Annotated in this window: 49 protein-coding genes and 1 pseudogene (2 of these 50 running past the window's edge); 24 read left to right on the top strand and 26 right to left on the bottom strand. The window is 66.1% G+C overall.

From position 1 onward, the window contains the following. The 6 genes from JOF56_RS31235 to dnaE all read right to left on the bottom strand — a co-directional run. Window positions 1-836, bottom strand: the 5' portion of a protein-coding gene (locus tag JOF56_RS31235) for an ATP-binding cassette domain-containing protein (protein WP_209643045.1). 589 nt of this gene lie to the left of the window's left edge; only the first 836 of its 1425 coding nucleotides appear in the window; it begins with the start codon at window positions 834-836; its stop codon lies beyond the left edge, outside the window. 31 nt (window positions 837-867) lie between these two features. Beyond that, entirely contained in the window at window positions 868-1587 is a 720-nt protein-coding gene (locus JOF56_RS31230) for a hypothetical protein (RefSeq protein WP_209643044.1), read from the bottom strand. 311 nt (window positions 1588-1898) lie between these two features. Beyond that, entirely contained in the window at window positions 1899-2342 is a 444-nt protein-coding gene (locus JOF56_RS31225) for a hypothetical protein (RefSeq protein WP_209643043.1), read from the bottom strand. Between the two features lie 206 nt (window positions 2343-2548). Further along, the gene (locus tag JOF56_RS31220) at window positions 2549-2797 is read right to left on the bottom strand and encodes a hypothetical protein (protein ID WP_209643042.1); all 249 of its coding nucleotides are present in this window, start codon (window positions 2795-2797) and stop codon (window positions 2549-2551) included. Further along, window positions 2770-3927, bottom strand: coding sequence for a L,D-transpeptidase (locus tag JOF56_RS31215; RefSeq protein WP_209643041.1), 1158 nt, complete (start codon window positions 3925-3927; stop codon window positions 2770-2772). Before JOF56_RS31215 ends, JOF56_RS31220 begins: the two co-directional genes overlap by 28 nt. A gap of 155 nt (window positions 3928-4082) precedes the next feature. Further along, window positions 4083-7550 carry a DNA polymerase III subunit alpha gene (gene dnaE / locus JOF56_RS31210; protein WP_245380284.1) on the bottom strand — a complete coding sequence of 1156 codons (3468 nt, stop codon included), beginning with the start codon at window positions 7548-7550 and terminating at the stop codon, window positions 4083-4085. Window positions 7551-7766: 216 nt separating this feature from the next. Here dnaE and JOF56_RS31205 point away from each other — a divergent pair, with 216 nt between their 5' ends. The 4 genes from JOF56_RS31205 (at window position 7767) to JOF56_RS31190 (ending at window position 14711) form a co-directional block, all read left to right on the top strand. Next, window positions 7767-8705 (top strand): LysR family transcriptional regulator, encoded by a 939-nt coding sequence (locus JOF56_RS31205; protein WP_209643039.1) that lies wholly within the window; start codon window positions 7767-7769, stop codon window positions 8703-8705. Window positions 8706-8905: 200 nt separating this feature from the next. Further along, window positions 8906-9994: a transcription termination factor Rho, short form gene (locus JOF56_RS31200; RefSeq protein ID WP_209643038.1), complete on the top strand. Its 1089-nt coding sequence runs from the start codon at window positions 8906-8908 to the stop codon at window positions 9992-9994. Between the two features lie 109 nt (window positions 9995-10103). Beyond that, on the top strand, window positions 10104-14033 hold the full coding sequence (locus JOF56_RS31195; RefSeq protein ID WP_209643037.1) for a CHAT domain-containing protein: 3930 nt from the start codon (window positions 10104-10106) through the stop codon (window positions 14031-14033). Between the two features lie 9 nt (window positions 14034-14042). After that, the gene (locus JOF56_RS31190) at window positions 14043-14711 is read left to right on the top strand and encodes a hypothetical protein (protein ID WP_209643036.1); all 669 of its coding nucleotides are present in this window, start codon (window positions 14043-14045) and stop codon (window positions 14709-14711) included. Here JOF56_RS31190 and JOF56_RS31185 read toward each other — a convergent pair. The 4 genes from JOF56_RS31185 to JOF56_RS31170 are packed head-to-tail and all read right to left on the bottom strand — an operon-like array spanning window position 14622 to window position 16628. Further along, entirely contained in the window at window positions 14622-15182 is a 561-nt protein-coding gene (locus JOF56_RS31185; RefSeq protein ID WP_209643035.1) for a MarR family winged helix-turn-helix transcriptional regulator, read from the bottom strand. The two genes, JOF56_RS31190 and JOF56_RS31185, sit on opposite strands and share 90 nt — an antisense overlap. Before the next feature lie 19 nt (window positions 15183-15201). Beyond that, window positions 15202-15837, bottom strand: a complete 636-nt coding sequence (locus tag JOF56_RS31180; protein ID WP_209643034.1) for a GTP cyclohydrolase II — start codon at window positions 15835-15837, stop codon at window positions 15202-15204. A gap of 22 nt (window positions 15838-15859) precedes the next feature. Continuing rightward, window positions 15860-16117 (bottom strand): hypothetical protein, encoded by a 258-nt coding sequence (locus tag JOF56_RS31175; protein WP_209643033.1) that lies wholly within the window; start codon window positions 16115-16117, stop codon window positions 15860-15862. Then, window positions 16110-16628, bottom strand: coding sequence for a MarR family winged helix-turn-helix transcriptional regulator (locus tag JOF56_RS31170; RefSeq protein ID WP_209643032.1), 519 nt, complete (start codon window positions 16626-16628; stop codon window positions 16110-16112). Before JOF56_RS31170 ends, JOF56_RS31175 begins: the two co-directional genes overlap by 8 nt. Window positions 16629-16647: 19 nt before the next feature. On the opposite strand from JOF56_RS31170, the gene JOF56_RS31165 reads away from it, so the two are divergent. Then, on the top strand, window positions 16648-17271 hold the full coding sequence (locus JOF56_RS31165) for a GNAT family N-acetyltransferase (RefSeq protein WP_245378470.1): 624 nt from the start codon (window positions 16648-16650) through the stop codon (window positions 17269-17271). Here JOF56_RS31165 and JOF56_RS31160 read toward each other — a convergent pair. After that, window positions 17258-18610, bottom strand: coding sequence for a serine/threonine-protein kinase (locus JOF56_RS31160; protein WP_307855337.1), 1353 nt, complete (start codon window positions 18608-18610; stop codon window positions 17258-17260). The genes JOF56_RS31165 and JOF56_RS31160 overlap by 14 nt on opposite strands. A gap of 67 nt (window positions 18611-18677) precedes the next feature. Between JOF56_RS31160 and JOF56_RS31155 the strand changes: the two genes are divergently transcribed. The 3 genes from JOF56_RS31155 to JOF56_RS31145 all read left to right on the top strand — a co-directional run bounded on the left by JOF56_RS31155 (window position 18678) and on the right by JOF56_RS31145 (window position 21917). Continuing rightward, window positions 18678-19802, top strand: a complete 1125-nt coding sequence (locus JOF56_RS31155; RefSeq protein WP_209643031.1) for a hypothetical protein — start codon at window positions 18678-18680, stop codon at window positions 19800-19802. A gap of 101 nt (window positions 19803-19903) precedes the next feature. Further along, a complete protein-coding gene (locus JOF56_RS31150) occupies window positions 19904-20980 on the top strand; it encodes a right-handed parallel beta-helix repeat-containing protein (RefSeq protein WP_209643030.1) in 1077 nt (358 codons plus the stop codon). Between the two features lie 139 nt (window positions 20981-21119). Continuing rightward, the gene (locus tag JOF56_RS31145; protein ID WP_209643029.1) at window positions 21120-21917 is read left to right on the top strand and encodes a D-Ala-D-Ala carboxypeptidase family metallohydrolase; all 798 of its coding nucleotides are present in this window, start codon (window positions 21120-21122) and stop codon (window positions 21915-21917) included. Here JOF56_RS31145 and JOF56_RS31140 read toward each other — a convergent pair. Further along, window positions 21911-22924 carry a LacI family DNA-binding transcriptional regulator gene (locus JOF56_RS31140; RefSeq protein ID WP_245378469.1) on the bottom strand — a complete coding sequence of 338 codons (1014 nt, stop codon included), beginning with the start codon at window positions 22922-22924 and terminating at the stop codon, window positions 21911-21913. The two genes, JOF56_RS31145 and JOF56_RS31140, sit on opposite strands and share 7 nt — an antisense overlap. Before the next feature lie 209 nt (window positions 22925-23133). On the opposite strand from JOF56_RS31140, the gene JOF56_RS31135 reads away from it, so the two are divergent. The 3 genes from JOF56_RS31135 to JOF56_RS31125 are packed head-to-tail and all read left to right on the top strand — an operon-like array spanning window position 23134 to window position 26652. Further along, window positions 23134-24168 carry an ABC transporter substrate-binding protein gene (locus tag JOF56_RS31135; RefSeq protein WP_209643028.1) on the top strand — a complete coding sequence of 345 codons (1035 nt, stop codon included), beginning with the start codon at window positions 23134-23136 and terminating at the stop codon, window positions 24166-24168. Next, on the top strand, window positions 24165-25652 hold the full coding sequence (locus JOF56_RS31130) for a sugar ABC transporter ATP-binding protein (RefSeq protein ID WP_209643027.1): 1488 nt from the start codon (window positions 24165-24167) through the stop codon (window positions 25650-25652). Before JOF56_RS31135 ends, JOF56_RS31130 begins: the two co-directional genes overlap by 4 nt. A 13-nt stretch (window positions 25653-25665) precedes the next feature. Further along, window positions 25666-26652, top strand: coding sequence for an ABC transporter permease (locus tag JOF56_RS31125; RefSeq protein WP_209643026.1), 987 nt, complete (start codon window positions 25666-25668; stop codon window positions 26650-26652). Between the two features lie 29 nt (window positions 26653-26681). On the opposite strand, the gene JOF56_RS31120 is transcribed toward JOF56_RS31125, so the two are convergent. Further along, the gene (locus JOF56_RS31120) at window positions 26682-27029 is read right to left on the bottom strand and encodes an MmcQ/YjbR family DNA-binding protein (protein WP_209643025.1); all 348 of its coding nucleotides are present in this window, start codon (window positions 27027-27029) and stop codon (window positions 26682-26684) included. Window positions 27030-27088: 59 nt separating this feature from the next. On the opposite strand from JOF56_RS31120, the gene JOF56_RS31115 reads away from it, so the two are divergent. Then, window positions 27089-27322 carry an SCO4848 family membrane protein gene (locus JOF56_RS31115; protein ID WP_209643024.1) on the top strand — a complete coding sequence of 78 codons (234 nt, stop codon included), beginning with the start codon at window positions 27089-27091 and terminating at the stop codon, window positions 27320-27322. Between the two features lie 177 nt (window positions 27323-27499). Here JOF56_RS31115 and JOF56_RS31110 read toward each other — a convergent pair whose 3' ends face one another. Further along, window positions 27500-29014, bottom strand: a complete 1515-nt coding sequence (locus tag JOF56_RS31110; RefSeq protein WP_245378467.1) for a hypothetical protein — start codon at window positions 29012-29014, stop codon at window positions 27500-27502. Between the two features lie 222 nt (window positions 29015-29236). Between JOF56_RS31110 and JOF56_RS31105 the strand changes: the two genes are divergently transcribed. The 5 genes from JOF56_RS31105 to JOF56_RS31085 all read left to right on the top strand — a co-directional run bounded on the left by JOF56_RS31105 (window position 29237) and on the right by JOF56_RS31085 (window position 34691). Then, window positions 29237-29641, top strand: a complete 405-nt coding sequence (locus tag JOF56_RS31105) for an ATP-binding protein (protein ID WP_209643023.1) — start codon at window positions 29237-29239, stop codon at window positions 29639-29641. Window positions 29642-29729: 88 nt separating this feature from the next. Beyond that, window positions 29730-30794: an Nramp family divalent metal transporter gene (locus JOF56_RS31100; protein ID WP_209643022.1), complete on the top strand. Its 1065-nt coding sequence runs from the start codon at window positions 29730-29732 to the stop codon at window positions 30792-30794. 24 nt (window positions 30795-30818) lie between these two features. Next, window positions 30819-32053, top strand: a protein-coding gene (locus JOF56_RS31095; RefSeq protein ID WP_372448287.1) for an IS3 family transposase whose coding sequence is annotated in 2 segments (ribosomal slippage) — window positions 30819-31104 and window positions 31104-32053 — 1236 coding nt in all. Because the reading frame shifts where the segments join, the coding sequence is not laid out codon by codon here. 81 nt (window positions 32054-32134) lie between these two features. Continuing rightward, window positions 32135-32560 carry a hypothetical protein gene (locus JOF56_RS31090; protein WP_209643021.1) on the top strand — a complete coding sequence of 142 codons (426 nt, stop codon included), beginning with the start codon at window positions 32135-32137 and terminating at the stop codon, window positions 32558-32560. A 253-nt stretch (window positions 32561-32813) separates the two neighbouring features. Then, complete coding sequence (locus tag JOF56_RS31085) at window positions 32814-34691, top strand: Na+/H+ antiporter (RefSeq protein WP_209643020.1); 1878 nt, start codon at window positions 32814-32816, stop codon at window positions 34689-34691. Here the strand turns inward: JOF56_RS31085 and JOF56_RS31080 are convergent. Then, window positions 34688-37666 (bottom strand): ATP-binding protein, encoded by a 2979-nt coding sequence (locus JOF56_RS31080; protein WP_307855336.1) that lies wholly within the window; start codon window positions 37664-37666, stop codon window positions 34688-34690. The two genes, JOF56_RS31085 and JOF56_RS31080, sit on opposite strands and share 4 nt — an antisense overlap. A 54-nt stretch (window positions 37667-37720) precedes the next feature. Here JOF56_RS31080 and JOF56_RS31075 point away from each other — a divergent pair, with 54 nt between their 5' ends. The 4 genes from JOF56_RS31075 to JOF56_RS31060 all read left to right on the top strand — a co-directional run bounded on the left by JOF56_RS31075 (window position 37721) and on the right by JOF56_RS31060 (window position 41441). Then, complete coding sequence (locus tag JOF56_RS31075) at window positions 37721-38590, top strand: alpha/beta hydrolase (RefSeq protein WP_209643019.1); 870 nt, start codon at window positions 37721-37723, stop codon at window positions 38588-38590. Window positions 38591-38901: 311 nt separating this feature from the next. Continuing rightward, window positions 38902-39615: an NPP1 family protein gene (locus JOF56_RS31070; protein WP_245380278.1), complete on the top strand. Its 714-nt coding sequence runs from the start codon at window positions 38902-38904 to the stop codon at window positions 39613-39615. Between the two features lie 264 nt (window positions 39616-39879). Continuing rightward, window positions 39880-40953, top strand: coding sequence for an NAD(P)H-dependent amine dehydrogenase family protein (locus JOF56_RS31065; RefSeq protein WP_209643017.1), 1074 nt, complete (start codon window positions 39880-39882; stop codon window positions 40951-40953). A 2-nt stretch (window positions 40954-40955) separates the two neighbouring features. Further along, window positions 40956-41441, top strand: a complete 486-nt coding sequence (locus tag JOF56_RS31060; protein ID WP_209643016.1) for a carboxymuconolactone decarboxylase family protein — start codon at window positions 40956-40958, stop codon at window positions 41439-41441. Between the two features lie 57 nt (window positions 41442-41498). On the opposite strand, the gene JOF56_RS31055 is transcribed toward JOF56_RS31060, so the two are convergent. Further along, complete coding sequence (locus JOF56_RS31055; RefSeq protein WP_504739844.1) at window positions 41499-43124, bottom strand: GMC oxidoreductase; 1626 nt, start codon at window positions 43122-43124, stop codon at window positions 41499-41501. A 175-nt stretch (window positions 43125-43299) separates the two neighbouring features. Then, complete coding sequence (locus JOF56_RS31050; RefSeq protein ID WP_209643015.1) at window positions 43300-44622, bottom strand: MFS transporter; 1323 nt, start codon at window positions 44620-44622, stop codon at window positions 43300-43302. Window positions 44623-44803: 181 nt separating this feature from the next. On the opposite strand from JOF56_RS31050, the gene JOF56_RS31045 reads away from it, so the two are divergent. Further along, the gene (locus JOF56_RS31045; RefSeq protein ID WP_209643014.1) at window positions 44804-45820 is read left to right on the top strand and encodes an NAD(P)H-dependent glycerol-3-phosphate dehydrogenase; all 1017 of its coding nucleotides are present in this window, start codon (window positions 44804-44806) and stop codon (window positions 45818-45820) included. A gap of 74 nt (window positions 45821-45894) precedes the next feature. Then, on the top strand, window positions 45895-47106 hold the full coding sequence (locus JOF56_RS31040) for an IS701 family transposase (RefSeq protein ID WP_443667649.1): 1212 nt from the start codon (window positions 45895-45897) through the stop codon (window positions 47104-47106). 294 nt (window positions 47107-47400) lie between these two features. Here the strand turns inward: JOF56_RS31040 and JOF56_RS58385 are convergent, their stop codons facing one another. After that, on the bottom strand, window positions 47401-47904 hold the full coding sequence (locus JOF56_RS58385) for a tyrosine-type recombinase/integrase (RefSeq protein ID WP_307855335.1): 504 nt from the start codon (window positions 47902-47904) through the stop codon (window positions 47401-47403). 7 nt (window positions 47905-47911) lie between these two features. Between JOF56_RS58385 and JOF56_RS58380 the strand changes: the two genes are divergently transcribed. Continuing rightward, window positions 47912-48127: a hypothetical protein gene (locus JOF56_RS58380; protein ID WP_245378466.1), complete on the top strand. Its 216-nt coding sequence runs from the start codon at window positions 47912-47914 to the stop codon at window positions 48125-48127. A 39-nt stretch (window positions 48128-48166) separates the two neighbouring features. Here the strand turns inward: JOF56_RS58380 and JOF56_RS60810 are convergent. The 8 genes and pseudogenes from JOF56_RS60810 to JOF56_RS31000 all read right to left on the bottom strand — a co-directional run. Beyond that, window positions 48167-48391 (bottom strand): annotated as a pseudogene (locus tag JOF56_RS60810) (integrase); the annotation flags it as partial. Then, a complete protein-coding gene (locus JOF56_RS31030; protein WP_209643011.1) occupies window positions 48388-49323 on the bottom strand; it encodes a tyrosine-type recombinase/integrase in 936 nt (311 codons plus the stop codon). The pseudogene JOF56_RS60810 and the gene JOF56_RS31030, both read right to left, overlap by 4 nt. Further along, window positions 49320-50501 (bottom strand): site-specific integrase, encoded by a 1182-nt coding sequence (locus tag JOF56_RS31025; protein WP_307855808.1) that lies wholly within the window; start codon window positions 50499-50501, stop codon window positions 49320-49322. Before JOF56_RS31025 ends, JOF56_RS31030 begins: the two co-directional genes overlap by 4 nt. A 92-nt stretch (window positions 50502-50593) precedes the next feature. Further along, window positions 50594-51784 carry an HNH endonuclease gene (locus JOF56_RS31020; protein WP_209643009.1) on the bottom strand — a complete coding sequence of 397 codons (1191 nt, stop codon included), beginning with the start codon at window positions 51782-51784 and terminating at the stop codon, window positions 50594-50596. 1214 nt (window positions 51785-52998) lie between these two features. After that, the gene (locus tag JOF56_RS31015; protein WP_209643008.1) at window positions 52999-53730 is read right to left on the bottom strand and encodes an aspartate/glutamate racemase family protein; all 732 of its coding nucleotides are present in this window, start codon (window positions 53728-53730) and stop codon (window positions 52999-53001) included. Further along, window positions 53730-55184: an NCS1 family nucleobase:cation symporter-1 gene (locus tag JOF56_RS31010; protein ID WP_209643007.1), complete on the bottom strand. Its 1455-nt coding sequence runs from the start codon at window positions 55182-55184 to the stop codon at window positions 53730-53732. Before JOF56_RS31010 ends, JOF56_RS31015 begins: the two co-directional genes overlap by 1 nt. A gap of 57 nt (window positions 55185-55241) precedes the next feature. Next, window positions 55242-55967, bottom strand: a complete 726-nt coding sequence (locus tag JOF56_RS31005) for a GntR family transcriptional regulator (protein ID WP_209643006.1) — start codon at window positions 55965-55967, stop codon at window positions 55242-55244. Window positions 55968-56012: 45 nt separating this feature from the next. Continuing rightward, window positions 56013-57671, bottom strand: partial view of an elongation factor G gene (locus JOF56_RS31000; protein WP_209643005.1) — the 3' portion only. 159 nt of this gene lie beyond the right edge of the window; the window shows 1659 of its 1818 coding nt (coding positions 160-1818); the start codon falls outside the window, past its right edge; it ends in the stop codon at window positions 56013-56015.

Raw genomic sequence — 57671 nt, 5'->3', positions numbered from 1 at the left:
ATGGCCCGCAGGACATCCGCCGACTCGCCGCCGACCAGAGCCACGACCTCACCCGCGCCGACTCCGAAGGAGATGTCCTGGATCGATCCCTCGATCGTGGCCAGATCGCGTACCTCCAGCACATCGGCGACCTGCCTGCGGGGCTCGGGAACCGTGGGGACGGCCTCGTGCCCGAACACCATCGCCGCGAGGTCCTGGGAGTCGACACCGCGCGCGTGGAACGGTCCCAAAGCGCTTCCACATCGCAGCACAGTGACACGGTCGGCCACTTTCGACAGTTCGCAGACGCGCTGGCCGGCATAGATCACCGTCTTGCCTGCCGATGCCAGCTTGCGGACCGCGCCAAGCACAAGATCCGACTGCTTGGTGTTCATCGCCGCCACGGGATCGTCCAGCACGATCACCTCGACGCCGGACGCCACCATCCGCGCGAGCTGCGTGACGCGCTGCGACCCCGGGCCGAGCCTGCTGACCGCGGTCGCCGGGTCGAGCTCGATGCCCAGCTGTGCCAGCACTTGCGCTGTGCGGCGGTGCATCTCGGCCCGGTCCAGCAGCCCCAGCCGGTTTCGCGGCTCCGCGCCGAGCCAGACGTTCTCGGCGACGGACAGACCGTCCACGAGCACCGGCTCACCGTCCAGAAGCCGCACTTGATGATCACTCAGGACCTGCCCGGCGTCCGGGCGCACCAGTCCGGCAAGGATCCGGCACAGGGTGGACTTGCCGGCACCGCCGGCACCGGCGATCGCCATCACCTCACCAGGCCGCGCCTCGAAGTCCACCGAATCAAGGACAACGCTTCCCGCAAGCCGCTTGGTCAACGACACGGTCCTGACCAACGTCAGCCACCCTCACATCTGTGTGATCTCGTCACCTCAGGTCGCACTGCGCGAACCTGTCCAGGCCTGTCGGACGCGGGCCGAACCTGCCGATGGCGATCGCGATCCGGTCGAGCGACGCCACGCGCCTGCTCGTCAACGGACCGAGGATCGCGTTGCGGACGAAGTTGGGATCGCTGGTGCCCTGCGCCTCCACCAGGCGCCGATTGGCCTCGGTGAGCTGGGCGTCGAGATATCTCAGCTCCATGGCCACTTCGGCCTGCGCTCCCGCCGGGACAAAGGGGATCGCGGGCCGCGGGTCCGGGCACACGATCCGCGGGCCGCCGCTCGGGGCGGGGCCGGGCGGTGGCGGAGGATTCGGGGCGGGCGGCTGGGCAGGCGGCTGAGCATTCGAGGTCCGGGACTGGGTTGTGCCCTGGGCAGGCGGCCCGGTCACCGATTTCTCCCGCGGAAGCTGACCCGCGCTTGCCTGGCCCGCGCTTGCCTGGCCCGGTGTCGTCCGCCCGGGGGCCGCCTGACCGGCGACCGGCGAATCCGCCGATGTGGACGGTGACTGTCCTTGCACACCTGGATCCGTGCCGACCGCGGCGACATCTGTCACCGGCACACCAGGTGGCGCGGCATCGCCGACCGGCGGAACACGGATGACGTCGCCGCCCCGGCCGTCCGCCTCGGCGGCGATCATGGCCAGCGGGACAGCCGCCACCAGGACCGCGATACCGGCGACCGCCTTGTTCGCCTTGCGCCACATGTGGTTCTCCTCCAAAGGTCAACCACCCTCGTGCTCCTCTCCGGCTACCAGAAGAAGGGGTATTCGGCTCAGCGTGGACAGTCAATAGATCATTCGGCCGCAGCATGATCACTTATGGCCTATCGCCTGCCTGCGGCAAGCGCCGGTCAGTTGTCCACATTGGCCGTTTGAACTGGGCGTATTCGCCATCCGGCGGCGAATGGCTGGACCGAGACGGCGTTCATCGCCCGAACCTCCATCATCGTCGACGGCGAGCCTGGATGCCGATCTTGATCGACATCGACATGTTAACGTAAACACATACAGTGAGATCAGCGGATCGAAGGCAGCGACAAACTCAGCGACAGAATGGCCTTGCCTGCGGGTGGCGTGCACCGCTGATCCCAGTCGACACCACGCCCATAGGCGAACACCCGCTCCTGACCGTCGCGGGTGATCCGCGCCCGCATTGACCGGCCTTTACTTTCCGCGATCAGATAGCTCGACGTCGAATTGAACTCACCGCGGTGGCTGCAATTGTGGCCGCCGGGCCCGGGCAGACCGAGCATGCCGTTGATGTGTTCCTGGTCGACCCGCAGCTGAAAGCCTTCAGCCGCCGCCGCGTTCAGCACGGCCTGTTCCAGCTCCGGCGTGAGATCCACCGTGAAATACACGTGGTACCACGGAAAACTGTTGTCGATGCCCCGGCCGGAATCCCCGTTGTGCGCCAGCGGCCGCGGACGCACCGGCTCAAGCCGCTGCGCGATCGGCCGCATCGCGTTGCGCGCCGCGTTTCCCTGAAACAGCCCCCGCGACCGCATGACAAGGTCCAGCAGAACCAATGCGCCCAGTCCCATTCCCGCACCACCCGTCAACTCGCACGACATCCGTGCGCACACCATCCGTCGCCATCAGACATCTTGTCAAGACACAGTGTCCGAGTTTTGCGGCGACGTGATCGACGGGAGGTGCGGCCTCTGGGTCAGGCGTTGAGCGACCAGTCACCGTCGCCGTCGGTGACGGAGCCGTCGTTGAAGGTGCTCGTGGCCGGGTCAGGCCACTGGCCGTCCGGGAACTTGCTGTTGTCGGTGGCCATGGCGGTCAGGGCGGTCGTCGCGCTCGCCTGTTCGCTCAGGAAATCGATGAACGCCTTGACAGCGGTGGCAGCCGTGGCGGCCGCGACGTCCCGGCCCTGACCAGGCGTTACTTGAGCGCGGACATGCCGGTCCACTTCTCCCACGAAAAGAGCCAGTCGTTGACCTCGGACGTGGTGGGCATGGCGACCTTGGAGCCGGTCACCTCGACGGGGTCACCGATGAGCGTGGTGTCGAACAGCGCCTTGGCGTCCTTCTCGAACAGATTGACGCAGCCGTGCGAGGTGTTCGCCTTGCCGATGTTGGCCGCGTTCTCCTCGTTCTCGTGCAGATACTCACCGTGGTTGGAGATCCGCATCGCCCACTTCTTCTTGACGTTCGTGTAGCCGTAGGCCGGGTTGGAGAAGTCGCCGACCGGCTCCTTGCTCATCACGATCAGGGTGCCGTTGGGGGTGTTGAGGTCCGGGTTGGAGTCCTTGCCGTTGCTCGACGGGTACGTCGCGGTGAGCGCGCCGTTGCGGTAGACCTTGAGCGAGTGATCCGGGGTGTTGACCTTGAGCACCTGTTTGCGGCCGATGCTGAACTCGCTGGTCACATCGGCGCGGCCGTAACCGTTGCCGTAGTTCACGCCGTAGAGACTGGCCGACACCTTGACCTTGGTGCCGGCCGGCCAGTACTCCTTTGGCCGCCAGTCCGCCTTGTTGGCCGAAACCCACGCCCAGCTGCCCTCGACCTGCGGCGTGGTCTCGATCTTCAACGCCTTCTCGGCCGCGGCCCGGTCCTTGGGCGCGTCGTCCGGGAAGTTCACGCTGATCGGCATGCCCACCCCGACCGTCTGGCCGTCGGCCGGGTTCACCGTGGCGCGGATCGTCTTGGCCGGCTTCACGGTGCTGAAGGAGCCCTTGAGTTCGGCCGGCTTGTTGTCGGCGCCCATCGCCTTCGCGGCATAGGTATAGGTCTTGCCGTAGTCCAGCCGCTGGCTGTTGGCCCAGCTCAGCTTGTCGGCGGTGGTGTCACCGGCCACCGGCTTGCCCTCGGGGTCGTTGACGACCACCTCGGTGAGCTTCCCGTCCGACACACTGATCTTGACCGGCTGTAACACCGGGACATCCTTGGCGTCCACCGCGGGGTCCGCCACGATCTTCGCCGCGGGCGCGGACGCGGTGCTGCCGTTGCTCTTGCTGTCGGCCTTGCCCGCCGGCGCCGCGCCCTCGTTCTCGCCGCTGCAGCCGGTGATCGCCAGGACACTCGCGAGCAGGAGTGCCATCGTGATTTTTTGTCGTCCTGCCCGCACTGCAAACCTCCGGATCTCGAATCTTCCGCCCTAACGACGCACCAAGCCCCCGGAAAGTGCAGAACTATGGCGCCCGTCACATGGCATCAAGCTGCATACCGGACCGACAGCTTGGTGTCATACCGTCCCTACGTCACTCGGACGCCTCGGATCGACCGGAGCTCCCCGAACAAGGCCGATCTGACAGTCACCGGGTAGTCGTCGACCGCGAGTGGGGTACGTCGTTGGCCGTGGCATACGACGATCTGCACGGGAGTGGGTCCGTGGTGGGCCCGCAATGTGGAGCGCAGCTCCGCCACTGTGTTGTGGTCGACGCTCTTGGCATCCATTTCCAGGATCAACGGCGGGTTCTGTTCCGTGCCGGCCACGTCCAGGGGCGTCACGGATGAGCCGAACACCGACATCTTGTCCTCACGCCAGTTGATCCGGCCGCTGACCGCCACGACCGTGTCCTGGAGAAGTTCAGTGGCGAGAAGGCCGTAGGTCTTGGGGAAGAAGAGCACTTCGAGCGCGGCGTCGAGATCCTCCACCGTGGCGATGGCCCAGTTTTCGCCTTTCTTGTTCACCCGGCGTTCCAGCGACGAGATCATTCCCGCGATGGTGACCTCGCCTTGGGTCGGCGGGTCGGCCAGCAGGGTCGCGATCGGTTTCGGGGCGTGCCCGCGCAGGATGTGTTGCGTGCCGTCGAGGGGGTGGCCGGACACATACAGGCCCAGCATTTCCCGTTCCAGGCTGAGCAGGTGCTTGCGGGGCCATTCCTCGGCGGCAAAACTCAGGTGCGCCAGCGGTGAGGACTCCTCGGCAGCGCCGAACAGGTCGAACTGGCCTTGAGCCCGCCGGCGTTTGAGGTCGGCGACCGCGTCCACGGCTTGTTCGTGGACGTCGAAGAGTGCTTTGCGAGCGTGCCCGAACGAATCGAAAGCGCCGGCCTTGATCAGGGATTCCAGGACGCGTTTGTTGCAGCACACCAGTTCCGACTTCGCCATGAAGTCGTCGAACGAGGCGTATTTCCCTTTCCCGGCGCGGGTCGAGGCGATCGACTCGACCACGTTGGCGCCGACGTTACGCACCGCGCCGAGACCGAAGCGAATGTCGTCGCCGACCGCGGCGAACCGCAGCGAGGACTCGTTCACATCCGGTGGCATGACCTTGATGCCCAGCTGACGGCACTCGGCCAGATAGACCGCGGACTTGTCCTTGTTGTCCGACACCGAGGTCAGCAGGGCCGCCATGTATTCGGCCGGGTAGTTGGCCTTCAGGTACGCGGTCCAGTAACCGACCAGCGCGTATCCGGCCGCGTGCGACTTGTTGAACGCATACCCGGCGAACGGCAGAATGGTGTCCCACAACGCATGCACGGCCTCATCGGTGAAACCGTTCGACCGCATGCCCGCCTGGAAACCCTCGAACTCCTTCTCCAGCACCTCTTTCTTCTTCTTGCCCATCGCCCGGCGCAGCACGTCCGCTCGCCCCATCGAGAAGCCAGCCACCCGTTGCGCGATCTGCATGATCTGTTCCTGGTAGACCACCAGGCCATGGGTCTCGGCGAGGATTTCGCGCAACGGCCCGGCCAGCTCCGGGTGAATCGGCTCGATCGGCTGCCTGGAGTTCTTGCGGTCGGCGTAGTTGTTGTGCGTGTTCATCGCCATCGGACCCGGGCGGTACAAGGCATTGACCGCGACGATGTCCTCGAAACCCGTGGGACGCATCCGCCGCAGCAGGTCCCGCATCGCGCCACCGTCGAGCTGGAACACACCAAGACTGTCACCACGAGACAACAGCTCGTACGTGGCAGGGTCGTTGGTCTCCAGCGCCTCGAGATCGACTGTCTCGCCACGGTTTGCCTGGATGTTGTCGATCGCGTCGCCGATGACGGTCAGGTTGCGCAGACCGAGGAAGTCCATTTTGAGCAGACCGATGGCCTCGCAGGAAGGATAGTCCCAGGCGGTGATCATGGCTCCGTCGTCGCGGCGCCACAACGGGATGACATCCGCCAGGGGTTCGGACGACATGATGACCGCGCAGGCGTGCACTCCGGCGTTGCGGATCAGGCCTTCCAGGCCGCGCGCCGTCTCGAAGATCGTGGCGACGTCCCGGTCGGTCTCGATGAGCGAACGTACCTCGGCGGCCTCCGGATAACGCTCGTGTTCCGGGTCGGTGATGCCCGACAGCGGGATGTCCTTGGCCGCGACCGGCGGCGGCAGCGCTTTGGAGATACGATCCGCGATGGCGTACCCGGCTTGTCCGAAATGGACACGGGCGGCATCCTTGACGGCCGCCTTGGTCTTGATCTTGCCGAAGGTGATCACCTGGGCGATCCGGTCGGCGCCGTACTTCTCCGTGGCGTAGCGCACCATCTCGCCACGGCGCCGGTCGTCGAAGTCCATGTCGATGTCGGGCATGGACATACGCTCGGGGTTGAGGAACCGCTCGAACAGCAGGCCGTGCTCGATCGGGTCCAGATTCGTGATGCCCATCGCGTACGCCACCAACGACCCGGCCGCCGACCCGCGTCCCGGCCCGACCCTGATGCCGACCGACCGCGCGTGGTCCATCAGGTCGGCGGTGATCAGGAAGTAGGCCGGGAATCCTTTCTGCACAATGACATCGATCTCGAACTCGGCCCGGCTCACATACTGCTCGGGCACTCCGCCGGGCAGTCGGCGTTCCAGGCCGCGCATGACCTCCGCACGGAACCACGACTGCACGTCGTGTCCCTCCGGCGGCTCGTAAACCGGCATCCGGTCGCGGTGTTCCCACACCTCGGCGTAGGACTCGACCCGCTCGGCGATCAGGAGCGTACTGTCGGCGGCACCCGGTACCTGATTGTCCCAATAGGACCGCATCTCCTCGGCCGACTTCAGGTAGTAGCCGTCGCCGTCGAACTTGAAGCGAGATGGATCGCCGAGAGTCTTGCCGGACTGCACGCACAGCAAAGCGGCGTGCGCTTCGGCCTGTTCTTTGCGGACGTAGTGCGAGTCGTTCGTGGCCAACGGCCGCAGGCCGAGCTCGGCCCCGATCTCGAGCAGGCCGTCCCGGACGACCTTCTCGATCGCCAGACCGTGGTCCATCAGCTCCACGAAGAAGTTCTCGCGGCCGAAGATGTCCCGGTAGTCCGCGGCAGCCCGCAACGCCTCGGCGTGCTGCCCCAGCCTGAGCCGGGTCTGCACCTCGCCGGACGGGCAGCCGGTGGTGGCGATGATGCCGTCGGCGTGCCCGGCGATCAGCTCGCGATCCATCCGGGGTTTGCGGTAGTAGCCCTCCATACTCGCCAGTGAGGACAGCTTGAACAGGTTCCGCAGGCCCGTGGCGTTGCGCGCGAGCATGGTCATGTGCGTGTACGCACCGCCGCCGGACACGTCGGACTGGCCAGACTGACCGGATTTGCCCCAGAACACGGGTTGCTTGTGAAACCGGCTGCCCGGTGCCAGGTACGCCTCGATGCCGATGACCGGCTTGATCCCGGTCCGGCCGGCCACCTGGTAGAACTCGTCCGCGCCGGACATGGTGCCGTGATCGGTCATCCCGACCGCGGTCATCCCGAGCCGGGCCGCCTCGCCGAACAACGGCGTGATCTTCGCCGCGCCGTCGAGCATCGAGTACTCAGTGTGCACATGCAGATGAACGAACGAGGACAAACCGGCCCCCTCCAGAGAATCAGCGGTGCCGACATTCGAGCCGAGCACCCGGGGGACGGTCAAACAACCGACACGCTTGTCCCACAACCAGCGGTTGTGAGCCGACGGCGATAGAGTTCCGGCACAGGGGAATATCTCCGAGCCACCAGCGTTGAACAGAAGGCAGGTGTACCGATGGGCGATCTCGACCTGGCGGCGGTGCGTGCCTTCGTTGCCGTGGCGGACAACCAGCACTTCGGTGACGCCGCCGCTCAGCTGGGCATCACCCAGCAGGCGGTGTCCAAACGGGTCGCCAAGCTGGAATCGGAATTCGGCGTTCTCCTGCTGTCAAGGCAGGCCTCCGGAACGAGACTGTCCCAAGACGGCGCGGCTTTTCTGCCGTATGCGCGCAATCTTCTGGCGACGGCCGAAAAGACCGTGGAAATGCTGCGCGGACGGCGCCTGCCATTACGGATCGACGTACTCGACACAAGACTCGCGTCGACTGAATTGGTACGAGAATTCCACAGCACGGCGAGCGATATCGAGCTCGAAATCGTCACGTCGATCGGGCTCAGGGCCGCGCGTGGGGCGCTGAAGGCGGGCACGGTGGACGCGGCGTTCGTCAGGGCGATCGGCCCGCTGGACCAGGACGGGATCGCCGCCGTCCCGGCCTACCTGGAGCCGCTGCAGGTCATGGTCGGCCCTGGGCACCCGCTGGCGAAGCGGTCGAGTGTGACGATGCCGGAGCTGTCCGGTTGCACGGTGTGGATGCCGGGCAACGCCCAAGGCAGCGAATGGGCCGACTTCTACGACTCGATCGCCGCGGAGTTCTCGGTCCGCATCGACACCAGCGGCCCGGACTTCGGCTACGAGCACTTCGTGCGCCGCTTCGCCGAGTCGCCGCACCTGCTCGGATTCGTCGGCGAGCTGACGCGGCTGCCGCAGTACCCCGGCGTGGTACGAATCCCCGTCCAACGGCCCACGCCCTGTTATCTGTGCTCGTTGCTGTGGCATCGGCCGAACCCGCATCCGGCCTTGCCCAAGCTGGTCTCCTACGTCCGGCAGAACTACCGGGCGCCCGGTCGTGGGGACGTGTGGCTGGCGCGGGCCGATGTGACACGCATCGGGTGATGTTGCGCCGCGGGCAGCGGGTCGCTATCCTGGCGTCATCTTCCCCTTGTGGATGTAGGCGAAGGCCCCCACAGGAGTTCCCCGGTTTTGCCGGACACAGTTCTGCTGAACGTACTGCGGCACAACCAGGATCTACTTCAGCGGCGAGCGCAGGCACGTGCCCGCTCGGTTCCGCACACCCACCAATCTAAGGAAAACCCATGAACAGCACCACAACAACCGAAGGCCCACCGGTCACCGGCATCCTGGACATTGTGGACAACCGCGCCATGATCCGGGCCGATGGCTATCTACCCGGGCCAGGCGACATCAACGTCCCGATGGCGATGGTCCGCAAACTCGGGCTGCGCCGGGGCGACACCGTCGCCGCAATTGCCACCAAAAGCCAGATTGTGCAGGTCGACAGCGTCAACGGGCAACGGCCCGGCCACGCCCGGCCCGCGTTCACCGAGCTGGTTCCCCTCTATCCCAACGAACGCCTGCGGCTGGAGACCGAGCCGCACGAGCTGACCACGCGCGTGATCGACCTGGTCATGCCGGTCGGCAAAGGCCAACGCGCACTGATCGCCGCGCCGCCCAAGGCGGGCAAAACCTCTGTACTGCAAGCAATCGCCCGCGCAATCAGCAAGAATCACCCGGAATGCCACCTGATGCTCGTCCTGGTCGGCGAACGCCCGGAGGAGGTCACCGATCTGGCTCGTGCCGTGCCCGCCGAGGTCATCGCCGCCACGTTCGACCGCCCGCCCAACGAGCACATCGCCCTCGCCGAACTGGCCATCGAACGAGCCAAGCGCTTGGTCGAGACCGGCCGGGACGTAGTGGTCCTGCTGGATTCCCTGACCCGCCTGGGCCGCGCCTACAACCTGGCCGCGCCCACGTCGGGACGTGTGCTGTCCGGTGGCGTGGACTCCACTGCTCTGCTTCCGCCGAAACGATTCCTCGGCGCGGCCCGCAACATCGAGAACGGCGGCTCGCTCACGATCTTCGCCACGGCCCTTGTGGACACTGGTTCCCTCGGCGATTCCCTGATCTTCGAGGAGTACAAGGGCGCAGGCAACGCCGAGCTCCGGCTGGACCGCAAGATCGCCAACAAACGCGTCTACCCAGCCATCGACATCTCCCAATCCGGCACCCGCAAGGAAGAACTCCTGCTGTCCCCGAGCGAACGGGCGGCCACACGCTCACTGCGCGCGGCCCTCACCCGCCGCGAATCCCCCACCGAGCTCCTGCTCGACAGCCTGCGCAAGACCAGCACCAACGCCGAGCTGCTCGGCGCGGTCAAGCAATAGGGGCGTGACCACGCCATACATGGAGCACGAGATCCCGGAGTGACGCCGGCAGGTAGCACGCGGGCGCTGTTCACCGACTACCTGGGCAAGAAGCCTAGGGAGGCGCGTTGTGCAGCTGAGTGACACGGACGTCGAGGCGTTCCGGCAAGCGATGACAGCGAGTGACGCGCCCGTGGCCGAGGCCGCGGAGACCTTGTCCTCGTTGACCGATCAGGCAATCGCGTTGGCACGGCAGGATTCGCGGCAGGGCTTGGCCATGCTCGACAAGCTGCTGGCGATGTGCTCGGGGATTGCGGCTCTCGCAGGGAACGCGGCCGCGCTGGGCTACAACCGGGCTGCGCTGCTTCGGCTTGAGAACAAGTTCGCGGAGGCCGGTGACGGATATCGCTCGGTAGTGTCAGACTTCGAGTCATCCCAGGATCCTGACGTAGGATTCTGGGTTGCTTTGGCGCTGTACAACCACATCACGATGGTGACGCAGGAGGGACCCGAAGATGCCGCCGCCGACCGGATCCCGCCGCTGGTCGGCAAGTTCCGTGATCTTTTCGGCCACAGCGCCGATCCGCGGCTCCTGGCCCGGGTGCGTTACGCGATGCGGCTGGAACTGGAGCTGTTGCAACGACTCGACCGGAACGAAGAAGCAGCCGCGTCAAGAGCACGGCTCGAGGAGCTGGTCCGGCCCGCGGTCGAGCAGGTCCTGGCCAAGCTCGACCAGGACGATCCACCTGGCCCGGCGGACGAAGCCGCGCCGAAGTGGCCGTTGCCGCGGGAACAGCTCGTAACGTCCCTTGTGGTCGACTTCGAGTCGTGTCTGGACATGGTGCGCGAGGTGGCGGACGCCGAACCTGCAGCGTTGTTCCAGATGATCGAGGCCCGTCCGGTGTTGCTGTCGCGGGCCGCGCTCACGATGTTCGCCGCGGCACGCGACGGACTGATCTTCGGGGCGCAGGGCGAGGAGGACAGCGCCCGCATCGGCCGTGGTCTGGGCCAGTTGCTGGCCGCACTCGACTACCTGCACAAGAATCCCGGTAACTACCCACTGGGGCCCGGGCCGATCGAGTCCTTGCTCGGTGCGGTGGACGTTTCGATCAGCATGGCCGACGCCCTGGCGTACGCGCGTTCGCCTGACATGGTCCGCATGTTGTCTGTCCCTTATGTACACGCCTTGGCGGAAGCCTCGATGACGTTGCTGGGTGAAGGCCAGTGGCGCCGGGCGGCCCGGTTGCACCTCCTGCTGCTGGCGGCCGTGGAGCGGGTGCCCGATTGCGGCGAAGGCCGGGGCATGGTGACCATGGCCCGGTTCAGGTGGCTGTTCGTGGCCAGGCAGGTGCTGATCAACCTGCCTGACGGGCGGGTGCTGCACAGCGCCGCCGACGCCGGACGCCGGGTACTGGCGTCCTACGAGGGAAAACCGGGATCGGAGCGCTTCGAAGCCGAGACCATGCTGGCCTTGGCAGCACTGTATTTCGAACCGTATTCAGCGGGCCGCACGAGTGAGAACTACGTGGCCGACATGCGCCGGTGGATCGCACGGCTGGAGGAGGAGACTCTCGACCCGGTCGAGGTCGACGAGGGCGTCACGACCCGGATGCCGGCTTTCGCCGAAGTCGTGGACATCAGTGAGGACTACGTGAACCGGGCCATGGACCTGGCTGTGCCCGTTCAGCAGACCCACCTGCGCAGCCTGATGCTCAACATCAAGCGAGCCCGGACCATCCTCGGCCAGGAGATCGACCACGCCGAACTGGCGGACATCGCGGCCCGGGTGGCGTCGGCCGAAGACGTGGACAGCTATCCGCAGTTGCTGGCCAACGCCTTGATCATGCAGCTGGGTACCGGGCAGGTGCCCGACGAGGCAGCGCTCGACCGGTTGCTCACGTACCCGATCGAGGAGATCGCCGAACGGTCCGGCCGGGAGGCGGCGCACGCGGTACTCGTCTGCGCCGGTCAGGTCCTCGCCGGTGGGGACCGGGCTCGTGGCAGGCGTCTGTTCGCCGAGTCCCGGGACTTCGTGCGCGGCCTGGCCGAGCGGGACCGGTTTCAGGTGCTCCTGATCCACCAGGACCTGTTGATGAACACCCGTGACCTTCTTCTCGACGAGAATCTCGTCCCGCAGGAGTCCCTCGACGCGCTGCTCGGCCGGATCACCGCGGGGAACTGGCCGGCCGACCGGGCCGCGCCGGCGTTGATCACGTATTTCCGCCTCGGGCACGAGTCGGCCGGCTCCGCGGCCGCCGAAGCCGAGTGGTTCGACGCCATGAGCAGCATGTCCCGGCTCTTTCCGTCCTTTGTGGAGGATAATGAGGACGTACTGGGCTACCTGACGGCCGGTTTGCTCGCACGCGCGTCGATCCGTGCGTTCGAACGAGGCGACTCAGCGCACGCGTTGAGAACGCAGGCAACCGCATGCAGTCTGTACCTCACAATGTCCACACCGGACGCCGCGATGGAGTCGCTGACCCTGATAGCGCGGTTCGTCGCGGAGGTCGACGGCAAGGGGCTCGCCCAGGCCGCGGCCGACACCCTGGCTCAGATCGCGGTCGTGGCCGAGAACATGATCGGGGCGGCGGCCACGGATGTCCTGCAGACCATCTGGTCCCAGGTGATCGGTGCCTCGGCCTGGGAGGCCAAGGCCGAAGAGGTGTTCGCGTGCATGCAACTGGCCAAGGGCGCCAGATTCGTCGACGCGCTGCGTTCCGGGATTTCATTCGACGCCCGGAGCGACGAGGACGCGGCAAGGCTGCTCGACCTCATCGGGCAAGCCGAGGACGACCCCAACGCGGACCTCGACGCGGTCACCTTGGTCACGCCGTACTCCGAACGACTGGACGACGTCGGCACGGTCACAGCCGCCGCACAGCGGGAAAATCTCGAGCGCACGTTCGACGCCCTGGTGCAGTGCGCACTGACCGGCAGCGCCACACCCTCGCTCCGGTTGCTGGATCTCGCCACGACTTGCGATCTGTTGCCGGCTGACACGGTTCTGCTGTTCAGTCACCTCACCCACACCCCCGGTGGCGGCCGGTCGCTCGTGACCCTGATGATCTCGAAGGACCGGATCGCCTTGGTACCCAACGAGATCCTCGATGCGGGCACCGCTGGTCAACGGCTGGAGCTGCACATCGACAACCGCGTCCGCACGTTCGACCGGCTGGCCGGCGCGGTGTTCGACCTGCGGCAGGAGGTCCAGGCCGAGCCCGGTCCGTTCCGGGTGATCGCACGATCCGGCGAGGACGCGCTCGACGAGTGCCTGGCGCTGTACGGTCCCGTCGCGGACCTGCTGCGCGAGGAGTACGCGGCCGGACGGCGTCACCTGGTGATCGTTCCCCATGGCCCGCTGCATTTCGCGCCACTGCACCTGCTCCACCTCGACGGCCGTCCGCTCGCCGAGGCGTGGACGGTCACCTACATGCCGAATCTCGCGTTGCTGGAACGTCTGATGTCACCGCCACCAAGCGGGAAAACGGGCATGGTCGCCGTCGGCCTCGGGTTCGCCGACGGCTCGCTCGACCCCATTCCCGAGGCAGTCGAGGAAGCCGAGGCGGTCGCGGCCAAGTTCGGATCGCAGGCCCTGATCGACGCCGACGCCACCGAAAACGCTGTCTTCGAAGCGTTGGCGGGCGCGCGACTGTTCCACATCGCCACCCACGGAGTCCATAATGTTGCCGCGCCTGCGTTCCAGAGCCTGTACGTCGCCGACGAGCGGGTCAGCGCGCACGAGTTGCTCCGACTGGACCTGCAAGGCCTCGAACTGGTCACGCTGTCGGCGTGTGAGACCGCGCTCGGCCGGTTCGACGCGGCCGACAACCTGCGCGGCATCCCCGCCCACCTGCTGCTGCGCGGCGCCGAGGCGGTCGTCGGCACGCTGTGGCCCGTGGAAAGCCAGACCTCACGCGACTTCTTCACTACGCTCTACGAGATGCTGCACGACGGCAGTTCGAAGCTGACCGCCTTCGCCGCGGCACAGAAACGGACCCGAGCCGCCCATCCCCAGTACCGCGACTGGGGTGCGTTCTACTACATGGGCGACTGGCGCTGAGAGGCCTGAATGGACATCGAGGTTCCCGGACTCACCGAGGCCCCAGCGGTTCTCGAACCCGACAGCCGCACCACCCGCGGCAAAGCCAAAGCAGAACCCGTACACGGCGTGGTATCCGTCGGCCTGCCCGTCGTCCAGGCGATCACGCCGGAGCTGGCCGCGGGTGACCTCGCCCTGCAGGCGTTCCTGGCCGACACGGCATGGACGTTCCACCTCGTGCACCTCGGCGCCACCTTCGCCCCCGGCGAAGACCGGTTCGGCCAAGCCTGGCTGACCGTGACCCTGGCACGGAGCGACGGCGCCGCCACGCCACCTCCGATCATCTGGTCGCTCACCCCGCAACGCGCCCAACGCCCGATCGAACAGTCCCGATCGCTCAAACTCGGCGCCAAACTGGGCTTCGAAGCCTCCGCCGAGATCGTGAAGTCCGGCAAACGCGAAGAGATCTTCGTGGAGACCTACGGCCTGCAGGAACCCGCCTGCACCTGGGAATTCACCAGCACCACCCTGGACCAGGTCCGCGGCACCCAACGCCTCGCCCTCGTCGCCCGCGTCCCCGCCGGCACACCGGTCAGCGGCTCGGTCGAACTACGCGCCACCCTGTCTCGCAAGCGGCTCGGCCTGTTCCCCTTCAAGGTCGCAGTGAGCGGCGGCGGTCCCCTCGGTTTCACTCTCTGACGCAAGCATCCCGGGCAGCGGGTCGGTGATCAGTTTGGCTGTGATGGCGCCCAGCTGGGCGACGTCGTCGGGGGTGAGGTGGTCGAAGACGAGACGACGGACCTCGGCGACGTGGCCTGGGGCGGCGGCCTCGAGGACCGCGAAACCTGCGTCGGTGAGCAGCGCAATCTGGCCGCGTTTGTCGGTGGCACAGGCCTGGCGTTCGATCCAGCCGCGTTGTTCGAGGGTGGCCACGGCGTGGGAGAGACGGCTGGGCGTGGTGCCGGTGTGCCGGGCGAGTTCGGCCATCCGCATGGCCCGGCCGGGCTGGCCGCTGAGGATGGCGAGCACCTGGTAGTAGGCGTGCGGCAGCCCGGCTTCATCGCGCAGCTGCCGGTCCAGCGCGGTGGGCAGCCGCAACAGCAACCGGGTGAGATTCAGCCACGCCGCGAGTTCCTGGTGGCTGAGCCATCGCGGCTCCGGGGTGCTCATGACCGTGTCTCCAATCGGCTCAACCCGCGAGCGGCAGGTCCAAAGTGTGGTGGGTGTGGGCGACCTTGGCCGCCAGGTAGCGCGCGTTGGCCGCCGACAGGTGCACGCCGGTCGGGATCTGCTCGATGACCTGCACACCGAGCGCCCCAAGTTGGACAGCCTTGTCAGGGTTGTTGCTCAGCAGTGAGATCCGGTCGGCACCGAGAGAGTGCAGCATCTGCGCGGCGGCGGTGTAGTCACGCTCGTCCTCGCCGTGGCCGAGGGCGACGTTCGCCTCGAACGTGTCGAGGCCGGCGTCCTGCAGGGCGTAGGCGTCGAGCTTGGCGTACAGGCCGATCCCCCGGCCCTCCTGCCGCAGGTACAGCAGGAATCCGCCGGTCTCGGTGATCCGCTCGGCCGCTTCCCGCAGCTGCGGCCCGCAGTCACAACGCTGACTGCCGAACACATCCCCGGTCAGGCACTCGCTGTGCGGACGCACCAGCGCCGTGCCCCGGTCCACAGCACCACGCCAGTCGCCCAGCCCGAGGGCCAGGTGCTCACGGTTGTCGGCAAGCCCCTCGAACGTGAAGACTTCAGCCGTGGTGGCATAACCGTCCGGGAACGTCAGCGGCACAACCACCCGCGTCCGCACCTTCGCCGGCAGTATGCTCGTCATCGGGCCTCCAGATCTTGAAGTTTCAAGAACCAGACTGCTCCCAACTCATTGAAACTTCAACAACTTCGGCTGTGGTGTGTGTCTCAACCGCGAGGGCATAGGAGACATACGCACCCGACGAGATCAACCCTGCCGCGCTGGCCCCCATCCCCAGCTCCGACTGCATGTCAGGCAGCAGCAACCCGTACCCATAACGGGCAAGCCCGAACGTCACCGCGATCATCGCGGCGCCAGGCAGCACAGTCCGGCTGATACGCGACGCCACCGCCAGATCAGTCATCGGCTGTGCCCATCGTGTGCCGGAGCGGGCATTCCCGTCCGCCACTGGAGCATGCGGCACGGTCACACAGGCGGCAGACGTGCAGAGCCGGGAGGCGAGTCGCGGCGAGGCCGACGACCATTTTGTCCAGAAGGGCCTCCAGTTGACGGCGTTCCTGCTCTGTCAGGACTTCGACGACCTCGCCGATCACGGCCTGACGTGCTTTCAGAACCGCACGAGCGCGGGCGCGGCCGGTACGAGTCAGGTCCAGCCGACGTTGGCGGGCGTCAGTGCCCGCGGTACGGGTGACCCATCCGGCGTCGACGAGGCGCTCGACGAGTCTGGTACCACCTGAGCTGGTGAGGCCTAGGACATCGCCCAGCCAGCGCACGGTCCTGTCCGGGTGAGCAAGCAGGGTTACGAGCGCGGCACGCTCCGAGGCGGCCATGCCGGAGCCGCCGACATCCGCGTCGAGCAGCCGACCGGCCAGTTCCAGCGACTGCGCACCAAGCAGGTTCTCCAGTCGTGTCATGCCTTCCAGTATCCAATAGTTGACTGACGCAGGCAATATTTCGGCAAAATCGCTGGAAGCGCGGCGGCCGGCCGACGATGATGCCGGGGTGACATCATTTCCCGCCCTGCGCAGGGCTGTCGCGGGTGATCAGGCACAGATCGCGGAGCTGATGCGCGGTTCGGTGCTCGCGTTGTTCCCGGGTTTCTACGACCAGCGGCAGTCCGACAGTGCCGCCATCCACCTCACGGTGCCGGACCTCACGCTGATCGGGGACGGCACGTACTACGTCCACGAGTGGGCAGGCGAGGTCGTCGCCTGTGGTGGATGGAGCAGGCGGCAGAAGGTGTACACCGGGTCGGGGTCGCTGCAGGACGACGAGCGGCTGATCGATCCGAGTTGCGAACCGGCCCGGGTCCGGGCGATGTTCGTGCGCGGCGACTGGACCCGGCGGGGGCTGGGCCGCACGATTCTTGAGGCATGCGAGCGCGCGGCCTATGACGAAGGGTTCCGGTCCATGACGTTGATGGCGACGTTGCCCGGCGTCCCGCTGTACCGTGCGTTCGGATTCCAGGAGACCGCGCAGGTGATGGTCCCGCTACCCGATGGCGTTCAGCTTGAGGGCGTGGTGATGGACCGGCCGATCTCCGTCAGAGGCACCTGACGACCTCTTCGGGCGATGTGGAGTTGTCCAGCCGGCGGACGAACGAGCCCTTGCCCACAGCGGTCTTCTTGTCACAGGCCGATTTCTGGTCGGCATACGGCCCGTAGAACGCCGCGTAGATATCCACGCCGTTGTACTGCGCCCGCAGCGAGCTGCATTTGGTCGACACGGCGTGCAGGTAGTCCGCGCCTGGGTTGTCCAGCAGGAACTTCGCGACGTCCGCGGCGTAGTTGGCCTTGTTGACCGCGGAACCGACGATCACGATGAACTTGCCGTCACACGCCGGACTGCTGATCGGCTTGGCCACACCGAGATCCGCGGCCGGCTTGACCGGAGCACTCGTCTGCGTCGCCGTCGTTGGCGCAGGCTGCCCTGAAGGCTCCTGCTTGGAGTGCCCGAACTGCGACCACAGCAACGCGCCCAGCCCCAGCACCGCGGCGGCCACCACCACGGCGATCCACTTGCGGCCGGTCTTCTTCGGGGCAGGAGCCGACGGCAGGACCACGGGCATCCGCTTGGTCGACGACTCCCCTTTCATGGCCTGCTTGGCGGCCGCAGCCAGTTCGCCCGCGCCGGCGAACCGGTCAGCAGGGTTCTTGGCCATTCCCTTGGCGATGACACGGTCGAACTTGGCCAGTTCCGGGGCGTACTCGCCCGGCCTCGGCGGCGCGTTGTTGACGTGCCCGAACATCACGGCGAGCGGATTCTCCGCACGGAACGGCTTGAGGCCGGTCAGGCACTCGTACAGCATGCACGCCAGCGAGTACACGTCCACGCGGTGATCGACCGCGCCGGTTCCGAACCGTTCGGGCGCCATGTAGTGCAGCGTGCCCACGGTGTCCCCGGTCGCGGTGATCTCGCTCGCCGGGGCGATCGTCCGGGCGATGCCGAAGTCGACCAGGTAGGCGAAGCCGTTCGGGCTGATCAGGACGTTGGACGGCTTCACGTCGCGGTGCACGAGCTGCTCCGCGTGCGCGGCGTCGAGCGCGCTGGCGACCTGGCTGATGATGTCGACCGCGGCGGCCTGGCTCATCGGCCCGCCGTCCTTGATGATCTTGCCCAGGTGCGCGCCCTCGACCAGGCGCATGTCCAGATACAGCCGGCCCTCGATCTCGCCGTAGGCGTGGATCGGGATGACGTGCGGTTCACGCAGCCGGGCCGCGGCGTGCGCCTCCCGCTTGAACCGTTCCCGGAACTCGGCGTCGCCCGCCAGATCGTCGCTCAGAACCTTGAGCGCGACCACACGATCGTGCCGGGTGTCATGGGCCCGATGGACCTCGCCCATGCCACCTCGTGCGATCAGTCCTTCCATCCGGTATGGACCGAATAACCACGCCACGCGTTCCGCTCCCCTGGTCGGACACCTGGGGTGCGGATCATACCCAGCGGCGCGTTAGCCTGCGTCGATGGCCTGGATCACGCTGCGGCAGTTCGCCTGGACCGAACGGCCCGGGCGCGCGGACGCGTACCCCGTGATCGACGACATCCACCGGGTCGCGGTCGACCGCTGGCTGCCGGTGGACCTCAGCTACGCCGTGGGCGTGAACGCTCTCGCGGTGCCTGCGAAAGGCCCAGTCCGCTACGAGACACGGCAACACGAGCTGCGGCTTCTGCTGTGCTACCTGAGCAACGACCCGGACGGCCCGGTCCGGCTGCGGGACGACACGTTCCGTGCGAGCGCCGCGCACATCCGGCGGTTCGTCAGCGAATCGATCGGGCTCGGCATGCTCCCCACCTCGGTCCACGCCGCCTACCAGGCAACTCCCGGCACTCCAGCCCATTTCGAGGCGTGGCCGACAATGCTGGCCACCCAGCACAGTGCCACCAAGATCAAGCCGGATCTGCTGCTTCAGCTGCCCGGAATGGTCCTGGCCGGGGAGGCACGCGGCCGCTCGGAGCCAGCGCCGATCCGCGCCTCCGTCCAGCAGCGTGACCGGCTCAACAGCGTGCTGCCCTGGTCGCAGCACCACGGAACACACCCGCTGGCCATGACGTGGGCGTCCATCACCGGCGATGGCACGACAGTCGACCTGTTCACAAGATCGGGCCGGCTTCCCGGGATGACCGGCCCGGTCGGCCAGCCGTTGCCGTCGCCCGTCCCGATCCAGCCCGATCTGTTCGAGCAGGACCACCTCGTGGCCGCCGACCGGTCCGCCGAGATCAGCACCCCGAGCCGGGAAACCAAGGCCAGGGACTTCGACCCCCGGTCGCCTCGTGACCTCATCACCGCCATCACCCGCCGGACCGGTGACATCGGCACTCAGCTCTACGAGACGGCACCGGAGCCTGATCGGCCTGTACGGATCGCGGACCAGGCTGTTCGCGGGCGGTGGGCGGCGCTCGACCTGTTCGGCCCGGCCGCCGGATCGTTCCTGCTGGGCGTGCTCGAACGCCCGCTTTCGCCCGAGCAGAGCCACGAGATCACCACGCGCCTGCGCCAGAGGACACGCTCGGCCCTGGTGTCCGGCCGGCTGGTCGTGGCCATCACCGATGACGCCGCCGACCGCCCGTGGCCGCTCGTCGCAGACTGACTCTCAGCTGCGAAAACACCGGAATTGTAGGTTTTTCGGAGGTCGCTGGTGGATCTTGCCCGGCCATGGGCGAAAGAAACGCCGCAGTACGGCGTGTAGCAATGACCTCGTTGGTGGCTTTGACGGTGCTGTTGGTGTCGTCGGCACCCACGATCGGGCAGCCGGGCATCGCCAGTGCCCCGGCCGCCTGCAAGAACACCACCACGGACGACGAGACCATCAACAACGCGATCGCGGCCAGCGTTCCCGGCGCCGAGATCGTCATCACCGGCACGTGCCTGATCGACAAGCCGATCCGGTTGCTCGGCGACCGGACCTACCGCGGTGAGAACCGGACCGGAACCGTCATCCGCCAGGCGAACGGCGCCAACCTCGACGCGATGCTCGCGAGCGACACATACCTGGACAACGCGACCTTCACCGGCGGGCCGTTCACGATCAAGTCGCTGACACTGATCGGCAACAGCGCCGCCAACCCCACCGCACGCGATGTGCTGGTGGTCCGGTCCTGGCAGACGGTGGTCGAGGACCTGGTGATCGAAGAGGCCAAGCGGCACGCCCTGCGCGTGACCAGCCTGTCGGCCAACGGAACCAAGCTGACCAACACCCAGGTCAACGGCCGGATCTCCGGCAATCACATCGCGGCCTCCGGTGGCCGCGGCATCTTCGTCGAGGACCCGGATCCAGGCAACTCCGTCACCGACTGGCAGCTCAACGACAACTGGATCGAGAAGTCGGGCTCCGACGCGATCGCCCTGGACAACTCCGCCGGCTGGGTCGTCCGTGGCAACCACGTGTACGAGGTCGGCGGGGCCGGTATCCGGGCCAGCCGGATGTACGGCACGACCATCGCCGACAACTACATCGAGGACTTCACAGGCGTCGGCCTGCAGGTCACGGTGCAGGGCGACACCGCGTCCACGATCAGCGGCAACAAGATCTTCCAGCTGCTGGGCAGCACCGCCGCGAGCACGTACCTGGCGACCAGCGTCAACTACGACACCGCGAACCTCGCCATCGTCGGCAACGCCATTCGCGGCAACGGTTCCGGCATCGGCCTTGACCTGCAGAAAGGCCCGGGCACGGCACTCGTGGCGACCTCGACCGGCAACGTCGTCACCGGTGTGACCACGCCTCGCCGGGTCGGCACGGGCGTCACGGTGTCCGCGGGCGTGTGATCTCAAGGGCCGCCATTCCCCTGTCCGGGTGGTTACCGCCAGCCGGACCAGGACTTTACTTGGTTGCTCATTGACAGCCGTGGGGTCGTCTGGCCACGCTCCGGCATCACCTGCCCGCGTTCGAAAGGTGCTGCCCGAGATGAAATTTCGTGCTGTCTTATCCATGGTCGCTCTGCTGGCCGGCGCCGGCACTGCCGTGGCGACGCCGGCCGCCGCGGATCCGGAGCCGGTGACCGCCGCGGACATGGCCATCGCCGACGCCTGTTACACGTGGGGACGCACCCTGTCGGAGGGTGCGTCCGGTGAGGACGTCCGGCAACTGCAGATCCGGGTGGCCGGATATCCCGGCTACGGCGGCGTGCTCGGCCTCGACGGCGAGTTCGGCCCCGGCACCAAGGCGGCCGTGACGCGTTTCCAGCAGGCGTACGGCCTCGGCGCGGACGGGATCGCCGGGCCGGCCACCTTCAGCAAGATCTACGAGTTGCAGGACAACGACTGCACGCCGGTCGACTTCAGCTACGACGAGCTGAACAACTGCAACTCCGACTGGTCGGGCGGCAACGTCTCAGCCGCGACCGCGCGGGCCAACGCACTCGTGTCGATGTGGAAACTGCAGGCCATGCGGCATGCCATGGGCGACCGGCCGATCGACGTCAACGGCGGTTTCCGCAGCGTCGCCTGCAACAACGCGGTCGGCGGCTCCGCCACGAGCCGCCACCTCTACGGCGACGCCGTCGACCTCGGCGCCGGGCCGCAGGGGTTCTGCGCGCTGGCCCAGAAGGCCCGGGACCACGGTTTCAACGAAATCCTCGGCCCTGGCTACCCCGGCCACAACGACCACGTCCACGTCGCGCACAAGTCCAGCCGCTTCTGGTCGGCCCCGAGCTGCGGCATAGGCGCCAGGCCGCGTGCCGACGAGGTCCCTGTCGACTACTGACGCGGCCCGATCTCTCCCGAACCGCGCGGGATCAACGTGGTCGGCACGATGATCCTGCGCGGCGGTCCGGTGACCGAGTCCAAACGCTCGAACAGCAGAGTGCCGACGCGTTCACCCAGACTGCTGGGGTTCTGCGCGACGACTGTGATGCCCGGGTCCAGAGCGTCGGCCAGAACGAGGTCGTCGAAGCCGACATGGGCGACCCCGTGGTGCAGCTGCCGGGATCGCAGGGCGTGGATGGCACCGATCGTGATCAGGTTCTGAGCCGTGAGCAGCGCGGTGGGCGGGTCGGACCGGGCCATCAGTTCGCGCGTGACCTCCGCGGCCGCCTGGCTGTTGTGCACTTCGAGCCGGATCAGTGACTCGTCCACCGGGATGTCCAGACCGGCCAGTGCCTCGCGGTAGCCGCGCAGCCGCTCGCGAGAGGTGAAAATCCGTTGCAGGTCACCGAGAAACGCGATCCGCCGATGGCCGTGCGCGTGTAGGTGCCGGACTGCCGTGGCGATTCCCCCGGCGTTGTCGCTGAGCACAGTGTCCACATTCAACGTCACGCCCGGCCGGTCGACGAACAGCAGCGTCGCTCCGGCTTGTTGCTCCCGCAGCAGGTAGCTGTCGTCGCCGCCGGACGGCACGATGACCAGCCCGTCCACCCGACGCGCGGTGAACCCCTGCACCAGTTCGCGTTCCCGGTCGGGATCCTCGTCGGAGCTGCCCGCATACGTGAGCACGCCCCGCGTCCGGGCCAGATCCTCGACGCCACGAAGCAAAGCGGCGAAGAACGGATTGGCCACGTCGGCCACCACCAGGCCGACGCTGGCCGACGTCCGGTCGGCCCGGCGCAGGTTGCTGGCGGTCATGTCCCGGCGGTAACCGAGCACGTCGATTGCGCGCTGCACCTTCTCGGCCAGGTCCGGCCTGCCGGGGTCGCCGTTCACCACCCGCGACACCGTGCTCAGGCTGACCCCGGCCAGGGCGGCCACATCCTTCATCGTCGGTTGTCTCACCATCGGCCGGCTCCCTTGAGAACGTTCTCTAAAGAACACCTGGAAGCTTACGGCCAAGCGCGGCCCCAGCGCTACATCTGCCAGAAAAACAGCACGTCATACGGCACTTAACCAGTAAGTTCTTCCGATCATGCAATCGCCGGTGTTACCGTTGAAAACGTTTCGAGTTGCGAGGGCGCTGAGCCCCTCGCTCAACCAAGGAGCCCGCGACAATGAAACGGACAAAGTTGTCAATCCCGCTGGCGGCCGTCCTGGCCCTGCTGACCCTGGTGGTGGGGGTGGTGGCCGGCCGGGCGACGTCGGGGGCGACGGGCGGCAGCGGCGGTGGCACGGGTGGCGCCGCCGCCGGCAAACGGGTCGACGTGATCATCAAGGCCAGCGACTCGGCGTTCTGGCAGACCATGCTGGCCGGGTCGAACAAAGCCGCGCAGGACTACGGATTCGCCGTCTCCACGTTCGGCCCGACTTCGGAAACCGATGTGGCACAACAGGTCCAGCTGGTGGAGAACTCGATCTCCCGGGGCGTGGACGCCCTCGTGCTGACGCCCAACTCCTCCACCGCGCTCAACGGCGCCATCGAGCGAGCCCGTGCGGCCAAGATCAAGGTGGTCATCGTGGACACCAAGGTGACCACGGAATCCGACGGCTTCATCGGCACGGACAACGAGAAAGCGGCCGAGCTGGCCGGCAAGCAGATGTGCGACCAGCTCAAGAAACAGAACAAGGACACCGGTGGCGTGCTCATCGAGGCCTCGGTGGCCGGCGTGGAGACGATCACCTCACGGGAGAACGGGTTCAAGCAGGGCCTGGCCGCCGGCTGCCCCTCGCTGCGCGTGATCGGCCCGCGCTACAACAACAATGACGTCAACCTGGCCACGAGCCAGGTCAACGACGTGCTGACCGCCGAGCGCGACCTGGTCGCGGTGTTCGCCGCCAACAACGCCTCCGGCGTCGGCGCCGCCCGCGCGATCAAGGACAACAACGCGATCGACCGCATCCCGGTCACCTCCTTCGACACCGACGCCCAGGAGGTCGCGGGCCTGATGGACGGCTCACTGGACACCCTCGTGGTGCAGAACCCGTACTTCTTCGGCTACCAGGGCGTCGTCGAAGCAGGCATGGCCGCGGTGGGCACGGCGCCGCCGTTCAACCTCGACCCGGGCGCGGTACTGGCCGACAAGTCCAACATGGACAAGCCAGAGGTGAAGGCCCTGCTGAGCCCGCCGACCGCGCAGGCCGGAAAATGAGCCCGGTCGTCGCGCTGCACGACGTGAGCAAGTCCTACGGCGTGATCCAGGCGCTGTCGGACATACAGCTGGAACTCCGCAAAGGAGAGGTGCATTGCCTGGCCGGGGAGAACGGGGCCGGCAAGAGCACCCTGATCAAGGTGCTGACCGGCGCCATCCGGCGGGACGGCGGCAGCTACGAGATCGACGGCAAGGACATCGGCGACCCCACCCCCGTCCAGGCCCGGCAAGCCGGAATCGGCGTGGTGTACCAGGAACTCAGCGTGCTGCCGGAACTCTCGGTGGCCGAGAACCTGCTCATGGGCCGGCTACCCGCCCGCCGCGGCATCACCCGTCCCGCCGAGCTTCGCAAGCAGGCCAAGGCAATGCTCGAACGAGTCGACCTCGGCGACCTCGACCCCGGCACCCCCGTCAGCGAGCTCTCACTGGCCAACCGCCAGCTGGTGGAGATCGCCCGGGTCCTGGGCACACAACCCACGGTGCTGATCTTCGACGAGCCCACCACCGCCCTGTCCGAGCACGAAACCCAGGCCCTGCTGGCCCGGATCAAGCAGTTGCGCGACGAAAGCCACGCCATCCTCTACATCACCCACCACCTGGAGGAGATGTTCGAGATCGGCGACCGCGTGACAGTCATGCGCGACGGCAAGTTCGTCACCTGCAAGCCAATGCAGGACTTCGACCGCGACAGCCTGATTGCCACCATGGTCGGCCGCAAGATCGAGTCGCTGTACCCGTCAGGCAAGCGAGTGATCGGCGAGCCCCGTCTGATCGTCCGCGACCTGCGCCCGTCCGGTGTGGACGGTTCAGTCGACTTCGAGGTCCGTTCCGGCGAAATCCTCGGCGTGGCCGGCCTGCTCGGCTCAGGACGGACAGAGTTGCTGCGCGCCCTGTTCGGTGCCGACCCAGTGGCCGGCGGCCGGATCACCATCGACGGCGACACCGTCCCGCCCAACAGCCCCCGGGCAGCGATCAAGAGCGGCATGGGCCTGCTGACCGAGGACCGGAAACTGCAGGGCTGCCTGCTGGAACTCTCGATCCGCGCCAACACATCCATCGCGCACCTGCGCCAGATCTCCACCCTGTTCACAGTGGACAAAAAAGCGGAGACGAGAACGGTGGACAGGTATCTCGGCGGCCTGCGCCTGCGAGCCGGCTCCTGGGAACAGCCGATCCAGTCGCTGTCCGGCGGCAACCAGCAAAAAGTCCTGCTGGCCCGCTGGCTGGCCACCCACGCCAAAGTCCTGCTGTTCGACGAACCCACCAAGGGCGTCGACGTCGGCGCGAAAAGCGAGATCTACACCGTGATCGGTGACCTGGCCGCCGAAGGCCTCGCCGTCATCGTGGTGTCGTCCTACCTACCCGAAGTCCTCGGCCTCGCCGACCGCGTCCTGGTCATGCGCGACGGCCTGGTAGCCGGCTGCATGACCGCGGCCGACGCCACCGAAGAAGACGTCCTCCACCTGGCCAGCCCGACCCCGTAGGAGAGAACCGGATATGACTGAAACAGCGAAAGCTGAGCCCGAAGAGCGCATCCTCACCTTCGGCAATGTCTTCGGCCGGGACGCGGGTGGCATCGTGGTGCTGCTCGTTCTGGCCGGTGCGATGACCTTGGCGTCCCAGCAGTTCCTGACCGGCGACAATCTGGCGAACCTGGCCCGTCAGGTCGCCATCTTCGGGATCATCGCGGTCGGCCAGCTGATGGTGATCATCACCGCCGGTATCGACCTCTCGGTCGGGTCGATGCTCGGCCTGTCCGGTTGCCTGACCGCCGAGTTGCTGTTCCACGGCATGAACATTCCGCTGGCGATCCTGGTCGGGCTGCTGAGCGGAGTCGTGGTCGGGCTGGTCAACGGCTGGCTGGTGGCCTACGCCAAGCTACCGCCGTTCATCGTCACCCTTGGCATGCTCGGCATCGCCCGAGGGGTGGTGCTGGTGCTGACCGACGCGGCCACTGTCCAGCCGTTGCCCAACGCGTTCGGTGAGATCGCCAACGGGACACTGCTCGGTCTGCCGAACCTGTTGTGGCTGTTGATAGTTGTCGTCGCTGTGGGCGCTTTCGTCTTGCGCCGCACTGTCTTCGGCCGCTATCTGTACGCCATCGGCTCCAATCCTGAGTCCGCGCGCCTGTCCGGTGTGCCGGTGACCCGGGTGTTGCTTGCCGTTTACGCGATCGCGGGGCTGCTCGCAGCGGTCGGCGGTGTGCTGTTCGCGTCACGGTTGAACGCGGGTATCCCTACCGCCGGTACGGGATACGAACTGAACGCCATCGCGGCCTGCGTGATCGGCGGGGCCAGCCTGTTCGGCGCCAAAGGCACCGCCATGGGTGCGGCCGTCGGTGCGCTGATCGTCGCCACCCTGAACAACGGCGGCAACCTGCTGGCGGTGAACTCGTTCTATCTGCAGATCATCATCGGCCTGCTGATCCTGGTGGCCGTCCTGTTCGACCAGTTCCAGACCCGCCGCGCCGCCCGCGCCGGCTGAGATCCCGGGCCGGGGTGGGGTGGGCAGCGTCACCTCGGCTTGAACGGGACCGCCGCGACCAGCTCCTCCGGGGCGCTGAGCCGCCAGGCCTCGTAGACCAGTTCGGCGAGCTCGTCGGCGTCGATTCCGGCCAGGTAGACCACCACCCAGCCGAAGCCGCCCGCGGTGAACTGCTCCTCGAACACCTCCGGCCGTTCGGCCACGAGTGCCCGCTGTTCGGACAGCGTCTGCTTCAGGCCGACGGTCTGGGTCCGCGGCCAGTAGTAGCCGAACCGTTTGCCACGCACGCTGAAGGACATGAACCGGCCGCTGTCGGACCGCTCGACCTCGGCGAGCGTGCCGACGAACCGGTGGAACTGCTCACTGCCCACTGCCACTTGTGCCCCCAACGTGCTGGGTCACCAGTGTAAACACGGCCCCCTGACAGAATGCGGGCATGTCACGTCGTACCGCGCTCTTCCTGACCGGCTTCGGTGTCTGGTCCTGGGTCATCTGGATCACGTTCGCCAAGAACCTCTGGGACTCCGACCGGGCCTGGGCCCCCGACGGCTCCCCCACCGGCTACTTCATCGTGCACGCCGTGCTCACGATTGTTTCGTTCGTGCTCGGCACGATCATCGGTGCAATCGGGTGGCGCGCGATGCGTTCGACTGTCAAAACCGGAAGTTGAGCGGCAGTTGGACCGCTCATCGGCGATGTGACAACCGCGCATCGCCCAACCCCGCCACTCGCCGCCAATCACCATCCGGGGTCCGGTGCCCGCGCGCTCCGCCTCCTTATGTTGGCTGGCATGACTGGCCGACGCGGTGGCCCGTCTGGCCGACATGAAGCACCGGGTGGGACGTTTTCAGTCCGCGCGTGTCAGGTAGAGGGTCTGCGGGCCGCTCCAGGGCGAGGTGATCGGCCACTGGGCGATCACGTCCGGCGGAGCGGGCGCGTCGGGCCGGATCTCGGTCAACGCGTATTCGGGCCGGACCTGGGGCACGCCGTAGTCGAAGAAGTGGAAGTTCAGGTCGATCAGCTTCCGGCCGAGCAGGCCGGTCTGGCTCTTGCGCGCGGCGATCGCGGGCCCGATCGCGCCACGGTCGGCGAAGAGGTCGACAATCGAGCACCCGCAACTGTAAGCGAGAACACCGATCTCACCAGCACTGCGGACTGTGCTGGTGCCGACGAGACGGCCGAGTTCCGTACCGATCTGCGCGTACTGGGCGCTGCTGGCATGGTTGGACGTGATCGGCGCGTACTGGCGCGGCAACCCGGCCGCCGCGTAGTTCCCCACACTAAGCACGACCAGTACTCCTGCGACAAGCACAGCCGGAATTCCACCGGCCCGACGCACGAAAACGGGCGCGTCGCCGGCGACAGCTGCCACAGCAGCGGCGAGAAAGATCGTCGCGGCAACGATGCTGGGCCCGTAGTACCAGTGGTACGGCGGCACATGCAGACGGGAATACGCGAGATAGTGCACGATCGACGCCGGAACCAGCGCGACGAACGGCATCAGGGCCGGCGTCCGGACGCGACGCACCAGCATGATCAGCAAACCGGTGAAGGCCGCCGCGCCGAGCACCGCGGGAAGGAACGAAAGCCTTGTCGCCCATAAGAAAGCGCCTTCGTACAGCACCGGCCCGTTCTTGAAGTTCCATGGACCCCAGGACCTCTGCAGCGTCTTGATGATCAGTGTGTCCGCGACGGCCGATCCCAGGGCGATCCAGCTGAAGGCGAACCAGGGCACCGCGACCGCCAGCGCAGCCGCCGCCGACTTCCAGATATCCACCCAGAACCGCTTACGCAGCAACAAAACCACAGTCGCGACAAGCACCAGATCGACCCGGACCAGCGTCAGTAACCCGGTGATCACCCCGAACAGCACCGGCCGCCGTTCGGTCGCGGCTACGAGCAACCACGCGAGACCAGCCGCGCCCAACTGGACTTCCAGACCGATCGACGAGATCAGCAACGGGTTGACTGCCAGCAACACCACAGCGAGCGGCGAGAACCACGACGGCAGCCCAGCCCGCTCGCCCACCCGGCGCAGCGCGAGAGCGATCCCTGCCTGGCACAGGACATACAGAATCCCCGCGGCCAGCACGGCATCGCGTACGACGAATGTGATCGCGGCGAGCAGCAGAACGTTCAACGGCGAGGTCGCCGTGTTCGACGTGCCCAGTTCGATCAGGCCCCAGTGCCCGGAAAAAGCCAGGTTACGGGCGTAGGACAGGGTGATGAAGGTGTCGTCGATCAGGTGCGGCCGCACAACCGCGAACACACCGGCCGACAGGACCATGACGATGGCCGGCAGCACCCAGCGCCGCGGTTCACGGGCGGGTTCGACCACTTCGAGGTCGTCGGGAACGGTCATGGCGCTGCTCAACGGCATTGTGCGAGGTCCTAGTCCAGGTCGGGGATGATGTGGCCGGCACCGTTGACAGCCGGGACCGCTGCAGGAGTCCCTTGCTGGAGGAGAACGGCATTCTAACCCCGTCCCACCCCAAGCCCGCTGTCGATCTTCGTTCGCCCAGGCCGGGATGCTATTGGCCGATGCTGGGAATAATCTGTGAACCGGCTGGGTATCCCCGCTCGTATGACCAGTGCGTCCTTCTACGACAGGAAAACCGTGCCTGGCTGGAAGCACGCCCTGATCGACCGGCCCCTGCCGGCCGAACTGCGTCGTGAGGTCAGCGCTGCACTGACCTCACGGTTGAAGCAACCCGAGCTCAACGACGTGCTCCTGGTCCTGACCGAACTCGTCACCAACTCCTACTGTCACACCGATACCCCGATCGACGCCGAAGTCACGATCACCGACGTGGGTGTCCTGGTGGAAGTCAGCGACGGCAACACCGCCGACCTCCGCCTGCGCCGCCAGCCCACGCCACTGAGACATGGCCGGGGCCTCGCCCTGGTCAGCGCGATCGCCGAGGACTGGGGTGTGGAATCCATTCAGGACGGCAAAAGGGTCTGGGCATTGCTGCCCAGAGCGGCCTGATCCCAACGCACTGACGCCCTGACGGGTTGACCTTTCACCGCTGTGGGCGCTTACTGATCGGATATCCCATTTCGGTCAGGAGGTGCTCATGGCCGGTATCGATCCCAGGACCCAGGACTCCTATCCGCTCGGAGTGAGCCGCCCGCCGCTGGAGGTGGCGGATCTCCCGCGGCCCGAAGAGGTCTTCAAGGTCGGCAGGCTCGGTCCGCTGCAGGTCATCCAGTTCGTCATCGGCCCCAGCCTGATCGCGCTGGGCATCTCGATCGGCAGCGGCGAATGGCTGCTGGGCCCGCAGGCGGTCGGCTCGTTCGGCTTTGTCGGCATCGGCTGGGTGATCACCGTCTCCGCGGTGCTGCAGACCCTCTACAACATCGAGATCGCGCGGTACGTCGTGGCGACCGGCGAGGTGCCGATCGTCGGGTTCGGCCGCGTGCCACCGGGTTGGAAAGTCTGGATCCCGGTGTCGCTGCTGGTGTTCTACTTCGCCTTCATCTTCGGCGGCTGGGCCGCGGGCGCAGGCCAGGGCCTGTTCGCCCTGATCGCCGGCCGGGTGCACAGCGCCGACGAGCTGGAGTACGTACGGCTGCTGGGAATCGGGCTGCTGCTGGTGGTCTTCGCGATCACCGCGATGGCCCGCAAGGTGTCGCGGACACTGGAACTGGCGAACTGGTTCATGATCGGCGTGCTGCTGCTCATCCTGTTCGTCGTGACCATCGCGGTCGTCCCCGGATCAGTCTGGTGGGACGGCATCAGCGGCCTGCTGACCCCCGCGGCGCCCCCGGCCGGCATCACCGCGACCCAACTGGGAGCACTGGCCGGGTTCACCGCACTGGCGTCCGGCCTGAACTGGTACGCGATGAACCACTACCGCGACAAAGGCTACGGAATGGGCCACCGAGTCGGCTTCATCTCCGGAATGCGCGGCGAACGCACCGAGATCAAAGCCGTCGGAGTGACATTCCTCGACACAGCCGAGAACACAACCCTGTGGAAGCGCTGGTACAGGCTGCTGCGGATAGACATGTGGGGCGTCTTCTTCGCCGGAGCCATGATCGGCATGCTGTTGCCCACAATCCTGATGTCCCACCTCGTGGCCACAACAGGCAAGACACCGACAGCCGCCAACGTGCCCACTGAACCGCCCCGGGTTTGATGGAGGCTCACTCGTTGAGTGAGGATGTGGATCATGGCTGGGAAGAGGTACTCACGTGAGTTTCGTGAGCGTGCTGTTGGGTTGGTGTTTGAGCAGGTAGAGCACTACTCCTCGGAGTGGGAGACGATCTGCTCGGTGGCGGCGAAGGTGGGCGTGTCGGGCGAGACGCTGCGTAAATGGGTGCGTCAGGCCGAGGTCGATGCTGGGGCGCGGTCGGGGACGTCGAGTGAGGAGTCGGCCGAGTTGACGCGGTTGCGGCGGGAAGTTGCTGAGTTGCGTCGGGCGAACGATATTTTGAAGGCGGCGTCGGCTTTCTTCGCGAGGGAGCTCGACCCTCGACCGCCACGCTCGTAGCGTTCATCACGGAATTCAAGGACCGGTTCGGAGTCGAGCCGATCTGTGCCGTGCTGACCGAATTCGGTATCAAGATCGCTCCGTCCACCTACTATGCCGCCCGGTCGCGACCGACATCACGACGCGCGTTCCGGGACGAGGAACTCATGAAGGAAATCAGGCGCGCGTATGACGAGAACTATCAGGTGTATGGCGCCCGGAAAATCTGGCGCCAACTTACACGGGAAGGTGTCGAGGTCGGGCGCGGCCGGGTCGAGCGGCTGATGCGCCGACTCGGCTTGGCCGGCGCGGTGCGCGGCAAGACGGTACGCACCACGATCCAGGACCCCGGCGGTGTGCGGGCCGCGGATCTGGTGAACCGGCAGTTCGCGGCTGGTGCGCCGAACCGGTTGTGGGTGGCGGACTTCACCTACGTCGCCACCTGGGCGGGCACCGTCTACGTCGCGTTCGCCATCGACGTCTTCTCCCGAAAAATCGTCGGCTGGCGGGCGAGCACGTCCAAGGAAACCGACCTGGTCCTCGACGCCATCGACAGAGGACTGTCGCACCGCGACTATCGCCGGGTGGACGGTGAAGACAAACTGATTCACCATTCCGATGCCGGGAGTCAATATACGTCCTTTCGGTTCACCCAGCATCTCGTCGACTCGGGTATCAACGCGTCCATCGGCACGGTCGGTGACGCGTACGACAATGCGCTCGCGGAATCCACCATCGGTCTCTACAAAACAGAGTTGATCAAACCGCAAGGACCGTGGCACAATAAGAACGAGGTCGAGATCGCTACCGCCGCGTGGGTGGAGTGGTACAACGATCAACGGCTTCATGAAGCCTGTGGCTATCGGCCACCGACCGAGTTTGAGACCCTGTACGAGCTAGGCGACCTGACCAGTCTGGTTGCCTGACCCCAGTAACGAGTCTCTACCAAACCCGGGGCGATTCACACCTACACCGCCGAAACCCTTGGCGCACAATACGGCTCGTTCATGTTCTACCTGATGCTCATAGTCGGCGTACTGATCCTGTTCTCCACCCAGCTCGGCATCTTCGAGGCCCTCGTGCGCAACTTCACCGACGCGGCACACGCGATCTCACCAAGGCTACGCAGACTGATCGAAGGCGACCCACGCCGCTTCTACTACCCGTTCATGCTGCTCGTGCTGGCCGTCATCGCCCTGGCGATCCACCTCGCACTCCCGGTCGAACTGGTCCAGATCTCGGCGAACATGTCAAACCTGGGCGCGCTGATGTTCCCCTTCGCCCTGATGTACCTCAACAGCCGCCTGCCCAAAGCAGCCCGCCCCAGAGCCTGGCACTACGCCATCCTCATCCTCAACGTCCTCTTCTTCGGCTTCTTCTTCATCAACTTCGTCTACGAATTCATCACCGGCACAGCCCTGATCAAGTTCTGAGCGCCCCTCCAGACGAAAGACAATCCCCATCTCCACCAGCACAAACCGACTTTGACGCAACCTTGCCGGCCAAAGAGGGCAGCCCCCGCCACTCCCAGGGGGCGGCCCTGGTCCAGTCTACAAGGGATGACGGTTGAGCAGGGGTTTTCAAGGGCGATCCCCGTGCGAAAGGACCGTTCGCACGGGGATCACTCCGATGGCGTAGCCGGGGGCGTCGCATGTGGATCGGACGGGACTAGGCGATGATTCGTTCGTGCACATCGCGGCAGAGATAGTGGCGCTGGTCGTGGCGGTCCTCATCGTCACGGTGGTTGCCCGGCGCCTGGCCTGGTCGGCGCCGTTGTGCCTGATCACGGTCGGTATTGTGGTCTCGTACGTTCCGGGCGTCCCCGAATTCCACCTGTATCCCGAGGTTGTGCTGGTCGGGTTGCTGCCGCCGTTGCTGTACTCGACGGCGATCCAGACCTCGCTGCTCGACTTCCGCAAGATGCGTGGGCCGATCACGTTGCTGTCGGTCGGCCTCGTGTTGTTCACGGCTGTCGGCGTTGGGCTGGTCGCGTGGGCGGTGATCCCCGGGCTTCCGCTCGCCGCAGGCATCGCGCTGGGTGCTGTGGTCGCGCCGCCGGACGCCGTTGCGGCGAGCGCGGTCGCCCGGCAGGTGCCGATGCCGCGGAAACTGGTGCGGCTGCTGGAGGGTGAGAGCCTGTTCAATGACGCGGCTGCGCTGGTCGCTCTGCGTACGGCCATCACCGCGATCGCCGGCACGGTCTCGTTGTGGCAGGTCGGGTGGGATTTCCTGGTCGCCGCGGTCGGCGGCGTGGCCGCTGGGGCGTTGCTCGGGTTCGTGACCTCGTTTGTGCGGGCCAAGCTGAACGACACCGTCACGGACACCGCGTTGACGCTGGCTGTGCCGTTCGCCGCGTACATCATCGCCGAGGAGCTGCACGGGTCGGGTGTGCTCGCCGTCGTGACGGCGGGGCTCATCATCGGGCACAAGTCGCCGAGCATCCTGTCCGGGTCGACCCGGCTGGCGAGCCGGCACAACTGGCAGACCGTGGAATTCGTGCTGGAGAACCTGGTCTTCCTGCTGATCGGGCTGCAGGTGCGGCGGATCATCGAGGAGGTCTCCGCGTCCGGCCTGTCCGCGGGCATGCTGATCGGGATCTGCACGGCGGTGCTCGGCGCGACGATCGTAACACGCGTCCTGTGGATGATCGGCATCGGCTTGTACAAGCGTCTAGTCGTCCGCCTGGGTCTCAAGAAGACGCACGTCTGGCCGTGGCGCTACTCCGCCGTGATCGCGTGGGCAGGCATGCGCGGTGTGGTCACACTCGCCGCCGCGTTCATCCTGCCGCTCGACACTCCCCAACGCGCTGTCCTCGTACTCGCGGCGCTCGTCGTGGTGGCCGGGACACTCGCCATCCAGGGCATGACTCTGGCCCGGCTGATCCGCCGCCTCAAACTGCCCGGCCCCGATCCGGCCGAGGACGCCCTGCAGGAAGCCGCCGTGCTCAACGACATGAGCCGCGTCGCCCTGGACAAACTGGACGAAATCCGCAAGCCCGAAGACCCGGCCGAAGTCGTCGAACGAATCCGCGTCCGGCTGCGTGACCGGACCGACGCCGCCTGGGAGCAACTCGGCCGGCAAAGCGCGCTGGCCGAGACACCCAGCGACGCCTACCGCCGCCTACGCATCCAGTTGCTGGCCATCGAACGCGAGGAATGCCTCAAAGCCCGCGACAACGGCACTGCCGACGACATCGTCCTGCGCCGCGTCCTCGAGCACCTCGACTTCGAGGAATCCATGCTCGACCGCGACGAGGAAGAACCCCCGGAAGCCGGCCGCGAACTGAGCACCCCCAAAGCCACAGCCGGCTCCTGCAAACACCTCACCCACGAATGGCGCCCCGTCGACCCGTCCGCCGAGGACAGTTGCGCGGCCTGCCTCGAAGAAGGCCTCACCTGGGTGCACCTGCGAATGTGCCTCAAATGCGGCAACGTCGCCTGCTGTGACTCCTCGGTCGGCAAGCACGCCACCCAGCACTTCCACGACACCCGCCACCCCGTCATGCGCAGCTACGAACCCGGCGAAACCTGGCGCTGGTGCTTCGTGGACATCAAGCTCGGCTAGAGAAACCTGCTGACCGGGCCGAAGCTGAGCAGGCCGCTGCCTGCTCCAGCGAGTTCACCGGCGGCGGGCAGGAGTTCACGGTGCGCCCAACGCTTCACGGATTCCTGCCCCAGCTGGGATGCGGCTGCCGCGAGCAGGCAGACCCTTGCCTCGTAGAGCAGGTCCCGAGGTGAGTCGGGAACGTCGTGGAGCGCGGCCACAGCTCCGGCGTGGTCGCCTGCGGACAGCAGCCCGAGTGGCTGTACCCAGGGTAGGTACGGCCCCCAGTCCTCGGTCAGGTCGACTTTGAGTTCTGGTTGGAGGCTCAGCAGGGCGAGCGGGAGGAGGCCTGGCTCCATGCCTCGCATTCCTGTCCCGCTGAGCCGGGCCGCAGCGGCCCGGTACTTGGCCTCGGCTTCGGACCTGGGTCCGCGGAGCGCGGAGTACCAGTCGGTGAAGACGCCTACCAGCGGGATCTCATGCTGGTCACCGAGCCGGTCGGCTGCTGCCGCGTGTGAGTCCGCTGTGCTGAATTCGGCCAGCGCGGAATGGGCCTGCATCAGGATCAGGTGACCCAGGACCTCGAACGCCACCAACTCATGGTTGGCCGCCAGCGAGACGAGTTCGCGGCCGATCGCGGCTCGTTGGGGCGCGAGTCCGGCACGCTCGAAGGTGTGCATGAACCGGCCATTCAGGGCGAACGCCAGCAGGCCGGGATCTGCGAGCCGACGCGCGATGGCCTCGGCCTCGGTGGCTGCGTCCCGCCCGCGAGGGGACCGGGTTCCCCGCAGTTCCATGGCGATCGTGCTCAGCAATCGGCTGCGCAAGGCGAGCATGTCCGGCGGCAATGCGGTGAGAGTCCGTTCGGTGATCGCCACGATTTGCTCTGCCAGAGCTGGATCGTCATTGGTCGTCCAGATCCCGGGCACGTCGAACGCACCGATCACCTGAGCCGTCAACACGGGGTCGCCGAGGTCCTCGGCCAAGGCGGCGGCACGGTGTTGTCTGGCGGTTTCCAGTTCGCCTGTCACCGCGAGCGCCCGGCCCAGACCCATGATGAGGTCAAGCCTGGTCCGGGCGTCGCCGTCGTGCACGTCCAAGGCCGCCTGCCACAGACGGGCGGCTTCGTGTGGCGCGAACCGGCGCTCCGCCCGCTCAGCCGCGGCCGCCGCATAGCGAACAGTCTTGTCCTGATGGCCTTCGGCAAGCAGGAAGTGGTGCGCGAGAGCTTCCACGTCGTCAGGCCGCAACCGCTCAAGGATCTCCGCGACCGCCGCATGCCAGCGGCCACGCCGGACGACGGAGATCTCTTCGTAGAGCGCGTCCCTGACAAGCGCGTGCGCGAACCGCAGCCCACCGGTCTCGACGAGAAACCCCATCGGCAGTGCAGAGTCCACAGTGTCCAGTACGACATCCTCGTTGCCCGACAACGGAATCAGCAGATCAAGGTCGAAATGATGGCCGATCACGGCGGCCTGCCGCAACACCGTGCGGGCAGCGTCCGGGAGAGCAAGGAGCCGGTGCCGGATGACGTCCCGAACCCCGGCAGGCACCCCGGACAGCGCCGATTCTCCGTCAGAGGAGAACAACCGAGCCAGTTCACGCACGAAAAACGGGTTCCCGCCACTGCGTTCGTGAATGACCTTGGCGGTCGCCGCGGACACATCCCGATGCGTTGTCGCACGGACAAGTTCACCCACCGCCGGCAAGGACAATCCACCGACGTATATCCGGACCGGTTCCGCGCGAGCGGCACGCGCCAACAACTCGGTGAGTTCCGCGGAGATCTCTGTCGACCGGAACGTCGCGACTATCAGAACGGCCCGCGGCAAAGACGAAGCGAGCAAAGCGCCCAGTAGCGCCAAAGTATCCTCGCCCGCCCGGTGCAGATCGTCCAGGATCAGCAACAAAGGCTCGGCCGCACTGGCCACATAGGACACCACGGCCTGGTGCAGTTCGAACCTGGTCGAGCCACGACCGGCTTTCGCAAGGCTGGTCAGGATCTGGGTCCACGGCCACGCACTGGGCACGCCGTCGCCCTCGGGATTACGTCCCCACGCCGTGGTCCACCCCAGGCGGTCAGCCAGTGCCTCAGCCAGGGCTGTCTTGCCCGCGCCCGCGTCACCGGACACAAGGACAAGCCCAAGCTTGCGCCTGGCAAGGACATTCTTCGCGGCCGCAGTCAACTGCGCGAGTTCCGCATCACGCCCGATCAGCTCGTGCGCAACAGAAGGCGTGAGCTCCGGCGCCTGCACGAGCATATCCGCTTCCAGTTTCCGCAGCTCAGGGCCAGGATCCAAGCCAAGGTCCGCGACAAATACGTCTTTGGCCGCGCGCAAGGCCGCCAGCGCTTCGCCTTGCCTGCCCGACCGGTACAACGCGAGCGCGAGCAGGCGCCAGCCGTGCTCCCGCCAAGGGTGATCGGCCACGTGAGCCCGCAGGTCAGCGGCCACATCAGCAGCACGCCCCAGCTCAAGCCCGGCCTCTGCACGCCGCTCCACCGCGAGCAACCGCAACTCGTCCAGACGCGTGATCTCCGCACGGGCCCAGTGCTCGTCCGAGAACTCCGAATAGGCAGGCCCGCGCCACAAGGCAAGCGCACTATCCAAACAGGACAACGCGGTATCGGCACGCCCGGCTGACAGCAGCTCTGCGGATTCAGCCAACGCAGCTTCGAACCGCCACGCATCCACCGCGTCCGGCTCAGCCCGCAACGCATACCCCGGCGCCGAAGTCACGAGCAGTCGTGCAGGTGTCCGCGGCGGCCGGTCCGGTTCGATCGCCTGACGCAACGCACCGATGAACGTCTGGATCGCGCCCACCGCGCCGTCAGGCGGGTCGTCCCACAGGTCGGCGACGAGCGACCGGACCGGGACCACCCTGCGCCGGGCGATCAGCAGCCGCGCCAGGACCGCCCGGTGGCGCGGCCCGCGCAACCCTACCGGGCCGAGTCCGTCCTCGGCCACCAACGGCCCGAGCACGCCGAACGTCACCACCAGCCGAGCCTATTGCTGATCGGTTGCTGATTCGCGGCGGGCACGCTCGGGCCCGTGAACATCACCGGATTCGACTACCAGCGCGTTCCCGCCACCGACGACGTCACGTTGAACGTCGCCGTCGGCGGTTCCGGCCGGCCGATCGTCCTGCTGCACGGCTTCCCGCAGACGCACCTGATGTGGCGGCACGTAGCCGCGGACCTGGCCGCCGACCACACCGTGATCGTCCCTGACCTGCGTGGTTACGGCGCCAGCGACAAACCCGCCGACCAGGGCGAGACGTACTCCAAACGCGCCATGGCCGCCGACGTGGTCGCCGTCGCCCGGGCACTCGGCCACGACCGGTTCGCCCTCGCCGGCCACGACCGCGGCGCACTGGTCGCCATCCGTGCCGGTCTGGACCACCCCGACACGGTCACCCACCTGGCGTCCCTGGACGTCCTGCCCACGCTGGACATGTGGAACGTCATGCACGGCACGACCGCCGCGGTCGGATTCCACCTCTACCTGATGGCCCAGCCGCCGGGCCTGCCCGAACAGCTGATCACCGCCAGTGCCGACGCGTTCTTCGGCCACTTCCTGGACATCTGGGCACACGGCCCGGACGCGATCCCGGCCGACGTCCGCGCCGAGTACCTAGCCGCCTCCCGCAACGCCGTCCCCTCGATCGTCGCGGACTACCGCGCCTCCGCGTCCATCGACGTCGAACACGACACCGCCGACCGGAAGGCCGGAAACCAGCTCCAGATGCCGGTGACCGTGCTGCAGCAGGACTGGGGTGCCGCTCTCGGCTTCGACGCCCGGGCCCTCTGGCAGGCCTGGGCCCCAGACCTCGACCACCGCACGGTGTCCTTCGGTCACTTCATGGCCGAACAGGCGCCGGCAGACGTAGTGAAAGCTACGCATGACCTGCTGAGCAGGTGACCAGGCTTTGTCCGTTGATCCGAATTGGATTGTTGTTTCCGCCAAATTTGTCCGTACGCGGTGACAATTCCGCATCAAGTGGCCGATGCTACCGCTTCAGTGTGGTGTGCTTCGCCGGCCTGCATTCGAATGCCAAGCCAGGTATTGCCGAATGCGGGCCGGCGCACACAGCGAATCTTTCCCCCTGCTGCAAAGGAGATTCGATGCGGGAAGTGTTATTCGGCCGTTCACCGGAAAGCCCGCGACCGGACAAACGCCGGTTTCGCGGGCTTTCATTCGGTACACGCGTTGTCGCGTTGGCGGCCGCCACGATGGTCGTGACCGCGGGTGTGGCGTTCGCCGAACCGCCACAGGCCCTGGACGGCAACGCACCGGCCGCTGACCGGACCTACCAGCCCGCGTGGGACTACGACGGCGACGGCTGCTACCCGACGCCTGCGATCGGGCGGGACGGAACGCTCAACGGCGGCCTCAAGCCGACCGGTGCGCTCAACGGCCAGTGCCACGACCTGTCCGACCTGAACAACACCAACTCGTACTCACGATCGAAGTGCAACAACGGTTGGTGCGCATACATCTACGGGCTCTACTTCGAGAAGGACCAGGCGCTGCCCGGGACCAGTCTCGGCGGGCACCGGCACGACTGGGAACACGTCGTCGTGTGGGTGCCGGACGGCGGCTGGCCGCAGTACGTGTCGGCGTCCGCGCACGGCAAGTACAACACTCGTGCCCGCAATGACATCCCATGGGACGAGACCGGCACGCACCCGAGGATCATCTACCACAAGGACGGCGTGTCCACGCATGCCTTCCGGTTCGCCGGTTTCGGTGAGACGCCGGAGAACCACAAGGGCACGTGGCAGTTCCCGCCGCTGGTGGGCTGGGACAACTACCCCGCCGGCGTGCGCGACAAGCTGACCCAGGCCGATTTCGGCAGCGCCCAGTTCGGGCTACGGGACGGCTCGTTCAACGGGGAGCTCTCGAAGGCCAAACCGGCTGGGATCCCGTTCGACCCCAACGCCTGACCAGGCAAACGTGCGAAGGCGCCTCTCGCGGGAGGCGCCTTCGTGCTTCCTTGCGGTCGCCAATTTCGTCACGTTAGTACTTACCATGGGCGTAGTCCCATCCGAAGTGACTACTAGCCAACAAGCACTTGCTTGGGTAGAGTCGCCCGCACAAGCACTTGCTTGGCATCCGCGCGCCGGAACCACGATGTCCCGAGTGGACAGATCGGTTTTGTTGCCCGCCAAGCACTATGCACAGATGCGCACGTTGGCTAGCCTCGAATCATGATTGCCACAGTTGTCTGGGGCACAGGCAACGTCGGCCGCGCGGCCATCCGCGCAGTCGAAGCCCACCCGGCGTTGAAGCTGACCGCAGTGCTTGTCCACAACCCTGACAAGGTCGGCCGCGACGCGGGTGACCTCGCAGTACTCGGCCACGACCTCGCAGTCGCGGCGACCGACGACATCGAAGCGGTACTCGCCGCGAGCCCGCGCGCCGTGGTGTACGCAGCGTCCGGCGATGTCCGGTTCGACGAGGCGATGGCCGACATCGTCAAGGCGATCCGCGCCGGAGCCGTCGTCGTCACGCCCGCGCTGTATCCCCTGTACGACCAGCGCAACGCTCCCCCGGAACTGCGGGATCCGATACTGGCGGCCATCGCGGACGGCGGCGGCTCGCTGTTCGTGTCCGGTGTCGATCCCGGCTGGGGCAACGACGTTCTGCCGCTGCTGATCAGTGGCCTGGGCACCGAAGTCGACATGATCCGGTGCCAGGAGATCTTCGACTACTCCACCTACGAGCAGCCCGACTCGGTGCGCTACCTGGTCGGGATGGGCCAGCCGATGGACTACCAGCCGCCGATGCTGGCGCCCATGGTGCCCAGCATGGTGTGGGGCGGCCAAGTCCGGCTCATCGCCCGGGGCCTGGGTGCCGAGATCGAGGAGATCCGCGAGACGCTCGACCGGCGTCCGCTCGAAAACACTGTCACCACAAGGACGATGGGCGATTTCGAGGCCGGTACGCAAGGCGCGGTGCGGTTCGAGGTCCAGGGGATCGTGGACGGCGAGCCGCGGATCGTGATCGAGCACGTCACCCGGATCCATCCGTCCTGCGCACCGGACTGGCCGCAACCACCCAGCGGGGCGGGCGCGCACAAGGTGATCATCGAGGGCCGGCCACGGATCGAGGTCAGCGTCGAGGCCACCGACGAGGGCGAGAACCGGTCCGCGGGCGGCAACGCCACCGCGGTCGGGCGGCTCGTGACGGCGATCGACTGGCTCGTAGCTGCAGAACCGGGTCTGTACGACGCACTGGACGTCCCGCTGCGGCCCGCAGCCGGCAAGCTGGGAAGGAGATAGCGATGCACATCGACATCCCCGAGGGCAAGGACGCCATCGGGTATGTGTGGGGCGAAATGGTCCCCGGCATCGGAGTCGCGGCCTCGAAGTTCTCCCTGGCGGTGTACGCCGGCTCCACACTGGGACTGCGTGAGTTCGAGGCCGCGCGGCTACGGATCGCGCAGATCAACGGGTGCGTCTTCTGCATGGACTGGCGGACCGAACGCGACGGACAGAAGGTCGAGGAGTCGTTCATCGACGCGGTGAGCGACTGGCGCACAACGGATGCGTTCGACGACCGGACGCGGCTGGCCGCCGAGTACGCCGAGCGGTACGCCTTGGACCACCACGGCATCGACGACGAGTTCTGGGCGCGGATGACCGCGCACTACAGCCAGGTGGAGATCGTGGAGCTGAGTATGAGCATCGGCTCGTGGCTCGCCTTCGGCAGGCTCAACCACGTTCTGGGCCTGGACACCGTGTGCGTGCTACCTCAGCATCAGAGGTAGCCGGAGAACCGGCCAGCCTGGAGCGGGCCTGCCCACTGGCCGGTTCGCCACTCTCCGCTAGAAGTCAGTGGCGATGATCTTGTCGATGTTGCGTTCGGCCAGCGCGGTGATGGTGACGAACGGGTTCACGCTGGTGTTGCCCGGAATCAGCGCGCCGTCGATGACGTACAGCCCGGAATAGCCGTGCAGGCGGCCGTAGTTGTCGGTCGCCTTGTTGAGCACCACACCACCGAGTGGGTGATACGTCAGGTGATCGCCCCAGGTCTTGTAGACACCGAACAGGTCCGTGCGGTAGATCGTGCCTTCCTTCGCGTTGATCTTGTCGAAGATGGACTTGGCCATGTCGATGGCCGGCTGCTTCCAGGCGGTCTGCCAGTTGAGGTCCACCCTGTCGGCCGAGGCGTTCCAGCTGAACTCCGCCCGGTTGGGGTTCTTGGTGATCGAGAGGTAGAACGACGCGAAGGTCTCGATCCCGGTGGGCAGCGGCGCGACTTCGGCGAACGCACCGCCCGCGGCCCAGTTGTCGATACCGGCCGTCGGGATGGACGACTGGACCGCACCGGTCGGGTCCCACAAATGGTTGGCACGCCCGCACATGACGTTGCCGTTGTCGCCCCAGCCCTTGCCCACCTCGCCGTTGAGGCCTGGCAACGCGCCGTTGGCCTTGAGTTTGGTCAGCAGTTTGCTCGTGCCGACGCTGCCTGCCGCGAAGAAAACCCGGTCCGCGGTAACAACTTTGGTCGCCACCGTGTCACCGGTGGTGTTGATCTGCTCGATCACCACGGTGTAGCTCGCGCCGTCCCGCTGGACCGAGGTCACCTTGTGCAGCGGTGAGATCGCCAGGCGGCCGGTCGCCTTCGCCTGTGCCAGATAGGTCTTGGGCAGGGTCTTCTTGCCGTAGTTGTTGCCGTAGAGCAGTTCGCCGTCCACAGCCGACTTGGGAACACTGCCGGCCGACTCCTGCTTCATGTACTGCATGTCGTACACATTGGGCACGAACACGAACGGGAAACCCGATCGCTGTGCGTGTTTGCGGCCGACCCGGGAGTACTGGTAGCAGTCGACGGTCTCCCACCAGGACTGGTCGATGTTGTTGACGCCCAGTCCGGCGTTGGCGCGCGGGTAGTAGGTGTTGTACATCTCGTCGGGGTTCACTGTCGGGAGAATGGCGCCGAAGTTCTCCCGGCGGGGCGTGACCGCCATGCCGCCGTTGACAAGTGAGCCACCGCCGACGCCCCGGCCCTGGTAGACCGTGATGCCGCTGAAGTCCTCGGCGTCGAGGATCCCGGTGTAGCGCGGCACGTCCTTGTCGATCGGGAAGCCGAGGAAGTTGCTCAGTGGCTGCTTTGTCCTGGTCCGCAGCCAGTATGAGCGGTAGTCCGGGGTTTTCGTGTTGGCGAAGATCTTGCCGTCGGTACCGGGCGTGTCCCAGGCCATGCCCATCTCGACCATGTGCACGTCGACACCCGCTTGCGTCAGGCGCAACGCGGCCACAGAGCCGCCGTACCCGGTACCGATCACCAGAACAGGGACATGCGCGCCGGAGGAGATCGGAGCGGGCACAGGGGCCGCACTGGCCTGACCGGACAGCGCCGCGGCACCCAAGATAGAACCAGTTCCGACGATGAACGCGCGACGGGAGAATCCACTGGATGCGTTACTACCCACAGTATTGTCGTTCATGTATTGTTCCTCACCGTTGAGGGATTAGAACAAGTTATACTTGCGAGTACCAGGTCCCGTCACCATGTACTCATGAGTAACTTTCACGTCGTCTGTCCATCTTGCTGAGTAAACCTGGCGAACAAAAGGGCCGCACCGGCGACTGCCGGTGCGGCCAGGGGTCCTTTATGGATAATCAGATGCCCGGAACGCGTAGATCGGTTCCCTTCGGCTCGGGCACCAGGGTCACCGCGGCGAACGAGATCGCGCACAGCACCATGATGTAGATGCCGACCGAAACCGCCCATCCGGTGTTCTGCACCAGGATCTCCGCGATCGTCGGCGCGAACGCCCCGCCGAGGATGGCCCCGAGCGCGTAGCCGATGGATACTCCCGAGTAGCGCACCGAGACCGGGAACATCTCCGCGTACATCGCCGACATCGGCCCGTACGACAGGCCCAGACCAATCGTGAGCACGAAGACCGCGACACCGAACAGCCAGATGTCGCGGGTGTCGATCAGCAGGAACAACGGGATCATCCAGACGAAGATGAGCGCGTAGCCCAGCTGGAACGTCCGGACCCGGCCGATGCGGTCGGACAGGATGCCGCCGTACAACGTGAACGCCAGCCAGCCTGCAGACGCGATCACGATCGCGAGCAGCACCGACGGCCGGGCCAGTTTCAGCGTTCCGGTGCCGTAGGCGATGAAGTACGCGATCAGCAGGTATCCGGCGGCGTTGTTGGCGATGAAGATCAACGCGGTCAGCACGACCTGCTTGGTGTTGCCCTTGAACAGGTCACGCAGCGGCGCGGAGGACTCCTTCTTGCGCTGCAGCATCTCCTTGAAGACAGGACTCTCCTCGACCGCGCGGCGGATGACGTAGCCGACCACGATCAGCAGCGCCGAGAACAGGAACGGCACCCGCCAGCCCCACGACTGGAACTGCGCCGGGGTGGTGGACGTCGTCATGATCCACAACATCCCGGTGGCCAGGATCAGCCCGATCGGCACACCGATGGCCGGGTAGGCCCCGAACAGGCCACGCCGCGTGACCGGGGCGTGCTCGACCGACATCAGAGCGGCGCCACCCCATTCCCCGCCCGCGGAGAATCCCTGCACGATGCGCAAGAGGATCAGCAGAATCGGGGCGGCCAGACCGATGCTGGAGTAGGTGGGCAGCACACCGATCAGGAACGTCGCGGCGCCCATCATCACCAGGGTGAGCACCAGCATTCTCTTACGGCCCAGTCTGTCGCCGAACCGGCCGGCGACGATGGCCCCGAGCGGGCGGAACAGGAAGCTGATCCCGATCGTGGCCAGCGAGATGATCGTGGCTAAGCCCGGTGCGTCACCGCTGACCGGAGTCAGGAACAGCGGGGCGAGTACCAGGCTGGCGGCCTGCGCGTAGATGAAGAAGTCGTACCATTCGATGCTGGTCCCGACGAGGGTGCTCGCGAGCACCTTGCGTTCTTCGCCTGACATTTTCTGACCGAAGGCCGGCGATGTTGTCGACATGGCGAACTCCGTTGTCCAGGTGACGCCTGCGGGCGATGTTTTCGCCTACCCCATGGTTCGGCTTCACCTGCGGTTATCACAAGTTGTTGAACCCTTTCGACGTATTCGGGCCCTCATGATCGAGTCCGCGCGACCCGGCCGCGTAGGCTGTGCGGATGGCAATTGGGCTGGGAGGTAGGTCATGAGTTCGCGGACGCCGAATGTCGCCGTGCTCGGTGGCGGCTCGTGGGGGACGACGGTCGCGTCGATCTGCGCACGCAATACCCGGACAGTGTTGTGGTCACGCAACGCAGCGGCCGCCGACGAGATCAACACCCAGCACACGAACTCCCGCTACCTTGGCGACCTCCCGCTCACCGACACACTCCGGTCCACAGCGGACATCGCCGAAGCGGTCTCGGACGCCGACGTGCTCGTGATGGGCGTGCCGTCGCAGTCGTTCCGCTCAGTCCTGCAAGAGGTCGCCGAGCACGTCCGGCCCTGGATTCCCGTTGTGTCCCTGGTGAAGGGACTCGAGCAGAGCAGCCGGATGAGGATGACCGACATCGTGCAGGCCGTGATGCCGGGCCACCCGGCCGGCGTGCTGGCCGGCCCGAACATAGCCCGCGAGGTGGTCCAGGGTTTCGCGGCGGCGGCCACCATCGCCATGCCCGACCACGGCACAGCCCAGATGCTGCAGCCCTTGTTCGGCACCTCCCGATTCCGCGTCTACACCACAACGGACGTAGTCGGCGTCGAAGTCGCGGGGGCCCTGAAGAACGTCTTCGCCATAGCGACCGGAATAGGCGACGGCCTCAACGCAGGCGACAACACCCGAGCCATGGTGATCACCCGTTCATTGCGCGAACTGGCCAAACTCGGCACGGCAATGGGCGGCCAAACCGAGACCTTCGCCGGCCTGGCCGGAATGGGCGACCTGATAGCCACCTGCACCAGCCCCCACAGCCGCAACCGCCGCGTAGGCATAGGCCTGGCCCAGGGAAAAACAGTCGAGGAGGTATGCACAGAAATGGGCCAGGTGGCCGAAGGCGTGAAAACCTCGGGCGTAGTAGTGAAACTCTCCGCCGAACTAGGCGTGGACATGCCAATAGCCAACGAAATGGACGCGGTATTGAACAACGGCCAACCAGTCGAAGAAGCCTACCGAGGCCTCCTACGCCAGCGCCCAGGCCATGAAGTCCACGGAGATGCCTGGTAGGGCCGGCTACCGGTAGTTTGTTAACTTGATAGGACCGTCGATGTCGTGTCGCCGCTCAGACGGGTGGGGTGCTGGTGGCTCGGGTGGCATGCCCGCCGGCTGCGGGTCCATTGGAGGACTACGCGGCCCTGTTCGACGAGCTGTTTTCCCGGTTGGCGCAGCGGCGAGGGTTTCGTGAGTATCTGACCGGGCTGTTGGCGCCGCGTGACCGGAACAAGACGCTGACCGGCCTGGCCGGAACGGAGCCGGTGGTGGGTGCGCAGCACGCGGCTGTGCAACGGTTGCAGTACTTCTTGTCTGAGTCCACATGGGATAGCGTGAAGGTCAACGATCGGCGGCTGGAGTTGCTGCTGTCCGATCCGGCCACCGCACCGCATTCTGGTGGGGTGCTGGTTATCGACGATTCCGGTGACCGCAAGGATGGCAGCGCGACGGCACATGTCGGGCGGCAGTGGCTGGGCCGCTATGGCAAGACGGACAACGGTGTCGTCACGGTGACTACGGTGTGGGCCGACGAGCGGGTCTACTATCCGCTGCACGCCGAGCCTTACACTCCGGCGTCGCATTTCCCCAAGGGCCGCAACGACTCTGGCTTTCGTACCAAGTTGCAGATCGCAGCGGATCTGGTGACCAAGGCCCAGGAGGCTGGGGTGGTGTGCCGGGCGGTGGTGGCCGACTGCTTCTATGGTGATCACGACGACCTGCGCGCCGAACTGCGGCAGGGTGGTTGGGGCTTTGTGATGGCGCTCAAGCCCTCGCGAGGCACCTGGCAGTACCAGGCCGAGGCGTACACGCCCAAGGACGCAGCACGTGCGGTGGGCTGGAACGGTCCCGATGATCCTGGCGGCTGGAGCAGGGTGCAGCGGGTGTTCCGGGATGGGCACACCGAAACCTGGTGGGCCGCCGATCTGACTGAAGTGGTCCGACTGTACGGCATCCGACACTGGATCGAGCAAAGCTACAAGCAGGTCAAAGACGAGTTGGGGTGGGCTGACTTCCAGGTTCGCTCCGCCACAGCGATCCACCGCCATCAGACACTGGTCAACTGCGCGTTCTCGTTCTGCTGGAACACATGGTTCGATCAACCATCTACACGCGACAGTCGGAATGCGCCGCCTCCGGGATCGTCTGCCGACGACCCCGGAGAGGGGGGGCACCCAACCTCACCAGCCGACACAACTTTCCTGTTGGCCCAAGGCCCTACGCACCGTCCGGTCCTGGCTGACCCCCTGGCTACTGCTACAGCGCTGGTAGAGAGCATGGTCAGACAAGCCCCCGCCCGATGACCTGCAACAACTACTCGACACCCTCGCACAAGGACAGGGCATCAACCTCTATCTACCCCCATGAAGTTAACAAACTACCGGTAGTGACGTAAAACGTTGCGTCTAGGCTGCTGGACAGGATCCACATAGACCGGTGGCGTGAAATACGGAACGCCATTGACCAGCTCCACTTCCCAAGCACTCCGGTGCACCAGCCGATGATGACGGCCACATTATGCCGACGTTGTGGTTATGCCGATGTTGTGTCGGAAGTTGTTGTGCGGGGCGGTGTCTGGGTTGGTGAGATCGGCATAGTTAGAGACCGTCCAGGAATGTGATGAGGGTGTCAGGGGCGTGGTAGCGACCTGGTTTGGTGTTCGGTGGTTTTGTTCTGGCGAGTGCTTGTTCTTTGAGTGCGAGGTCGGCGTGTAGGTAGATCCCTGTGGTGGCAACCTGTTCGTGACCGAGCCAGAGTGCGATCACGGTGGTGTCGACGCCGGCGTGTAGGAGTCGCATGGCTGCGGTGTGCCGCAGCGTGTGCATGGTGACTCGTTTTCCGTTCAGGGATGGGCATCCAGTTGTGGCGGTGGTGGCGTGTTTGGCGAGCCGGTGTTCGATGGCGTCGCGGGACAGGCGGTGTCCGGTGCGGGCGGGAAACAGTGGATCGCTGGGTTGTCCGGTCTGTTCGGTCAGCCAGGCCCGCATGACCGCGCGGGTCTGTGAGGTGAGTGGGGTGATCCGGTCTTTGCGGCCTTTGCCGTGGCAGGCCACGTGTGGTGCGGTTGTCAGGTGGATGTCGCCGAGGGTGAGGGCGATCACCTCGGAGATGCGTAGTCCGGTTTGGATTGGTCAGGCAGAGCAGGGTGTGGTCGCGGCGGCCGGTCCAGGTGGTGCGGTCGGGGGCGGCGAGCAGCGCGTCGATTTCGGTGTCGGTGAGGTAGGTGATGATGGTCTGGTCGTGGCGTTTGGTGGGGATGGCCAGGACGCGGTCGATGTCGCTGGCGTGTTCGGGGTGGTGCAGTGCGGCGAAGCGGAACAGTGAGTGGATCGCTGCGAGGCGGGCGTTGCGGGTGCGCACGCTGGTGTGCCGGTCGTGTTCGAGGTGATCGAGGAACGCCGTGATCAGAGTGGCGTTCAGTTCGGCGATGTCAAGCTGGCATGGTGGGGTTGCGGTCTGGTGGGTGGCGAAGGCCAGGAGTAGTCGCCAGGTGTCGCGGTAGGCGGCGATGGTGTCATCGCTGGCGTGGCGTTGCCGGATCAGCCGTTCGGTGAAGAACGCCTGTAGTGTCGGGGCGAGGGTGCTCATGGCCGCTCCTGCCGGTCGAGGCTGTTCTGCAGCCGCTGGGCGGCCAGGGCGAGTAGTTCCGGAGCTGCGGCGAGATACCAGTAGGTCGAGCTGGGTTCGGCGTGTCCGAGATAGGTCGATAGCAGCGGCAGCCGTGTGTGAACGTCGTCGCCGTCGCGGTACCAGCCCAGCAACGTGGCGACCGCGAAGGTGTGGCGCAGATCGTGCGGGCGAGGCCGGCACCGTGTCGAACGGGCGTGCAGTCCGGCTTGTTGGGTCAGGCGGTGAAACTCGCGGTGGACGTTCTTATAGATCAGTCGGGTGCCGGTGGTGGAGATGAACCACGCCGGTGTCACGGGTGCCGGGCAGAGCCGGTTGCGTAGCCGGGCGTAGGTGACGAGCGCGGTGACCGTGGTCGGGTGCAGTGGCAGGGCGCGGGACTTGCCGAACTTGCTGTCCCGGACTGTCAGCAGGGCCATGTCGCATTCGACGTCGTCGCGGTCGAGTGCGATGGCCTCACCGACCCGCATTCCGGTCGCGGCCAGCAGGCCGATCAGCGTGGCATACGTCGCGGCCCGCAACGGTGAGTGGATACGGTCGGTCGCGGCCATCACGGCGGCGATCTCGGCATCGGAATACAGATACGGCACCGCCCGCTGTGATCGGCCCGGGGGCAATACATCGGCCGGTGGAATCTGGGTTTGTTCGTCTATTGTGGATAGATATTGGGCGAAGCCGCGGACCGCGGACAGCCGAGCGCTGTGCCAGCTGCGGTCCGCCCCGATCGGTTGGGTGGCCCATGTCACGGCGAGTTCGAGGGTGATGTGCTCGGCGCCCAGACGCTCGGCGTAGTCCACGAAGCGTGCCAGGAGTTGGCCCTCGCGCTCGAGTTTGAAGCCTAATGCCCGCCGCATCGTCAGGTAATCGCTCAGCGCTTGTGGCAGCGTGCTCATGACACACCGCCCGGCTCCGCTGCCGGCCAGGGGCGAGCCACCTGCCGCAGCGCGGCCCGGTCGACCTTGGCATAGATCGCGGTACTGGCCAGGTGACGATGCCGCAGCAATTGGGCGACCTCGGGCATCGACGCGCCGGCCCGCAGCACCGTGGTGGCGGCGGTATGCCGGAGACGATGCGCGCCGACACCAGAGATCCCGGCCCGGTCACACGCGTTGCGCACCACGGCCTTCACCGCCTCAGAGGTCAACGGGCCATGCGGAGCACGCGCCCGCAGGAATACCTTCGTGCAGTGCACGTCAGGGCGGCCGCGACGCAGGTAGGCCACCAACGACTGGCCGACATCGACCGGCAGCGGCAACCGGTCTTCCAGATTTCCTTTGCCACGAATGAGGATCTCGCCTGCCCGCCAATCGATATCGCCCAGTTCCATCGCGGCGGCTTCCCCGGCCCGCAACCCCAGGCGCACCAACACCGTCAGGATCGCGTAGTCGCGTCGGCCCACCGCCCGCCGACGGTCGCAGGAAGCCAGCAACGCTTGCGCCGCACCCGGTTCCAGCGCTTGCGGCAAGCCTGCGTCCCGCCATCCGGCCACGGACGGCACCGCCGGAACAAGATCTGACTCAATCCGGCCAGTGATCAATAAAAACCGGAGCAGCGACCGAAGCACGGTCACCAAGATCTTGGCCGATCCCGTGCCGCGCACCGCGCATTCCCGCATCACGAACCGGGTGACCTCACCGGCGGTCATAGCGGACATACCAGTCGCATCACCGTCCGCCCGCTGTGCCAGAAACAGTCGCGCGTCGGCCTCGTAGTAACGAACGGTCTTGGCCACCAAACCACGCTCACCCAACAGATACGCCCGATAGGAGGCCAGAATCTCTTCCACTGGACCACAACCAACCTCATCAACCACGCGAGGCACTACTCCCACACCGCGCAGATATCCCAGCAGCGGCCGCAAACCCTGCAACGACAACCAACACGTATACCCCTGCCGCCGGCGGGCAGCGAGAAACGCGTCCACACACTCAGGCGTCAACGCGCCGGCATCCAGTTCCTCTGCCCACAACCAACGGCTCAGATGCGCCATCACCCGCAACTGATTCACCGCCGACAACGGCGTGTATCCCAGCCGTTCCAACTCCGCGCCGAACCCCGGCGCATACTGCACCAACGGACCAACCATACAAACACGCTTCGGCTTCCTCATGATCGCTTTCCTCTCCACACATTGGAGAGTCCAGCATCACTGACCAGTCAGGATTATGCCGACCTCACGACCCCTAACACCTCGTCCACCTGTAGCTTCGCAACCGACATCGGCATATCCACAACGTCGGCATAATGTGGCTTATGCCAACGTCGGCATAAGCCACACAGCAACACCAGATTGCTCAACTGCGTCGGCCCACCCCGGAGCCACGACTGGATGTGGTGTGCATGACACACACTCGCGAGCCTGTCACAACTCGGGAAGGCACAGCCGCGATCCCGCAACACCAGCCCCCGCCGAATATGAGCAGGCACCACGTAAGCAGGAACCGCGACATCAAGCGGCTGCGACGCGCCACCCATCACCGCAGGCAACACATGTGAATCGCATGCGATGCGCCGGGCATCACTCACGCTGAGGTTGTCCGGCAGGATCGTCTCTCCCAGCGCCCGCTCCAGCGTGTCCAGCGAGATCGTGAATGCCACTTCGGTCTTCAGGCCATTGTGGGTGGGCAGGTCCGGGCAGTTCGCGGCCTTCTGCAGCACATCCGCAAACGCATCCCCGCCCCGCTCAGCATACCCACGCAGGTCATCGCTCTCCGGTTTCTCAAACGGCGCCAGCAATGCCTCCAGGAGCGCGGCCGTCTCAGCGTCCAGGCGTCCCTTGAACTCCATCCGCCCATCCCGGAACGTGTGCCGCCGCAACTCCCGCTCTGGCCGCTGCGGCTCATCGTCGGGTGGTGGCGGCCCGTCAGGATCGACGATCTCCCGAACACACCGGTTGGCATACCTCGCCAACGCCCCAGGATCATCATGCGCGGCCTGAGCAACAAGAAGTTCCTCCGCCTGCACGAGCTGCTCCGGCTCGAGGTGCCGCATACTGTGCAACGCCTTCTGAATCACTTCGACATGCCCAGCCCCGATCACCCCGCGCCCAAGCTCAGCCGCCGTCAAGGGCATCGCCGCCTCAACCATCGACCCTGTCGGAGTGGTCACCTCGTGCAGCTGCTCGGCCTGTGTGAGCCGTTGACGAGCCTCAGAGCGCGAGATCCGCAACGTATGCACCAGCAAAGCCGCCGAGTTCGAATACCCCAGCCTGCCGGCAACCCCACGACTGTCCAACTCGGACAGAAGGTCAAGCATCGTCGAATAATCCCGCCGCATCCGCTCCTCCAGCGCGACAAGATCGGCGACCAGCTCCTCATCACTGGTCTGCCACAATGAATCGACACTTTCCCCCACGCCTCCATCCTACGCCCACCCAAGGCAAAAGTCCTTACACCACAATATGTTTACACCTTCGAGCAAAACCCTTGCCAACAATCCCCACCTCCAATATTCAACAAACCCTATGGCGCCCCGTACGCACGACGAAGTCACCGTCCATCACTCACGACACGAACCACCACGCACCCCCGTCGAACAAGCGCCACCGTCGGACCGCATCTCGCATCCGAGCCCCACTGCCCCACTAGACCACCCGAGTGAACCCCGAACGAACGGCCCATTCGCACGGGTTCGCCCCTCGAAAACCCCCGCCCAGCCCCCTTTCCCGATAGACTGGACCAGGGACGCCCCCGGGGACGGGTGAGGGCTGTCCTTCTTTCATAGGGGGCAGCAGCCCCCGGCACGTCGCTCACTTGCTTGAGAGACAAGGGATATCTTCGCCTTGGTAGACGGACATGGGTCCGGCACTGACGTCTGAGAGTCCGATCAGCCCACACACCGGAAGCGAGACCAGTTTCAAGCCGACGGCCTGGCGGGCCCGGTCAGCGCCCACGAACGCGCCCCAGCCCCGGTCAGCGCCCGAAGAAGCCCCAAAGCGCGTCAGCGCACCGGAAATCGCCCCTGAGTGTCCTCACCCTCGGTCGGCCTGGGCGAAGCCTGATCACACAAGTCCAGGGCACCGCAGAACAACGGCGCCCAACCCAAGCCCGGCACCCCGCAACAAAAACCCGACCCACACCACAACCACCCCTCAGCAACATGCATCAACACAGAGAGACGCCGGCGAACGACAGCCTGCGGTGCCCTGGGCTTGTGTGGTTACCCTGGGGCAGGCCGACCGAGGGCGGGCACGCGAACCGCTTTACCGTCCTCATCTGAGGGAGGTTTGCCCGCCTGGCCAGGGCAAAAAACCCACCAGAAAAAGCACCGCACTCCCACGGAGTAAACGCAAAGAACCCCAACCTGAACAGCCAAAACCAAACCCAAGCGGCCCCCTCATAAGAAAAAGACATGCCCCCACCCATCCCCGGGGGCGTCCCTGCTCCAGCCTACCGGGGGAGCAAGATCAGGAGGGGTTTTCAAGAGGTGAACCCGCGCGAATGGGCCGTTCGCACGGGATTCACTCCGGTGGCCTAACGAGGGCCTGAGGGCAATCCGCGCGCCGGTACCAAGCGACCTGCCTGCGGGGGCGGGTCGGGAGACAACGGCTGACCGTAGGAGACGGTGACTTACCGGCGTTCGAAGTCGCGCAACAATCCTGTGTACGTCTTGGGCAAAGGCGGCGCGAACTCACCCATGGATCCAGTCTGTAGTCCCATCTGGACCAAGGACTGTACAAGTAGGACAGCGGCCTGAACACCGTCCACCACAGGCAAACCGATCTCCGAAGCGATCACCGGGCAGAACGCGGACATGCCCGCACACCCCAGAACGATCGCATCCGAGCCGTCCGCCTCAGCGGCCGCCCGGCTCGCGGAGATGACCTTCTTCAGGGCGTCCGGGTCGGAGTCCAGTTCCAGCACGGCGATGTCGGTGGCGTGCACGCCCAAGCAGAACCTGCTGACGCCGTAACGGTCGGCCAAGTCCCAGGTTCGGCCGCGGCTGCGGTCCAATGTTGTGACGACGCTGAAGCCGCGGCCGAGGTGGGTTGCTGTGCGCATGGCGGCCTCGGCGATGCCGACCACTGGGCCGTGGGCTATTTCACGGGCGGCGTCGAGGCCTGGATCGCCGAAGCAGGCGATCACGTAGCCGTCGGCGCCCTCCTGCTCCCCCGCCGCGATTTCAGCCAGGACGCCAGGCACGGCGAGGGCTTCGTCGTAGTGGCTTTCGATCGACTCAGGCCCCATCGCCGGGCTGACCGCGGAGACTTCGACTCCCGGTGCCACGATCGACTCAGCTGAGCGACCGATCGTGGCAGTCATCGCCGGGCTTGTATTCGCGTTGATCACTTTGATCAGCATCAGGCAACTTTCGAAGAGCGCGGAGAGATCAGAGCGAAGACCACAAAACCCAGCACCATCCCGATGAACCAAGTGTACTGCGCAGTGGTCTTCATTCCCGGCCCGTCGGTCCACAACACCGGCACCATCGCCACCGCAGCACCAACAGCCGTCGCGATGATCGCTCGCGGGTTGTATCCGTTGCGATACCAGTACTTTCCGGTCGAAGACAGCGTAAAGAGAGCGTCCACATCGACCTTCTGACGCGCGATCAGGTAGTACCCGGCGATCAGGACGCCGAACAGCGGGCCGATGAAGGCACCCAGCGTCTCCAGGGTGTAGTGGATGACATCCGGGCTGTTGTACAGGTTCCAGGGCGTGATCAGCACCGAGCCGACCGCCGCGATCATGCCGCCTGCCCGCCAGCTGATCCGTTGTGGACTGACGTTGGAGAAGTCGAACGCCGGCGAGATGAAGTTGGCGACGATGTTGATGCCGATGGTGGCCACGCTGAACGTCAACGCGCCCAGCACGATCGCGAATGTGCTGTCGATCCTGGCCACGGTGGCCACCGGGTCGGTGATCAGTTCGCCGAAGACCGGGATCGTCAGCGACGCGGTGACCACAACCAGGATGGAGAACACCAGGAAGTTCAGCGGCAGGCCCAGCAGGTTGCCGCGTCTGACCGCCGCGAAGGACTTGCCGTAGCGGGAGAAGTCGCCGAAGTTGAGCATCGGGCCGGAGAAGTACGAGACCACGAGCGCGATCGCGCCGAGCATCACCGGCAGGGCGTCCCAGCCGGTGAACTTGACGTCGCCGAGACTCAGGTCGATGGCGCCCCAGCCTGCCTTGGAGATCAGGTAGCCGGCCAGCAGGAACATCACCACGTACACCGCGGGCCCGCAGAAGTCGATGAACCGGCGGATGGTCTCCATCCCGGTCCAGAACACCAACGCCTGCAACACCCACAGCACCGCGAAAGAGAACCAGCCGAGCAGCGACAACCCGAGGAAGCCGTACCGGCTGACGTCCGCGTACGGCATCAGGCCCGGGAAAAGCTTGAGCAGCACGACATTCAGCGCGGCGGACGCCAGATAGGTCTGGATTCCGTACCACGCCACCGCGATCAGCCCACGGATGATCGCCGGGATGTTGGCGCCGAGCACCCCGAACACGCTGCGGCAGATCACCGGGTACGGCACGCCCGTGATCTGGCTCGGTTTGGCGACCAGGTTGCAGAACGCGTAGACGATGCTGATGCCCACGAGCAACGCCACCAGCACTTGCCAGCTGCTCAGTCCGAGCATGAACAGGCTGCCCGCGGTGACGTACCCGCCGACACTGTGCACATCGGACATCCAGAACGCGAAGATGTTGTACGAGCCCCACGTCTGCTTCGCCAACGGCGCAAGATCGTCGTTGGTAAGCTTGGGGTCGTATGCCGGTTTGTCCACCGCTACAGCGAGATCAGTCATGGCGGCGCTCCTAAACTGAGGTTCCAGTCAACCTAGGAGCGGTTTGTTACGCCACTGTCAACGGAATCGTATATCTTCCCCGGGCTCGGCGAACAGTCCGGTGTGCTGGGGCACGGTGAGCAGCGATGCCCGTAGCCGCTCATGATGCTCACGAGCCACATCGAGTAAGGCCACGCTGTCCCTGGCGATGAACGCGGCCAGCATCTTGTCGTGGTCGCGGTGCAGGACTTCCCGGTCGGCTTCGGGGACGTGCGTCATCGGCTGGGTCGGCTCGGTGATGTTCCAGGCGGACTCGAACATGCCGAGCAAACGCCGCATCCCGCACGGCTGCACCAGCGCCATGTGGAAACTGCGGCTCTCGCGGTGATATGCCCGCCCGTCCCTGTCGATCACCGCCTGCTGCAGGGCCGCGTACGCCTCGCGAGCGCTGTTGTCGTCCACCGGTCCGGCGGTGGTGACCGCTGCCGTCAGTGCGGCTGTCTCCAGCACACCGCGCACGAGGTACATCTCGTGCAGTTCGGCAGCGGTCAGCTTCGCGACCGTGTATCCGAGGTTGGGGCGGTGCTCGACCAGCCCTTCCCCGATCAGCGTCTTGAGCGACTCGCGGACCGGGATCCGGCTGACCCCGAACACCGCGGCCACCTCGTCCAGCGGGATCGCCGACCCCGGCGGCACGCCGCCGTCCAGCAGGCAGCGGCGCAGCTCGGCCAGGATGGCCGCCTGCGAGCTGCCGGGCTGCGCACTGACCAGCCGCGCGATCAGCACCGATCGGTTTCTTGGCATCCCGGCTCCCTCGGCGGACGTTTCCGGGAGGCTACGGTCCGGTCGTTACGACCGCGTTTCCCGGTAACCGGCGAACCTAGCCACCAGGACGCCGTAACCGCCAGTCAAACCCGGCAGTGCGCGCTCGACCTCCCGCAGCCGCGCGGACGGGACAACGCCCTCGATCATCGCGGAACCGCCGCGAATTACGGGCATGTCCGGCACCGCATCGCACTGGACCAGCAAAGACAGCACCGGGCTGACCGATTCATCAGGTATGTCCAGCTCCACCCGGTCCCACGGTTCGCACACCGTCGTGCCTGCCTTGCCCAACGCGTCCGCCAGGACCAGCGGGGTGAGGTTCCTGAAGTCCGCGGCGACGCTGACCGGGCTGGAGTAGCCGGTGTGGGTCAACGTGACAACACAGTCCACGACCTGCCACCCGTGCAACCCGTCACGCAGCGTCAGGTGCACAGTGTCCTCGATCGCCGTGAGGAACGCGGCAGGCAATGACCCTCGCTCCGCCTCCAGCTCGAACCGCACGCCCGAATCCGGCGGACCAGGCTCGACCCGCAGACCGATCGTCGCGACGAACAGGGTTTCGCCCATACGAGTGACGGCAGCGCCGGATTCGCAAACACGCTCCACGCAGACCACGCGAGGCGCCGAGAACTCCGTAGGCACACCGAATTCCTCGGCGAGACGAGCCGCGATCACTTCACGTTGCACCTCGCCGTACAGCGAGACGATGAGACTGCCGGGGTCCGGTCCCCGGCGGACGTTGATCAACGGGTCCTGGTCGGCGAGCTGGGTCAGGCCGTCGAACAGCGCCGGGGACTCGGATGTGACCACGGTTTCCAGGGTGGGCGGCCGGAACCGGGCCGGGATCGGCGGGTTAGCGGCGGAACCGAGCCGGTCGCCCACCTTCAACGCAGGCACGCCGCCGATACGCGCGATTCCTCCCGCTTTGACCCGGGTTTCCCGGCCGTGGACGTCGAGGACGCTGGTGGCCCGGCCTTCGTGGGTGCCCGAGGTGATCGGCTCGCGGGCGGCCAACGAGCCCGAGAACAGCCTCGCGACCGCATATCTGCGCCCTGTCCGGTCTCGTTCGACGGCGAATACGGTGCCGTCCAACGGTTCTGCCCGCTTCGGGTCGTCCGGATCGGTGGCAGGCAAAAGGTCCACAATGCCTCGTCGCAACGCGTCGATCCCCGCGCCGGTGATGGCCGAGCCGAAGAACACCGGGTGTACCAAGGCCTGGCCGGTCTGACGGACAAGCTCGGCAGTCAGCAGGCCCTGGCCGACTCCGTCCAGATAGGACTCCAAGACCTCGTCGCTGTGTTCGGCCAGCACCTCCGCCAGATCCGGCTTGGCATCGGCCACGGACGCCTCGCGAGTGCCGATGTCCGACGGCCAGGTCAAGGCGACAGCGTGCGGGCTGAGCAGGCGACGGATGTCGGCCATCAGCCCGGTGTCCCGGGCGCCGCGCCGGTCGATCTTGTTGACGAACAGGATCGTCGGCACGGCAAGGGATTTCAGGGTCCGCATGAGCACCCGGGTGTGCGCCTGCACACCCTCCACAGCCGACAGTACGAGCACCGCGCCGTCGAGCACGCCGAGGGCGCGTTCGACTTCGGCCACGAAATCGGCGTGGCCAGGCGTGTCGATCAGGTGTATCTCGTGGCCGGCCGTGGTGAACGCGGCCACGGCCGAACGAATGGTGAT

This window comes from Kibdelosporangium banguiense, assembly GCF_017876405.1.
In the GTDB taxonomy this organism is placed as follows: domain Bacteria; phylum Actinomycetota; class Actinomycetes; order Mycobacteriales; family Pseudonocardiaceae; genus Kibdelosporangium; species Kibdelosporangium banguiense.
This window is presented reverse-complemented; position numbering and strand designations above follow the sequence as displayed.

What these genes read in the sequence shown, in the direction of transcription:
- JOF56_RS31230 (WP_209643044.1), bottom strand. Translation starts at nt 1,587, where the DNA reads ATGTGGCGCAAGGCGAACAAGGCGGTCGCCGGTATCGCGGTCCTGGTG.
- JOF56_RS31225 (WP_209643043.1), bottom strand. Translation starts at nt 2,342, where the DNA reads ATGCGGCCGATCGCGCAGCGGCTTGAGCCGGTGCGTCCGCGGCCGCTG.
- JOF56_RS31215 (WP_209643041.1), bottom strand. Translation starts at nt 3,927, where the DNA reads ATGGCACTCCTGCTCGCGAGTGTCCTGGCGATCACCGGCTGCAGCGGC.
- dnaE (WP_245380284.1), bottom strand. Translation starts at nt 7,550, where the DNA reads ATGCTCGACGGCGCGGCGAAGATCACGCCGTTGTTCGGCGAGGCGGCC.
- JOF56_RS31205 (WP_209643039.1), top strand. Translation starts at nt 7,767, where the DNA reads ATGGGCGATCTCGACCTGGCGGCGGTGCGTGCCTTCGTTGCCGTGGCG.
- JOF56_RS31200 (WP_209643038.1), top strand. Translation starts at nt 8,906, where the DNA reads ATGAACAGCACCACAACAACCGAAGGCCCACCGGTCACCGGCATCCTG.
- JOF56_RS31190 (WP_209643036.1), top strand. Translation starts at nt 14,043, where the DNA reads ATGGACATCGAGGTTCCCGGACTCACCGAGGCCCCAGCGGTTCTCGAA.
- JOF56_RS31185 (WP_209643035.1), bottom strand. Translation starts at nt 15,182, where the DNA reads ATGAGCACCCCGGAGCCGCGATGGCTCAGCCACCAGGAACTCGCGGCG.
- JOF56_RS31180 (WP_209643034.1), bottom strand. Translation starts at nt 15,837, where the DNA reads ATGACGAGCATACTGCCGGCGAAGGTGCGGACGCGGGTGGTTGTGCCG.
- JOF56_RS31175 (WP_209643033.1), bottom strand. Translation starts at nt 16,117, where the DNA reads ATGACTGATCTGGCGGTGGCGTCGCGTATCAGCCGGACTGTGCTGCCT.
- JOF56_RS31170 (WP_209643032.1), bottom strand. Translation starts at nt 16,628, where the DNA reads ATGACACGACTGGAGAACCTGCTTGGTGCGCAGTCGCTGGAACTGGCC.
- JOF56_RS31155 (WP_209643031.1), top strand. Translation starts at nt 18,678, where the DNA reads ATGGCCTGGATCACGCTGCGGCAGTTCGCCTGGACCGAACGGCCCGGG.
- JOF56_RS31150 (WP_209643030.1), top strand. Translation starts at nt 19,904, where the DNA reads ATGACCTCGTTGGTGGCTTTGACGGTGCTGTTGGTGTCGTCGGCACCC.
- JOF56_RS31145 (WP_209643029.1), top strand. Translation starts at nt 21,120, where the DNA reads ATGAAATTTCGTGCTGTCTTATCCATGGTCGCTCTGCTGGCCGGCGCC.
- JOF56_RS31140 (WP_245378469.1), bottom strand. Translation starts at nt 22,924, where the DNA reads ATGGTGAGACAACCGACGATGAAGGATGTGGCCGCCCTGGCCGGGGTC.
- JOF56_RS31135 (WP_209643028.1), top strand. Translation starts at nt 23,134, where the DNA reads ATGAAACGGACAAAGTTGTCAATCCCGCTGGCGGCCGTCCTGGCCCTG.
- JOF56_RS31130 (WP_209643027.1), top strand. Translation starts at nt 24,165, where the DNA reads ATGAGCCCGGTCGTCGCGCTGCACGACGTGAGCAAGTCCTACGGCGTG.
- JOF56_RS31125 (WP_209643026.1), top strand. Translation starts at nt 25,666, where the DNA reads ATGACTGAAACAGCGAAAGCTGAGCCCGAAGAGCGCATCCTCACCTTC.
- JOF56_RS31115 (WP_209643024.1), top strand. Translation starts at nt 27,089, where the DNA reads ATGTCACGTCGTACCGCGCTCTTCCTGACCGGCTTCGGTGTCTGGTCC.
- JOF56_RS31110 (WP_245378467.1), bottom strand. Translation starts at nt 29,014, where the DNA reads ATGACCGTTCCCGACGACCTCGAAGTGGTCGAACCCGCCCGTGAACCG.
- JOF56_RS31105 (WP_209643023.1), top strand. Translation starts at nt 29,237, where the DNA reads ATGACCAGTGCGTCCTTCTACGACAGGAAAACCGTGCCTGGCTGGAAG.
- JOF56_RS31100 (WP_209643022.1), top strand. Translation starts at nt 29,730, where the DNA reads ATGGCCGGTATCGATCCCAGGACCCAGGACTCCTATCCGCTCGGAGTG.
- JOF56_RS31090 (WP_209643021.1), top strand. Translation starts at nt 32,135, where the DNA reads ATGTTCTACCTGATGCTCATAGTCGGCGTACTGATCCTGTTCTCCACC.
- JOF56_RS31070 (WP_245380278.1), top strand. Translation starts at nt 38,902, where the DNA reads ATGGTCGTGACCGCGGGTGTGGCGTTCGCCGAACCGCCACAGGCCCTG.
- JOF56_RS31065 (WP_209643017.1), top strand. Translation starts at nt 39,880, where the DNA reads ATGATTGCCACAGTTGTCTGGGGCACAGGCAACGTCGGCCGCGCGGCC.
- JOF56_RS31060 (WP_209643016.1), top strand. Translation starts at nt 40,956, where the DNA reads ATGCACATCGACATCCCCGAGGGCAAGGACGCCATCGGGTATGTGTGG.
- JOF56_RS31055 (WP_504739844.1), bottom strand. Translation starts at nt 43,124, where the DNA reads ATGAACGACAATACTGTGGGTAGTAACGCATCCAGTGGATTCTCCCGT.
- JOF56_RS31050 (WP_209643015.1), bottom strand. Translation starts at nt 44,622, where the DNA reads ATGTCGACAACATCGCCGGCCTTCGGTCAGAAAATGTCAGGCGAAGAA.
- JOF56_RS31045 (WP_209643014.1), top strand. Translation starts at nt 44,804, where the DNA reads ATGAGTTCGCGGACGCCGAATGTCGCCGTGCTCGGTGGCGGCTCGTGG.
- JOF56_RS58380 (WP_245378466.1), top strand. Translation starts at nt 47,912, where the DNA reads ATGCGTAGTCCGGTTTGGATTGGTCAGGCAGAGCAGGGTGTGGTCGCG.
- JOF56_RS31030 (WP_209643011.1), bottom strand. Translation starts at nt 49,323, where the DNA reads ATGAGCACGCTGCCACAAGCGCTGAGCGATTACCTGACGATGCGGCGG.
- JOF56_RS31015 (WP_209643008.1), bottom strand. Translation starts at nt 53,730, where the DNA reads ATGCTGATCAAAGTGATCAACGCGAATACAAGCCCGGCGATGACTGCC.
- JOF56_RS31010 (WP_209643007.1), bottom strand. Translation starts at nt 55,184, where the DNA reads ATGACTGATCTCGCTGTAGCGGTGGACAAACCGGCATACGACCCCAAG.
- JOF56_RS31005 (WP_209643006.1), bottom strand. Translation starts at nt 55,967, where the DNA reads ATGCCAAGAAACCGATCGGTGCTGATCGCGCGGCTGGTCAGTGCGCAG.